Source organism: Ruminococcus sp. (assembly GCF_016287535.1).
Classification (GTDB): Bacteria; Bacillota; Clostridia; order Oscillospirales; family Ruminococcaceae; genus Ruminococcus.
The window spans coordinates 1-54,910 of sequence record NZ_JAEFAJ010000019.1 but is presented as its reverse complement, the minus strand read 5'-3'; the positions used below and the strand labels follow the sequence as shown (position 1 = coordinate 54,910).

Below are 54,910 nucleotides of genomic sequence, written 5' to 3'. Positions count from 1 at the left end.
TTCTTGTCTGGAGCATATAGAGCTTCTTGTTCTCAACAGTGAACTCCATATCCTGCATATCGTGATAGTGATTTTCGAGAGTCTGGCAAACTTCCTTGAACTGAGCGAAAGCCTCAGGGAATGTCTCTGCCATCTGCTGGATAGGCATAGGTGTACGAACGCCGGCAACAACGTCTTCGCCCTGTGCGTTTGTGAGGAACTCACCCATGAGCTTCTTCTCACCCGTAGCAGGGTCACGTGTGAAGGCAACACCTGTACCGCAGTCATCACCCATATTACCGAATGCCATTGACTGTACGTTAACAGCAGTACCCCATGAGAAAGGAATATCGTTATCACGTCTGTATACGTTAGCTCTGGGGTTGTCCCATGAACGGAATACAGCCTTGATAGCGCCGATGAGCTGCTCCTTGGGATCGTCAGGGAAGTCTGTGCCGATCTTAGCCTTGTACTCAGCCTTGAACTGGCCTGCGAGCTCCTTGAGGTCGTTAGCGTCGAGCTCAACGTCCTGGGTTACGCCCTTCTTAGCCTTCATCTGGTCGATGAGTTCCTCGAAGTACTTCTTACCAACTTCCATAACTACGTCAGAATACATCTGGATGAATCTTCTGTAGCAGTCCCAAGCCCATCTGGGGTTATTTGACTTTTCTGCGATTGTGTTAACAACTGTCTCGTTAAGACCGAGGTTAAGGATTGTATCCATCATACCGGGCATTGAAGCTCTTGCGCCTGAACGAACAGAAACGAGGAGAGGATTCTCCTTGTCGCCGAACTTCTTGCCTGTGATTCCTTCCATTTTAACGATATACTCGTTGATCTCTGCCATGATCTCGTCAGAGATGCCGCCGTCCTCATAATACTGAGTACAAGCCTCTGTTGTGATTGTGAAGCCCTGAGGAACAGGGAGACCGATGTTTGTCATCTCAGCAAGGTTTGCGCCCTTACCGCCGAGAAGCTCTCTCATGTTGGCATTACCCTCTGAGAAAAGGTAACAATACTTATTTGCCATTGGTGTATACCTCCATTTTTTACATTACCGGACAATTTCCATTGGGGCATTATCCGAGTTATACCTATTATAACACATTCAAGAAAAAAATACCATATATGTGATGACAAATTTAAGCCGTTTAAATTACTTTATTTGTACAAAAATCAACAAAGCGGAGCGGATTTGACAAAAAAGGCTTGCATTTGCGGTCAAAGTGTGCAAAAATATGTGTATAGGAGTTTTTGAAAGGAGATATTTGTTCTTATGAAAAGGATAAAGACACTGCTTTTTGTCTGTACGATAGCTTTGTGCGCTGTCTCATGCAGCAAAAATACAGGCGGTACTGAACAGACAGATACGGCTTCCGTTGCTGAGCAGACTACTGTACAGACAGGTTCGTATGATCCGTCGATGATAGGTCCCGCACAGGGCGTTCCTGCTGCTTCGCTGCCTGCCGACGCGGAAAAGGCTCTGAGGTCTTTTGCCGAGAGCAGCGTGAGCGGCGATGTGGACACTATGCTTGAGAGTATGTACCCTGTCGATGCTGTCGAGGCTATGGAAGAATCAGGCATGAAACAGGAATTCGCCGTTGCGATGAGTTCGGGCGTAGGCGGTAAGCTCAACAATATGACCACGGACAGCTGCTATAAGCTGAGCAGCGCTGCAATAAAGGCTGCAAAGAAGTATTTTGATTCGTTTGCAGAGGGACTGAAGCTGAAAAATCAAAATTATCAGATAACGGACGGATATACCCTTAATATCAGCATTGAAACGGAAATAAACGGACAGACCGATAATTTTTCCGACCCTGTGTCCGTCGTGCTCATCGAGGGAGAGGGCTGGAAGCTGATACCGGCGTCAGAGGAGTACCTCCTGGGCATGGTACAGACTGAGGAACAGACCCAGCCTGCGTCACAGGAGCAATAATATTTTTTAGGAGAGGTAAATATGAATAAAGCTGTAATCTTAGCGGGCGGACAGGGCAAGCGCATGAAGGCTGATATGCCCAAGCCGCTTTTCAAAGTTCTCGGGGAGCCTATGCTCCACTGGGTGACAACTGCCTGTGAGGCGGCAGGAGTTGCCGATATATGTGTGGTAAAGGGCTTCAGGGGCGAAATGATAGACGAGTATCTTGACGGAAAGTACACCACCGTTCTTCAGGCTGAGAGATTGGGAACAGGTCACGCTGTACAGCAGGCCATACCCTTCCTCGAAAACGATAAGAGCGGCAATACACTTGTACTTTGCGGTGACGCTCCTTTTATCGACGAGGAGACAATAAAAAAATCCCTTGCCGTACATGAGCAGCAGGGGAATGCGGTCACTGTCATAACCGCGGAGCTGGACAATCCTTTCGGATACGGAAGGATAATCCGCAGTGCAAACGGTATCAGCGGCATAGTTGAGCAGAAGGACGCCACAGAGGAGCAGAAGGCTGTAAAGGAAGTTAATTCAGGCGCTTACTGGTTCAGGACCGCTGACCTTGTGGAGCTTCTCGGCAAGCTTGACAACAACAACGCACAGAATGAGTACTACCTTACGGATACTGTTTACATTGCTATATCAGAGGGCAAGAACGCAGGAGCCTTCAAGTCGGACAACGCTGACATAATCAGAGGCGCCAACGACAGAAATGACCTCCTTGAACTCAATACTTACGCAAGAATGGCTGTAATAAAGAAGCACCTTGTGAACGGCATTGAATTCACCTGCACCGACGGAGTTATCATCGAGCGCGGCGTGGAGATAGGCGTAGGTACCGAGATACTTCCGAATACCATACTCCGCGGAAATACCGTTATCGGCAAAAACTGCAAGATAGGTCCGAATGTTATGGCTGAGAACTGCCGTATCGGAGACAATGCTTCGCTCAATACGGTACAGGCTTGCGATTCGGAGATAGAATCAGGAGTAAATGTAGGTCCATATGTTCATATACGTCCCGGCAGCGTTATAAAGTCGGAAGCAAGGATAGGTGATTTTGTCGAGGTCAAGAACTCGGTGATCGGCGAAAAGACTGCCATAGCACATCTTGCTTATGTCGGAGACAGCGACATCGGAAAACGTGTCAATATCGGCTGCGGAACAGTTACGGTCAACTATGACGGCGTTGCGAAGAGCCGCTGCGTTATCGGCGACAACTGCTTTATCGGCTGCAATACCAACCTTATAGCTCCCGTAAAGCTCGGAAAGGCTGTATATACCGCCGCGGGAACGACCGTTACGAGAGATGTGCCGGATTATGCCCTTGCTATAGACAGAGGCGTTATGAAGGTGAACGAGGGATACACTCTCAGAAAGCTCAGGACAAAGCTTGAAAACAAGTGATGATAAAGAAAAGAGGCTGCCCTCAAGGCAGCCTTTTTTATATGGTATAGAACGAAATAAGCAGGTAAACAAAAGAATAACGACCTTCATTGACACCCTCTCAAAAGCCAATCAAGGTCGCTATCGATCAACATCCATGCACCCTCTATACACAGATGTCAATTACGGCGGGCACATTTTCCGCAGTGCCATATATCCGTTTGCAATGCTGTCACGACTGATCAGAAGTATCAAGCGTCATTAAACTGCTTTAGGCGATTAAACATATTATAGGCATTAATGTTTAATAACAGTTGTGAATAGTCGGAAGTATACTAAAACTGGATGGTTGGATTGGGGATCCGGCGGAGTTTAAAACCAGATCATGCAACACAGGATATAATTGCCGATTTTGTTACAGGACACATAATATATCTTAACATTATTATGTGGTGGTAGAAGAGCCGATATTTCGGTAAATTCCTCTGCCAACAATTGTATTATAGACTATGTGGGGAGGAAGTTCAATTGATTATATTGCTCGAAATTAGCACTAAATTGCTAAAATTAATGCAAATATTTACATTAATATTTTATTAACAATTGTATTTATTTTATTTGTTCATATTACGTACATAAACTTAGGGAGAACGTGTTTAATCTTTTATCAGAACAAAAAAGCAATTGAGTATTTCCTATAATTTCGCCAAATCGAAATGCACCTGATTTTTTAGCACAAAAGTGATATCATTGTGAAACTGCACAAAGGCAAAACTGACTGTCATTCATTTAACAATTATTAAAAATAGCAACAAATGACCAAAAGTTGTTTTAATAGCAAAAAATGCATAATTTTAATATATTTTTTTATTTTAACAATAACATTCCGAATAAAAAGCTCCGGAGTTGTCTCCGGAGCAGTGTGTCAGATAATACCCTTTGCCGCATTGTCGATGCGGTCTCTGTAATAGGCTTCTTCCCATGAGAAATCGAACTTTTTGAAAAGCTTCAGGCAGCCTTCAGCGTTGCCGAGAGCGCCTTCGAGCCCTTCGCTGTCGCCGCTGCGTGCGAATATATATACAGCGGTAACGAATATCTCAAGCAGGGTGAAATCGTTCTTGCCCTGAGGTTTGTATCCGAATTTCAGCAATTTCAGACCCTGAGAGTAATTCTTTGAAGCGCAGTCCGCCAGAGCGAGCGCCATATACAGCTCCGCCTGCCTGTTCTGAGAGACCTTTGATGACAGCTTCTGGAGAAAGCTTATGTTTGAGGTGCGGAAATCCACGGCGTCGCGCCAGTTGCCGATCTTGCTTATGGTTCTCAGCATACCGGTGCAGTAGTCGAATCTTTCCTCGCCGCCGAGTTTCTTGTCTGAAAGCTTGTCAAGGTAGAAATAGGCTGATTTATGATCCATGATCCTGTCGTAAAGTGACGCGAGCTGTATCATATCGAATGGAGAAGGCTTTTTGACGTTGTCGATGAATGCGTCGGCATATGCGTCGCACAGCTCTGTTGTATATCCGCTTTCAACGAAAAGACCGTATACATCAACATACTTCTTGAGTTCTGCCGCGCTTGATGTGAGCAGGGGAAATCCCACTTTTTTCCGCTCAATTGGTGATAACATATCTCGCCCCTCCTATCTGTTATTAATATCATAACTGTATAACAATTATATAATACTGGTACAGTTTTTATACAATGAGTCAAAACAGTAAATTATAACATCCTACTCTGTATATCAATTTTAGCACAAATCTAATTCTTAGTCAACAATTGTGAGTAAATACCTGATAAAACTGTTGATATGCACAAAAATGCAACGAATTTTTTTCCTAATCAACATTTTGAACAATTTGTGTTTTTTAAGACTATTTCAATATTTTATGATATAATGTAATTAAAGTGGAATGTTATACGCTTCAGAAACATTTCCGCACAGAAAGATGTGCTGCCGGAGCGGCAGCTGATTATCCAAGGGGGTATTATTATGAGACTTCTCGTTGTTGAGGACGAGATGCAGCTTGCGGACGCTTTGTCCGAGATACTCAAAAGAAATATGTACAATGTCGATACCGTTTATGACGGTGTTGACGGACTTGATAATGCGCTGACAGGCGTTTATGACTGTATCATTCTCGATATCATGCTTCCGGGAATGAACGGTATAGAGGTACTCAGAAAACTCAGACAGGAGAGGATCAACACACCGGTGCTCCTGCTCACCGCAAGAAGTGAGATCGAGGACAAGATAAACGGTCTCGACTGCGGCGCGGACGACTATATCACCAAACCCTTCGTGACGGGCGAGCTCCTTGCGAGAGTACGCGCTCTCACAAGAAGAAAGGGCGAGCTCGTCGATGAGGCAAGACTCGATTACAACGGACTGGAACTCAATAAGAATACCTGTTCCGTTATGTGGCACGGAAATGATGTGAAGCTTTCACTGAAGGAATATCAGATAATGGAGCTCCTTATATCAAATCCGAGGCAGATACTTCCAAAGGAAAGAATAATTGAAAAAATATGGGGCTACGAGAGCGATGTCGAATACAACAATATCGAAGTATACATATCATTCCTCAGAAAAAAGCTTTCAGTGATATCGGCTCCCGTGCAGATCAAAACAGCGAGAGGTATTGGCTACTCGCTGGAATAAACCGTAAAAAGGAGGAATGACAGATGTTCAGAAAAGTACATGACCGTATGTTCAGAAGAGCGCAGATGAAGCTTTTCGGTATGATCGTCAGTATTCTTCTTGCTGTGTTTATTGCACTTATTTTCGGTATAAACATGATAACAGAATCGGTGATGAATATGCAGTCCAAAGAGGTGCTGGAGGAGATCGCCGCGGATATAGGCTATGACGAGAGAAAAGCAACATTCTACTTCGTGAGTCATTCCGAGCCCAAGAACGAAAGGGAGGCTCCTCCGCCGTCAAAGCCTTCAAATCCGTCTGATCCGTCAACTACGGCTGAAACGGATACGACCGCAGAGGGCACCGACGCTGCGACATCATCAGATGTGCCCGCAAATACCGACGCTCCCACAGAGGGAGAAGTGACTGAGCCCGAAGATCAGCCTTCGGTTGATCCGGATACTCAGCCGGCTGAGCCGGATACTACAATACGTCCGTGGGTGATATTCCCAACAATGCCTGAGGACGCTACGTTCCCGGATATGTCCGGCGGCTGGAATCAGGACTGGAACAAACAGGACGGCAGCAGCGACGGTCAGAACTGGAATCAGGGCTGGAACAGCGGAGCCTGGGGCGGTCAGGACTGGAACAATCAGGGCGGCAGCACCGGCAGTCAGGGCTGGAGCGGCGGCTGGGGCAATCAGGACTGGAACAATCAGGGCGGCAGCAGCGGCGGTAAGGACTGGAGCGGCGGCTGGGGCAGTCAGGACTGGAACAATCAGGGCGGCAGCAGCGGCGGTCAGGACTGGAGCGGCGGCTGGGGCAGTCAGGACTGGAACAGCGGCGACTGGGGCGGTCAGGACTGGAACAGTCAGAGCATGAACGGCTGGTACTGGGACGGCAAGCAGTGGAAGAACAATAACGGCGAGACATGGGACGGAACAGGTATCCCGCCGTGGATCGAAGTCAGCCCGGAGCAGGAAGAAAAGTATTCACAGTGGTGGAGCAGTTCTAATCCCTACAATCTGTGGGATCCGAACAATCCGTACAGCCCCTGGAACAAGAAGGTAAAGGACAGCGAGAGCAGCGCTCCCCCCAAAGCCAACAGCAATGAGCCCGAAGAGGTAAAAGAGGAATTCAAAAGGTACAGCTCTGAGCAGGATACCGCTGATCCCGATGATATTATTGCTCAGACATCAGAGGACGGCAGCGGCTATGAGCTAGTACTCCTTTCGGAAAGCGGTACGTCAGGTATTGCTGCACGTACAGTAAATACAGGTAATCAGAACAGCGCCAAAAACGCGGCAAAGGTGGAGGAGATACCGAGAAAGATCGGCTTTGTGGACTACTTTGCACTGATGGCTGATACCAACGGCAAGTACCTCAACCAGCTCTATACCGATATTGATGTGGCAAGGGCGCAGAAGTACACAAGTATCATAATCAACGACAGACATGATACCGGTATCATCAATGTCAAGCGTGATACAGGTCTGGTAGATTCGTATCAGTACTATAAAGCAAGCAAGCCGAACGGTACTATCATGATACTTACTGACAACAGCTACGAGACCAATGTTCTCAAGCAGTTAAAGCGCACTACTATCATGGTAGGATTCATAGCTATGGTAGTGCTTTCAGTGTTTGCTTACTTCCTCAGCAAGAAGAGCATTCAGCCTATCAAGACTGCTTTCGACAAGCAGAAGCAGTTCGTTTCTGACGCAAGCCACGAGCTCAAAACTCCTCTTACTGTTATATCAACCAATGCAGATGTTCTCGAAGGCGAGATCGGCGATAACAAGTGGCTCAACTATATCAAGTCACAGACTGACCGAATGAGCGTGCTTGTAAACGATCTCCTCAATCTTACAAGACTCGAAAACAGCAATAATGAGCTTGAACGCAGATACTTCAATCTCAGCAAGGCGATCGCCAATACAGCTCTGCCGTTTGAGTGTCAGGCGTTTGAGAGCAACAAGAAGTTCGAGGTCAATATTGAGGACAATATAATGCTCAACGGCAGCGAGAAGCATATCAAGCAGATGGCTGCGATATTCATCGACAACGCTCTGAAATACTCCAACGCCGGCGGCACTATACAGGTAACGCTGAAGCGTTCCGGTGAAAGGAAGCTGTTCTCGGTATTCAATACCGGCGAGGGTATCAAGGAGACCGACACCGAGAAGATATTCGAGCGCTTCTACCGCAGCGACGAGTCAAGAAACCGCGCAACAGGCGGCTACGGACTTGGTCTTGCTATCGCAAAATCCGTAGCGGACAAGCACAAGTTCAAGATACACGTCCTAAATCAGCCCGGCAAGGGAGTATGCTTCATAGTAACTATGTGACATACAGTGTACAGCGCCTCCGGCAGTATAGGCTTATGTCCATATATAAGTTTTGCCCCAAAGCAGCTAAACTGCTTTGGGGCATCGTATTTATTTGACTGCTCAGATAAATTAGGGTTTAGCGTAGGTATTTTGAAAAGAACCCATAGTTTGTCCAATATTCAATCATTTGTATTATTTCTTTTTTTGATCTGGAACTAAAAACTTGAAGAGGTGTTTCAAAAGGTAACTCTTTAGTTGTATCAACAAGGAAAAGTCTATAATTTCCTTTAATATCTCCCTCTGGATACCACCCTAAGTCTATCAATAAATTTTTATTCTTCAATTGCAACATATCTTCACATAATTCAAAACAATATTCTTCACTGTCAGTATCAGGGTCATATTCAGAGAACATATTATAACTTACAAACCAACCTGCTGGAATTCGCAAAGGTTGTAATTCAAAGGTTTTTATAGTGATCACTACCTATCATATTAAATACCGGTTTATATTAGCAACAATTATATCACGTAATTGCCGCACTGTCAATAGAAACGCCATAGTACTTCTGACTTTTAATCAGAATTACTATGGCTTGATATTTCTATTTGAGTACCGATCTATTGCCTGAGGCGATTTTGTCTGCCGGAAGTTGACAGTGTATGCAATGTGTATTATAATTAATGTGTATTATTATCATTACAACTACCTGAAAGGAAACAATGAAATGAAAAAGGTCCTGAAGCTGACAATGGGCAGTGCTTTATGCGCTGTGGATCTCGGCGACGGAAGCGAAAGAGGTGAGTATGTCAGTCAGGATTATATCCTCAGCAAACTGGGCAGACCTCACCGCAGCATAAGCCTCATGTAATGCTATTACCCGCTTGATAAAGAATTTCCGGGGCGTATTTCGGAGGTATACAAGGATAAGGAAGTGAAGTTCCAGTGGGACTACCCCTATGATGACTATTTTCCCTATCTCGGCGGTATAGGCGGCAGCACCGACGGCGAGCCCTTTACGTTTATGCGGGATATACGCAGGCACGGTCAGGACGTGACCCTGACCCTCACTATAGACCCCTTTGTTACCGACGAATACCTTGCCGCTATAGGCGAGGATCTGAAAAGCTTCGGCAGGCTCTTCCTGAGAATAAATCACGAGGCTACGGGAGATTGGTTCGAGTTCTGCAAGAGAGCGGATCATCAGCAGGTAGCGGACTTCTACTGCCGTGCCGTGAAAATAATAAAGGAACACGCTCCCAATGTGCAGACGGTGCTCTGTATCGGCGGAGTAGAGGACATCAGCTCCGAGGAAATGGTAATGGAGAAGGAGTTTACACAGGCTGTCCGCGATACGGATATATGGTCTGTGGACAAGTATCTTGCTCTCCACTGGGGCTGGCCCTGCGATATCGCAGAGAGCGGCGGCACCACTCATTGCAGGTATTCCGTACGGGAGGTGTTCGAGCTTACGAAAAGGAGCTGTGAGCGCTTCAGATACCTCTGCGGCGGAACTTCAAAGCCCATGATAATGTCGGAGATGAACGCTGACGGAGATGTTGCGGGACCTTATGAACAGGCTGATATGGTAAGGCTGTTCTGCGATATCATAGAGGAGGAAAATGCGGACTGGTTCACAGGCTTTACGTTTTATCAGTTCCGGGACCGGGGCAGGCTCGGACTCGAACGCGAGGACCCGAACAACGCTGATGTGGGTATCGAACAACCGGTCATGAAGACCTACAGGGAGATAATAAACAGGGAGAGGTTCCTGCCGTCGATGACGGTGGGAGAGGAGACAGAGCTACCTGTGAAGCTGCGCTGGGGAAGCTCGGAGGACGCCGAGGGCATAGCTGTGCCCCTGCATTTTGAAGCTGCTCCAGTGTTCTGCGAGCTGTTTTTCAGGGACGATTCAAACCTTATGCTGGAGCTGAACGGGCGCTGGTTCTATAAAGCTCCGGAGACAAAATATATCGACCTTATGCCTGCGTTCTACGAAAAGCCTGTTGGCGGCAGCTGCGATATGCTGCTGAAGATATTTGCTCCGCCTGCAAGCGGCGAGAACGACCTGTCGGCAGAGGACGGTATGTTCAACTATTATTATGTACTGAAAGGGCTGCCGGAGATATGCATAAGAACTGCTCCCACAGAGCCTGATAAAGACATTACGGAAGGAAATACATGATATGAAAACATCAGTTGTTATAGTATGTGCTGGAAACTCGACAAGAATGGGCGGTGTGAACAAGATACTGCTCCCACTCGGAGAAAGAAAGGTCATAGGCGTTACCATGCAGGCTTTTCAGAGCTGTGAGAGCGTCAGCGAGATAGTGATAGTTGCCCGTGAGGAGGATATACCCGCTATACAGGAGGAAGCAAGTGCGGCAGGCATAACAAAACTGGCAGTCTGTACTACCGGCGGCGCTACACGTCAGGCAAGCGTTATCAACGGCATAAAGAAGATATCCAAGGATACGGAGCTGGTCGCCGTACATGACGGTGCCCGTCCTCTTGTAAAGCCGGAGCATATCGAAAAAGTCATAAAGGACGCAGCCGTATTCGGCGGCGCTACCCTCGGAGTTCCTGTCAAGGATACTATCAAGGCGGTGGACGGCGGACTTATAGTTGATACTCCGCCGAGAAGCTCCCTTTATATAACACAGACTCCGCAGATATTCAAGCGCAGCCTTTACTTTGAGGGAATAGATTTTGCGCTGGAGCATGATCTCGATTTCACCGACGACTGCCAGCTGGTGGAGGCTATCGGCGGAAAGGTGGCAATGACCGTGGGAGACTATACCAACATAAAGATAACCACTCCTGAGGATATCGCTATTGCGGAGGTGCTGCTCAGGCAGAGCTGAGAGCATATAAAAAAAGGGGGGCATTTGTGATATAATCAGCAATTGCGAACGCCATACCCCCAAAAAGTTATATTTCCATAAAAATAAAAGTCCCGTAAACAGCCTGCTGCTTACGGGACTTTTTATTATTATCTTACCTTTGAGCCTACGGGGATACTGTCGTCTACGAATATCACCTTTACTCCGTCGGGAGTATCGGCTGCGCATATCATGCCGTTGCTGTCAACGCCTCTGAGCTTTACAGGCTTGAGGTTAGCGATGAGCTGAAGCTTCTTTCCGATAAGGTCCTCAGGCTCGTAGTACTGAGCGATACCTGATACCACCTGACGTCCGCCCATGCCGTCGTCAAGCTGCAAACAGAGGAGCTTGTCTGACTTCTTTACCTTTTCGCAGGCAATTACCTTTGCAACTCTTATCTCTACCTTTGCAAAGTCGTCTATGGTTATCTCCGGAGCGAGCTGTATCTCCTCCTTCGGAGCCTCGCCCTTTTCCTCTGCGGAGAGCTTTGCCTTTGCAGCCTCCATATTCTTTGTGAGTATTGCGTTGAGTTCTTCTATTTCCTTGTCAACGTCTATTCTTGGGAAGAGTATCTCGCCCTTGTGAACAGTTACATTTTCAGGCAGCACACCGAATTTGCTGAGCTTTTCGTACTCCACATCAGCTGCGGAAGCACCTATCTGCTCCCATACCTTAGGCATTGTAGTGGGCATGAAGGGGGCAAGGAGGGCAGAGGTTATGCGGATAGCTTCAAGGAGATTATAGAGCACAGCCGCAAGACGTGCCTTCTTTGTATCGTCCTTGCCCAGCTTCCATGGCTCTGTCTCGTCGATGTACTTGTTCGCGCGGTCAACTACCTTTGATATCTCTTCAAGAGCCTGTTTCAGCTTTGTCTCATCGATGCACTTGTCCACCTCACCGCAGAGTGAAGTGACTGTAGCCTTGAATTCGTCATCGAGAGCGTCGCCTTCACGGTCTGTGGGGAGAGTACCGCCAAAATATTTGTCAGCCATTGCAACGGTACGGGAAACAAGGTTTCCGAAGCCGTTTGCAAGGTCGGAGTTTATACGGTTTATCATTATCTCATTTGAGAAGAGGCTGTCAGCGCCGAGAGCCATTTCACGCAGGATATGGTATCTTATGGAGTCGCAGCCGTAGCGCTCGCCCAGTACGAATGGGTCAACTACGTTTCCGAGAGACTTTGACATCTTGACGCTCTCGCCGCCCTTGCTTTGCATGGTGATATAGCCGTGTACCGCAAGGTGCTTGGGGAGAGGCAGGTCGAGAGCCATGAGCATTGCAGGCCATATGATAGCGTGGAAGCGCATGATGTCCTTTGCTACCATGTGAACGTCCGCGGGCCAGAACTTCTCGAAGTCGCTGTGTGCGGAGTTCTCATAGCCGAGAGCTGTGATATAGTTGGAGAGAGCGTCTATCCATACGTATACGACGTGCTTTTCGTCGAAGGATACGGGAACGCCCCATGTGAACGAGGTCCTTGACACGCAGAGGTCCTCAAGACCGGGCTTGATGAAGTTGTTTACCAGCTCCACTGCTCTTGTCTTTGGACGGAGGTAGTCCGTCTCCATGAGAAGCTTTTCTATACGCTCTGCAAAGGGAGACATCTTGAAGAAGTATGCCTCCTCCTTTGCAAACTTTACGGGTCTGTGACATTCGGGACAGCAGCCGTTCTCGTCCAGCTGTGAGTCTGTCCAGAAGCTCTCGCAGGGAGTGCAGTATTTGCCTGAGTATTCGCCCTTGTAGATATATCCTCTGTCGTAGAGCTCCTTGAATATCTTCTGTACCGCTTCAACGTGGTAGTCGTCGGTGGTACGGATATATCTGTCGTAGGAGATGTTCATGTATTTCCAGAGGTTCTTGAACTTGCTGACGATGACATCAACGTACTCCTTGGGAGTAACGCCCTGCTCGGCAGCCTTCTGCTCTATTTTAAGACCGTGTTCGTCAGTGCCTGTAAGGAACATTACGTCATGGCCCTGCATTCGCTTGTAACGGGCAATAGTATCGCAGGCAACTGTCGTATAGCAGTGACCTATATGTGGATCGCCCGAAGGATAATAAATAGGCGTGGTGATGTAAAAGGTTCCTTTTGACATAATAATCGCTCCAATCTGAGTGTGAAAATTTCCGCTTCCGAATGAAAGAAACGGATACAGATTATATTATATCACACATTTGTTGTCTTGTCACGCTTTTTATATAATATTTGTACATTGACATAAAAAAGCCTGCCCTTCGGCAGACTTTTATTTCAAAAATTTAGGATTGTCAGTGCGTTCAAGCAGATAATCCACGGAGACGTTGAAATAGTCGGCGAACTTTATAAGCGTCTGATAATCAGCTTCACGAACTTCATTTTCATAACGGCTTATACTGTTTTGCGACATATTCAATTCTATTGCAAGTCTTTGCTGTGTTATTTTTCGCTTTTTGCGCAGTTCTTTTAGTCTCATAATACAAAACCTCTTGACAATATTATACCATTTTGGTATAATATTATTATCCCGATATGGGATAATATCAAAAAGGGGGTATGATTATGAAAAAAAGGAGATTATTATTACTGACTGCAATATGCATACTTTCATGTAGCTGCAATAATATAGAGCCTAATGAAAGTATTAATGCTCCTCAGACGGTCGAAAAAACAAGCGAAAAAGTGACAGATCCGTCAACTCAAAAGAAAACGGAGCCGACTACTCTGAAAGAAAAAATTCCTTTTTATATGGGAAGTGTAAGGCAACAGTATGATGAAGCAAATAAAGAGCACATTTTTTTCTGGCAGTTCCAAGATGTTAATAAGGAGCCGATAGCTGCAAAATCAAACATAAATATATGCATAAAAAACGATAAGAACGAGGAGGTATTTAACAAAGACTTTGAAGTCAATGCAAATAATTACAGTACGTGGTCAAATAAGCTCAGTTCCACATCTCAGCTCCTTGGTAGTATAAGTATTGCTGATTCGGATTTGGCACAGGGAAGTTCGACTAAAGGGGTAGCCACATTGACAGCATCATCTGAATATTCAAGCTTTAAGCCGGTAAACATAACTGTTTTTGATCTTCCGCAGAAGGGAATAACGGTCAATTATCCGCCTTTGCCGATAACTTCAAATTCCTATAGCTATAACGGCGAGATCAGAAGTGCTATGACTGTTACCGATATAAGTCAGGAATATGATTACTCATTAAAGCTGAATGTTACAGCTCAGATGACATATAATTCCAATGGCGACGGAGCGCGAGATTATGGTCACGTCGGATACGTAATCACAAATGAAAGCGGAATGGTAATAAACAGCGGGACTGTTCTGTTTGACCAGTTAGCTGTAGGCGAAACACAAGTAAAACAAATATATGTCAGAGATGCTGAGCCGGGTGATACCCTGAATTTACAAATCATAGATCACAACTAATTTATTATAATGTTAACTTAATGCTCTCAGAATCTACGAAAATTCACACACTGTCTATTGAAATGGTAATATCGCAATGTTATAATATATATAGAAAATTCATTCTGAGAGGAGAATTTCTATGAAACTTGCGAGGTTACTGGGAGCGGCAGTAGCAGCGTATTTTTTTGTTTCAGCAAGTTTTCTGCCTCATTTTGCAGCAGCAGACAAAGCTTTCGGGGATCCGTACCAGCTTAACGGCATTGATCCTTACGATTCGCCTGTAAAGCCCATACTGTCTGTCAGCAGGATAGAGCTTACCCTTGAGGAAGCAAGAGCAAATCCGACGCAGGCTGTCGAGATCACTATCAGAGGTGCGGATAAAAAATATGCTCCTACAGCTATGCACATCAATTTTGATGAAAGGCTGACCATTGTTGATGACGACGGCTATTACGCCGACAGGGGAAGCGCGATACACAAGCTTGAAGATATACAGTATCTGACAGGGGATCACTGCCTCGGACTTGTTACCGCAGGAGCCGGAAATTTCGGCAGGGACGGAGTTATGTGGACTCTGCATTTTACTCTTCCCGACGATATGGCGGAGGGCGATGTTTACCCGATATGCATTGAGTATAAACACCCCGGCGTCACAAACGACCTGTTCACTAACCTGAGAAACGACAATGAAGGCAAAATGATGGAAGCGTGGATATTTACAAACGGTATCGAACACGGCTATATCAGGATAAAAGAACCGGCCATGACTGCTACAACAACGACCACATCAACGACGACGGCTTCCACAACTACTTCAACTGTTACAACTTCAACAGCTGCGACTACTACCACAAAGAGGACCACAGTTACTTCAACGAGACCTGTGACCACTACCCTGAAAACTACGACTACCACTGCCGTAACTACGACGGCACCGGTCACTACTGCCGAGCCTGAGCCTGTTTACCGCCGCGGCGATCCAAACGGCGACGGCATTATCGACGCAGTGGATTCGTCTCTGGTACTGGCTGCGTATTCAAGGTTCTCGACGGGAGAAGCATTCCCCGATGAGAATTGGTATGCCACCTCGGACGTCAACAGGGACGGCTTTGTGGACGCGGTGGACGCTTCAAGGATACTGGCTTACTATGCCTATGTATCGGCGGACGGAAAGCTTTCCTTTGAGGACTTCCTGAGAGGTTACAGATAAAGGGTATATATACGGAGCGGTATAAGTGCAGTGCTTATATAGGAACTTTATATGGGATTATCGGGGGAAACCTTTCTGAAGAAAGGTTCCTCTGACGGAGGCGCGACCCTCTGTCACTGCGTGACATCTCCCTACACTGTAGGGAGTCACCCCCCGTGCCCCCTTCCAAAGACTTTTATCTGATTTTTTTCAATATAGGACGCGATCTGTAAACTTGCAGATCTTTTTTATTATGTACGCGCCCTATATTGAAAAAAATAAAAACGAAAGTTTTAGGAAAGGAGTTTGAGGAAGAACCCTTTTTCAAAAGGGTTCTTCCTCAATAGCTCATACAAAAAATTCTATAAAAGTATTACGCTTAAATGCCGCTCCTTTTTGCGTAATGTGCATTATTCCGCACGTTTCGTGCTGTATCGCCATAAATCCGGGAATGTAATATTATGTTACAGTTTTTTTACTTGACATATTTTACCTTATGCTTTATAATGATTAATATGTAATAAGAACAGTCCTGAGCGGCTGTTGACCCAGTGTTATACGAAAAAGTTCTTTTATCTTAATCTATCAACAGGAGGGATATTATGAAATGCAATAAATGCAGAAGCGAAATGCCTGATGACGCTCTGTTCTGTACGGAGTGCGGTGCTTCTCTCGAAAAGGCGGACAGCCCTGTTACGGAGGCTGCCGAGGAAACAGCAGCTGCTGCCGTAGAGGCTGCCGAAGCTCTTAACGACAGCGAGCCGACATCTATTCTCCCGCACCTTGAAGAAGTCATAGCAAACAACGAAGAGGCTCTCAGTCTTACTCAGGAGGACGTTCAGCTCCTCAACGACGAGCCTGCCGAGATACTCAGTTCTTCCGGAACTATTGAGCTCCCGGAGCCGGAAGCAGCAGAGGAGGCTGTTACCGAAGTGATACAGGCTGTGCATGAAGAGCCCGCTCAGTTCCCCAAGACTGACGCACCTGCCGCAGCTCCCGTGAACACTGTTCAGGACGCTTTCAACGACAACAGCGATACTATGGAGATACCTGCCCAGCATGACAACTACAGCAATGCAGGCGGATATACAGCACCGCAGCAGCCTGCGCAGGACGCTCCTGTTATACCGCCTCCGGTACAGACTGCTCCTGAGCCTGCGCCTATGCCGGCAAATAACGCCGAACAGCCAAAGGCACGGAAAAAAGTGGGCGGAGGTCGTATTTTTGGAGCTTCTGTTGTCACTATATTCGCGGTCCTGTTTATGATACTTTTCAGCTTCATGCTTTCGATCAAGCTCGGACTAAACGGTTCGATAATCAAAAAGAGATTTGAAAAGCTCGATGCGGATACTACACTTACAGCTCAGTTTGACGGCAAGGAACTCTCAAAGACGCTGTATGACTCTCTCGGCTTCAGAACGGCCACAAGAGGAACTGCCGATGAAGCGGGCTTCAAGAGATATCTCCTCGATACGGATTTCCTTGAGTATACAGGCGGTGTAGCCAAGAATTACCTTGATTTCATAATTGACGGTGAGGGCGCAGATCCTTCCATCAGTTCCGAGGATTTCGTAAACGACTTTATAAGAGAGAACAAGGGCTCGATCGTAAGAGAGTTTGATTATGATCTTACAGAGGCAGATTATGAGCTGCTCCAGAAGAATCTCGATAAGGACAATTTCTCTGATTCACTCAGTATAAGGAAGTGGAACAGACAGGTGGGCTTCAGCGTGGACAAGCTCAGCTACCTGTTCTCATACATTACGATCGGTATCATCGGCGGTATCGTCCTGCTCTTCCTTATCTGGATAAGCGCTATCGTGGACAAGCGCGCAAAGCACGTTACAGGCTTCTTTGCAAGCATATTCAACATCACCGGCATTATCGTGCTCCTCGCAGGACTTGCTATAATAGTCGGTTCAGCAATTGCATTCACATTCACTCACAATGTGGGCTTCTATCTTTCAGAGAACCTGATTCTCCCGCTTTCTGTGATCCTTCTCATAGTCGGAGCCGCAGAGCTCCTGCTCGGATTTGTATTCAGAAAGTCCAACAGGATAATAAAGAAGAGAGCAAAGAAGGCAGCAGCAGCTGCCGCATCAGCACAGCAGTAAATATTTTTACAGAACAAAAGCTCCGGAGATGTTCGCTAAGAACGCTCCGGAGCTCGTTTTTGCGTGTGCTACTTGTAATTTGCTGAAAAAAGTGGTATAATCATACCTTGAAAGGAGCGGAAGCTATGCTGGCAAACTATCATACCCATACGGAGCGCTGCGGTCATGCTATCGGCAGCGACAGGGATTTCGTTGAGCACGCTATAATGAGCGGTATAAAGATACTTGGCTTTTCGGATCACTGCCCGTGGGTATTTGACGATGATTACATATCAGATATACGCATGACACCTTATGATGTGGAGAACTATTTCAGGTCCCTCACCGCTCTTAAATGGGAGTATGCCGATGATATAAAAATATATATCGGCTTTGAGGCGGAATATATACCTCAGCTCGTGGAAGCACAGGACAGGCTCCTTGCTGACTATCCCCTTGATTATATGATAATGGGGCAGCATTTCAACGATCCCGAAAGCTTCGGAGCATATATGGGAGCTCCTGTTTACGAAGAAAGCGTGCTCATAAAGTATGTCGACCGTATAATAGAGGGCATGGAGTCAGGAAGATACCGCTATCTCGCGCACCCCGACCTTATACGTTATAAAGGCGGCAGTGATGAGTACGAAAAGCATATGACACGGCTTTGCAGCTACCTGAAAAGCAAGGACATACCTGTTGAGATAAACCTGCTCGGTATGTCCGGAGGCAGGCATTATCCGTCAGACAGGTTTTTCAGCATTGCGCAGAAGATCGGAAACAAAGCCATAATAGGCTGCGACGCGCATCTTCCGGAATCGCTCTGCGATGATCGCACGATAGAGCGCGGAAGACGCTTTGCGGAAAAATACGGACTTGAAATAGTTGAGACACTTGACGGTCTCAACTAAAGTTGAGAGTGAAGAGTGGAGAGTTAAGGTTTCGGGTTGCGCTGAATTATTAGAATATATCGCCGATAGGCTATACCACGACTCTCAACTCTCAACTCAGAGTGAACATAGATGAACGTGAATAGGAGAAAACCATGAGTATTTTTGATGTGTTCGACAGGATCGCCGCAAATTCTTCCGCGGCAAGAGGTAAAATAGAATATGTGATAACAGGTCTCGGCAATCCGGGGCTTGAATACGAGAACACCCGCCACAACGCCGGATTCATGGTGCTTGACGAGCTTGCGAAGCAGCTGGGCGAGGACATAAGCCGCCTGCGCTTCAAGGGCAAGACCGCAGAGGTCACTATCGGGGGCAAACGCTGCCTTCTCCTCAAGCCCACCACCTTTATGAACAACAGCGGCGAAGCAGTAGTACAGGCTCTGGAGTTCTACAAGATAGACGCGGAGAACCTCATAGTGGTCTGCGACGATATCTCCCTTGACTGCGGCAAGCTCAGGATACGCCGCAAGGGCAGCCACGGCGGTCACAACGGTCTCCGCAGTATATGCGAGCTCACAGGCAGGGACGACTTCCCAAGGATAAAAATGGGCGTAGGCAAGAAGCCACACCCTGATTACGACCTTGCGAAATGGGTCCTCGGAAAGTTCGGCAAGGAGGACTCCGTGAGCATGGAAGAGTCTGTGAAGAACGCCTGCGAATGCATAAAGCTCATGGTACAGGGCAGGACCGACGAGGCTATGAACAAGTACAACTCATGATACCACATCTTTTACGGAGAGTGCAATGAACGTCTTTAAGGAATTATTTACCGGGCTGGCAGGCTTTAAAAGTCTGCGTGAAGCAATTGACAAGAATATCTCACCCGTCTCTGTGACGGGTCTTTCCCATATACACAGGGCACAGCTCATATATGCTCTTGGCGGAAAGAAGATAAATCTCGTTATCACGGGTACGGAAGCGGAGTCAAAAAAGCTCTGTGATGATATAAATATGATGGCTGGCTGTGAGGAAGCTGTTCTGTTCCCGTCAAAGGAACTGGTGTTCACTCCCGTAGACAGTACCAACCATGAGTACGAGTATATGCGTATAGCCGCCTTGATAAAGGCGGCTAAAAGCCGTTGCAGCGTTATATGCGCAAGCATCGAGGCTGTCATGCAGCCGGTCATACCTGTGGGAGTCCTTATCGCAGCAGGTATAGAACTAAGGCAGGGGCAGGAGATAGATCTCACGGAGCTGACCCTCACTCTTGCGAAGTGCGGCTATCAGCGCTGCGAAAAGGTGGAGGGAGCTTCACAGTTCTCCGTAAGAGGTTCTATACTCGACATATACCCCGTTCAGGCTGACAAGCCGGTGCGTATCGAGCTGTGGGGAGACGAGATAGATACCATATCCGAATTCGAGACCGATACACAGCGCCGCACGGAGGCTCTGGAAAGCGTGGAGATATACCCCTCAGGGGAAGTCCTCTATGATAACGAGGAGCTTGCGGACAGGATAGAGGAACTGTGCAAGAAGGTACGCGGAAAGCGTATGGACGCAGTGCGTGAGCATCTCGGAGCGGACGTTCACAGGCTCAGAGCAGGGGAGATACTTGCCCACAGCGTGAAATACTACCCTCTTGTTTACGGCGAGCCCTCGACGGTTTTCGACTATATCGACGGAGCTGTGCTCTTCAGCGACTATTCCGACGTTATGGACAATGCCGCAGGTGTGCTCTCACGCCATAACGAGGACGTAAAGATACTTATGGAGGACGGACAGCTCTGCAAGGGACTTGACGGCTACGTGCTGGAGCTTCCGGAGATACAGCATATAGCGGAAAAGAAGGTCTGTCTGTATATGAGCAGCTTCATGCAGGGCGGAGAGCGTATAGACTTCCGCAGACTGGTGAGCTTCGAGGCTATGCAGACCGCACCGTGGAGCGGCGAGATGAAGCAGCTCGTTGAGGACCTTGAGGATTTCAGGCGCCGCGGATACCGTATGATACTTGCGGCAGGCAGCGACAAGACCATGCCTATCATACAGCAGGACCTCATAGACAAGGGTATACCCTGCGACCTTTTGTCGCAGAATATCGAGCCTGCCGAGGGACGTGTGCTGCTCATGTCGGGCAGCTTCAGCGGAGGCTTTGAGTACCCGGAAAACAAGATAGTTCTCATCACTCAGGGACGTTCTATGGACTCGGTCCGCAGCAGGCGCCGCAAAAAGAAGAACAAGGCTGAGGAGATACGTTCCCTTGCCGATATAACCGAGGGCGACCTTGTGGTACATTCCGGTCACGGAATCGGTCGTTTCATCGGCATACGCAAGCTTGAAATGGACGGCGTTACAAAGGACTATATCACCATACAGTACGCAGGCACGGATAAGCTTTACATACCCGTAACCCAGCTTGATATGGTGTCGAAGTACATCGGTCCGAGAGATGACAGCGGCGTGAAGCTGAACAAGCTCAGCTCCGGCGAGTGGCAGAAGACAAGGAGCAATGTAAAACGTGCCGTAAAGGATATGGCGCATGAGCTGATAGCCCTTTACGCAAAACGCGAAAAGAGCGTTGGCTTCGCGTTCTACCCTGATGACGAGATACAGCATGACTTTGAGGAGCGCTTCCCTTATGTGGAAACCGACGACCAGCTAACCTCCATTGCGGAGATAAAGGCTGACATGGAGCGTCCACGTCCTATGGAGAGACTTCTCTGCGGAGACGTTGGTTTCGGCAAGACAGAGGTGGCTCTGAGAGCTGCTATGAAATGTGTTCTTTCGGGCAAGCAGTGCGCTATACTTGCGCCTACCACCGTGCTTGCATATCAGCATTATCAGACTGCTCTGCGCCGTTTCGAGCACTTTCCCGTGAATATAGAGCTGCTCAGCCGTTACCGCTCACCCAAGCAGCAGGAGGAGATAATCAAGAAGCTGAAGCAGGGGCGAATAGACCTTATAATCGGTACTCACAAGATAATACAGAAGTCTGTTGTGTTCAAGGATCTCGGACTTGCCATAATCGACGAGGAGCAGCGCTTCGGCGTGGCTCACAAGGAGAAGTTCAAGGAGAGCTTCACCGGCGTTGACGTGCTCATGCTCTCGGCAACTCCCATACCCCGTACACTTAATATGGCAATGAGCGGTATACGAGATATGTCCGTCATAGAAGAACCGCCCCAGGACAGATATCCGGTACAGACCTACGTTATAGAATACAATATGGGAACTGTTGTGCAGGCTATCGTCAGGGAGCTTCGCCGCGGAGGTCAGGTATACTATATCCACAACCGTGTGGAGACTATTCAAGCCTGTGCCTCACGTCTGCAGGAACTGCTTCCCGAAGCCCGTATCGCCGTGGCGCACGGTCAGATGAGCGAGGACGATATGTCGGATATATGGGAGCAGCTGGTGGAGCATGATGTGGATATCCTTGTATGTACAACTATCATAGAGACAGGCGTTGACGTGCCTAATGTCAATACCCTTATCATAGAGGACTCCGACCGCTTTGGACTTTCCCAGCTGTATCAGCTCCGGGGACGTGTGGGACGCTCAAACCGCAGAGGCTATGCGTATTTCACTTATCAGCGAGATAAGATCCTTACGGAGATAGCCACAAAGAGACTTAACGCCATGAGGGAGTTCACCCAGTTCGGAAGCGGCTTCCGCATAGCTCTCCGTGACCTTGAGATAAGAGGAGCGGGAAGCATACTCGGCGGCAGGCAGCACGGACACATGGAGGCTGTTGGCTACGATATGTACCTGCAGCTGCTTTCCGAGGCGATATCAGAGGAAAAGGGCGAACAGCCGGAAAAGATACCGGAGTGCCTCGTGGATATACAGATAGACGCGCATATCCCTGAGGACTACATTTCGAGCCTGAATCAGCGTATAGATATGTACCGGAAGATAATGCTGGTGAATAACGAGCAGGACAAATCAGACCTTATCGACGAGCTTATCGACCGCTACGGCGATCCGCCCAAGTCGGTGGTGGGACTTATAGACGTATCACTGCTGAGAAACAAGGCTGCACACCTCGGTATCACAGAGATATCCCAGAGAAACGGCGCTATGTACTTCTATACGGAGTATGTCTCCACTGACCAGATAGCGGCTCTGCAAAAGGCGTACAAGGGCAGGATAGCCTTCAACGGAGCAGGCAAGTCCTATGTTTCCGTGAAGATATCTCCTAAGACGCTGCCCTTTGACATGATGATAGAGACCGTGGATATATTCTATCAGCACCGTGAAAACAGCCGTTAGCTCTCAGCCATTAGCCGTCAGCTTGTAGGGGCGGCGTTCCGCCGCCCGCAAGTGAGTAGAGAGTAGTCGCAGTGTAGTGACGTTCATTGGGCGTCACTTAATTCGTAATTCGTAATGCGTAATTATGTATATGGGAAATATTGTAGGGAACGCCGTCCTCGGCGTTCCGTTATTGCATAATTAAAGGCGAAACCGATTAGTCGGTTTCGCCTGTTTGCATTTCAAGCAGTGTTGCTGCACGTTCTTTTAGTTTTATTTTATTGCTATCGTCCAGCTTATCATATATTTCAAGCAGTTCAAAATCCTCATCGGACAACATATCTGTTGTGTCACGCGAAAGACCAAGGATATAATCTACACTTACATTGCAAAATTTTGCAAGATCAATTATATAATTTATCGGTGCTTTTATTTCACCGCGCTCATAGCGGCTTATTTCTTGCTGAGTAATTCCGAGCTCCTCAGCAAGTTCATACTGAGTACATTTTTTCTTTCGTACTGAAACCATATTTGGATAAAGATATAAGTGATTTTGCACAGTCAACACCCCATGATTATTGTAATATGTACCAATTGTATTTTACAACATTTATGATGTATTGACAAAAATGATATATGATGTTATAATATGATTGAACAACATATATGATGTTATTCGCGGTTTTTCTAAATTGGAAATCTTGGAAACCAGTGTTTTTACTGAATGTTTAAGGAGGGTATTATAATGAAAAGCAACGAACAAGCAATTATTGTGAAAAAGGCTTTAGACCTTACAAAATCTTTGGAATCTGAGACAGAAAAGCTAAATCAGCTTAAACTTGAAAAATTTAAACCCATACCTTGTGGACCGGCAAAAGATATAATAATGAAAGCGCCTTATCCGGAAATAAAAATCAAAACAAAGTTCAATTGGCTAACTGCGATTATACCCAGTTTTATTTTCTTTCCTTGGTTTATTATTTATTTAGTGATATATAATTCAAGGAAGGAATCAGAAGAAAAGAAAATCAGGAATTCCGAGGAATATATTAATCAATGTCAAGAGATAGATAGACAGCAAATTGAACAGCAGGCAATCGCAGATGAAAAGTATATAGTAATGAAGAAAGAATATGATGAAGTAATTATTCCAAAGTATAATGAAGAATTAGCAGAGTGGGAAAATCAGCATAATATTAAATTGGAAGAGACGGAAAAAGAAGTTGAAAGATTACGATATGAATTGGAAGATAATTATCAGACAACAAATATTATTCCTATGCAGTATAGGGATATTGATGCATTGACATATTTGTATGAGTTAATGTCAACATCGGACTATGAAATAAAAGAAGCAATTGATATGTATGATAAGAATATGCAGCGTCAGCTTAGTACCGCACGTGTATTATCGCAGCAGCAGGCAAATGAACTTGCTAAACAACAAAATGATCTTGCTATTGAACAGAATCAATTATTGGACGAACAAAATGAGATATCTGAAAGAGCACGCAGGGAGGCTCGTACAGCCGCTATAATTTCAACTATTCAAAGACATAACACCAATAGCATTCTTAATAAGATAAGCAAAAAATAAAAATTTTTATATTGAACAAGAAAAGGCGAACCATGCGGGTCACCTTTCAGTTAAGGGGCGGATAAAATCCGCCCCTTAACTGTTGGCTTGCCGAAACTCTTATGATAGGCTTGTGAAAAAAGCTCCAAACCACTTTACACGGCTCGCTTTTTGTGCTACAATGTTGGTGTAAAGAAGAGATACGGCACGTTACAGTACACACAAAGGAGATACATATATGAATTACAAAAGCTTTATCGCAGGCGCTATGGCTTTTGCTCTCGCAGCCTGTGCGGCAGGATGTTCGGATAAAAAGGAGAACGACTCCAAGCCGGATACCAGTAAGGAGACCACTGCTCCCACGGATACAACCGCAGCAACCGAGACCACTACAGAAGAGGAGCTTCAGCCGCCTGTTCCCGTTGAGGCTACCGATCCAAATACCGTTACCTTTGACGACGGTATATTTGATTTTGTAACTACAAGAAACGAGGACAAGGACTGCGCTTCAGGCACTCTTTCCGTAGCTGAGATCATGGGCAATAAAATGCTGAAATTTACTGACGACAATACCGTTCCCCTTGAAGGAAAGGTACAGAAGGTGATAATCAGCGCTACAAAGCTTCTCGGCAGCGAGGGCGCGGCAAAAGTTCGCAGTATAGAGTTTGACCTTTACGCTCAGGCTACCGCAGACCACCTCAAGACCGACGACGCTGACGGCGTAAGGGCTCCCGGCTGGATAGGCGGAGGCGGCGGCACAGTCACCGCTAAGGAGGACAAGTGGTACGACTTCAAGGAGTTCAGCGGCGGAGAGTATAATTTCGAGACTTCCGGTGCGGTTCACGGCACGTTCAAGTTCCTGCTGGCTGATAGCGGAATGTGCTGGACCGAGGACATGGAGGACGCCAACTTCCTTATCATGCGCTGGGGAATCGCCAACGAGTCGGATATGTATATAGACAATATCGTATTCTACGACGAGGACGGTAATTCTATTCCTCTTGCAGAAAAAAGTGAGGTTGTAATGAACGACGAGCTTAAAAAGCAGCTTGAAGAGGCTGAAGTGTTAGCCAGCGAAGTGAATTCACAGGCTAAGGACGCTATCGAAGAAGCTTCAAGACAGGTCGCAGAAAAACAGGATCAATAATAACAAAGCGCTTACGATTATTCGTAAGCGCTTTTTGTATGTCAGTCAAAATAGAATATATCCTCGAATTTTTTATCGAGAGCGATACAGAGTATCAGTGCCAGCTTGGCTGTGGGACTGAACTGCCCTGTTTCTATGGAGCTGATAGTATTACGGGATACTCCCACCATTTTCGCAAGCTCGTCCTGCGAGAGCTTCTGCTCCTTGCGTATCTCTTTAAGGCGGTTTCGGAGTATAAGTGAATCGTCTATCATGCAGTCACCTCGTATAATCAATTGCTTTACAGAGATCTTCCGTATTCATAGTCAACACCCATGAACGAAATGCAGCACAACAGATACAACAGTTGCCAGAGCCATAAGTGCACCTGCGTAAAGATCGTCCTTGTTATCGGTCTTTTTCCACCTGTAAAGGTAATCGGCGGCGAATGATGCGGTGAAGATACTATAGTAGCCGTAGTTCATTTTACCGAGTATGATATAGTCAATGGCGAAAAGTGCGAGGCAAAGTATAATTGCTGCAATTCTGCCGTATTTCATGCCTTTAACCCTCGTTTCGAGATAAAATGGGTCGTTATTCTTGTTATCGTTTCTGCTTTTTTCGAGAATTTCTTCCTTATTCATGGATCATTCACCTTCCTAACGGGTATATATCGAAAATATCACGTATCGTAGTTACAGTAAATATGATAAGACCAAGTCCTGCAAGTATTGCACAGATTATATTCAAAGCGCTTTTGGTTTTTACAGCTTTATAAAGAAACAACGGGAAAATAATACTGTACTCTGTTGCGATAATGCCGTGATTTAAGTGCTTATTGGCTATCCATGTCATTATCAGCAGAAACAGTATAAATAACAGGCTGAAAATTAGCGATATCCTTGAAGCATTTTTGTTTATGTCCATTCCTGCAATGTCGCGGTTCTTGTTTTCCTGTCTGCTCTTTTCAAGTATTTCTTCCTTGTTCATAATTGTTACCTCCCAAATCATGCAGATTATTTTGCCAAGTTTACTCGGTAATTATATTATAGCATTGCCAAGTATACTTGTCAAGATTTTGCAAAGTAAACTTGTCAGAATTGTGTGAATACACAATCCGATACAAGTAAAACACAGCGATTTGCACAATAATGTAGGGGCGCACAGTGTGCGCCCGATAATAACCAACGTACTGTAAATAACCATGTGTAGGGGACGGCGTCCTCGACGTCCCGCATTAAAAACGGGCGGCTAATATCCGCCCCTACCAAAAAAGGCACTGTGATAATCACAGTGCCTTGATTATGTATTAAACTCAGCCCATAATGACCTTTATCTCGTTAACGTCTTTGAGCTTGTCCGCAGGAACATAGCTGCCTGCAAGCTTCTCACCGTTGAGAGTTATCTCCTTTACGCCGCTCTGAACGTGTGCGGAGTTGTCGATAGATATGTTGAGCTTCTTTCCGCGGAAGTTCTTCTCGATCTTGAAGCCGTCCCACTTTGCAGGGATAGACGGTGCGATAGTCAGACCGCCGAGATCGGGGCGCATACCGCATATACCCTCGACACAGCCTACCATAACAGTAGAAGCTGTACCTGTGAGCCAGTGAACGTGTGAACGTCCCTCGTAGGGTGAAGCCTTTGACTCGGTGAACTGACCGTGTACGTATGGCTCCATGACACGTATCTCAGCCTTGTCGTTCATAGCTGCCGGAGAGCTTTCAAGGAAATACTCGAAAGCACGGTCGCCGTGACCGAGAAGAGCCTCGGCAAGTATGAGCCAGCCCTGAGACTGTGAGAAGATACCGCCGTTTTCCTTTGTATCAAGGTTGAACACCTGCATGAGAGCGCCCTTGAAGTGGTGGTACTTGTAAGGCGGTTCAAGGAGCTTGGCTCCGTAAGGTGTATTGAGTATGTCGTGAACGCTGTTCATAGCCTTTTCAGCCTGCTCGTCGGAAGCAAAGCGTGAGATAACGCTCCAGCTCTGAGGATTGAGCCACATATTGGCTTCGGGGTCCTTCTTTGCGCCGACGATAACGCCGTTGTCGCGGATACCGCGGATAAATCTGTCCTCGTCCCAGCACTTTTCAAGAGCCGCGCCCAGCTTCTTCTGAGCGCCGTCGAGGTAGCTGATATAGTCTGTATCGTTCCTGTCCTTAGCCATGTCACGCATTACGTTCATAGCGTAGTAGAGCTGGAATGCCACGAAGGTGGATTCGCCCTGTGCGCCGAGACGGAGACAGTCGTTCCAGTCTGCGTGGAGACCTGCCGGCATATCATGACTGCCGAGACGCTCCATTGAGAAGCGGATAGCGTTCTTGAGGTGCTCGTAAACCGTAGCCTTTCCGCCGCCCTCTTCCGCGTATGTGATGACTTCATCAAGGAAGCCCTTGTTGCCGCTCTCGCCGAGGTACTTGACGATAGTCGGGAAGAGCCACAGTGCGTCGTCTGCACGGTATGAGGGGTGACCTGTTTCCTTGGCGTAAACGCTGTGCTCGTCGTTCTCGTCGGGGCAGGTCTCATGACCTGCGTTGTGGTCGAACTTGACAAGGGGCAGACCGCCGCCGTTGCTGACCTGAGCCGAGAGCATGAAGCGTATCTTCTCTGCTGCCATTTCAGGGTCAAGGTGTATGATACCCTGAATATCCTGTACTGTATCGCGGTAGCCGTAGCCGTTTCTGAGACCGCAGTAAATGAATGAAGCTGCTCTTGACCATATAAATGTAATGAAGCACTGGTAAGCGTTCCATACGTTTATCATATTGTTGAACTCAGGGGAGGGAGTCTCCACCCTGAAGTTTGAGAGCTGCCCGTGCCAGTAGTCCTTCAGCTGCTTTACCTCTGCGTCGACCTTTCCTGCTGCCTTGTATTCATCAAGTATAGCGGCAGCCTCCGGGTCCTTGCGCTCACCGAGAACGAAGATGAACTCCTTTGTCTCGCCGGGAGCAAGAGCGATATCGCTCTGGAGAGCTCCGCAGGAGTTGGAATTGTAGTTCATTACGCCGCTGCACCTGCCGTTCTCGACAGCGATAGGATTTGAGAATGTCCTGTAGGGACCGATGAAGTCGCTGAAGCTTCCACAGCAGCCTGTAACGGGCTGACCTACCATGCCGAAGAAGCGCTCCTGACCGTTGTAGCCGTTTTCGTCGAAGCCTGTATTTTCATTCATGTGCTGGAGTATGCGGTTGCCGCCCTCAAAGCTTGTACGGGTAATGAACAGTGTGTACTGGAGATTTACCTGATCCTGCTCGTAGTTGGGCTCGTTTGTGAATTCTATAAATCCGAATACAGAGAGCTTTCTCTCCTTTGAGGAGTTGTTTGTGACCTTTGCTCTCCATACCTCATAGGTCTTTCCGTAGGGAACGTAGTAAGTAGTTTCTGACTTTATATCAGCGTACTCTGCTGAAATGACCGTATAGGCGGTACCGTGGCGGCACTCGCTCTTGTACTTGTCAAGGGGCTTGCCCACAGGCTGCCATGAAGCCGACCAGTAATCGGCGGTATCATTGTCTCTTATATAAATATAACGTCCGGGAAGAGCCATATCCGAATTGAAGCGGAAACGTGAAAGTCTGCCGTTCGCTCCGGATTTTACGAAGCTGTAGCCGGCGGCGTTATTGGATATCATTGCGCCGTACTCGGGGTCTCCGAGATAGTTTGCCCATGGTGCGGGGGTCGCGGGGTTAGTGATGACGTATTCTTTGTTCTCAAGATCAAAGTGTCCGTACTGCATATAAAACCATTCTCCTTATCATTCTGCCGTCGGACAGTGCTTCTTCAGGCAGGAAATATTATTTTAAGTATACCATGTAATGTGAAGTTTGGCAAGGGGGTAATAATGAACATATCGTGAACAACAGCAAAAAAAGACAAGCTTTTACTACTATTTGTAATATTTTACTGTGAATTTGCTTCTTGTTATTGGAACGCTGCTGATGTTTATACATTCCGTTTTAGCGTGACCGGTATGCATACCCGTGTGCAAGTTGTGAATCTCTGAGTGCAAGCTGTGCGGAGAGTATTGATTTTCACTGCTGCTCAATATATAATGATATATAGATAAGCTTATCAATGATACAGGGAACAAGGAGGCGGTCAGCTGAAAATGAAGATAAGATTACTTGTAAGCGACGAACACTACGACCAGATCGCGGCTGAGCTCATAAAAAAGGGGATCGAGATAGACGATTCAGCGGAGCTGATACTCTCGGAGAGCAATGTTACGGTATCACACCTTATAGCGCGGCGCGGCGATGAGATATACAGGCTCGAAACAAAAGACATCTCGCATATAGAGAGCTTTGCGCATGATATAGTGGCATACTGCGGCGAGGAGGAGTATAAACTCACGGAAACTCTTCGCAGACTTGAAGAGATACTCGACCCCAAGGAGTTTATCCGCGTGAGCAATTCGGTGATAGTGTCCGTATCGCACATAAAGAGCATACGTCCCGCGCTGTCGCAGAAGTTCATGCTGACCATGAAGAACGGAGCGAAGGTGGACGTGACGAGGACGTACTATTACATATTCAAGGAATTCTTAGGTATTTAAGGAGGGGTAAGCATGAAAGAAAAAACAGACATTTTGAGTATCATTATGCCTATAGCAGCATTGATACTTATATTGGTCATGATATTGATCATGGCATTTGCAATATACAAAGCGGCTTACAAACGCAGGATAAACAAGCGTCTTGCGGAGGGCAGGGAAGCTGACATAAAGCCAATGATGTCGCCTGTGAAGTTTGTGATGATAACACTTCTGGGAGCGATCATCGGGATGATACTGATATGGATAATTTCCGGAGCAATAATGATCAAACAGAAGAAAGACATGATAGTATATCCGTCCGTGCATTATTACAGAGACAATATCCTTGAGGATTCGCTGTATGCAGGATATAAATTCGGCGATGAAATAAAGGGGTATAACCGTTTTTCAAAGCAGTACGGCGATGTAAAACTTGAGATCTATATTACAAAGTATTCCTTTGATGCGTTTCCGCATATTCTGATTGCTTCTGATTATGTCGGAGACGAACAGAATGTAATGTTCAGTGAAGGGATAAAATACCCATTTTCCAATGAAACATGGGGAAATGATATATGCCCCGATTCCCTTTTTGTAATAGATTTCGGCGGATATAAGGGAAAGTTTAAATTCAGTCATAATGTATATTACAGAAGGGATGTAGAGAATTTTTTGAATGAAGAGCCTGATGAGAGCTATGAATTTGACTTTAAGATACATGAGTCGGGCTTGATATCCTGTCCGCAGCTGGGGATCACGGTGGACTGAAAAGAATAGAAGAATAAACATACGCAGGCGGCTCACAGAGCCGCCTGTCCTTATATCCGGACTTTATACGAGGTTGTCTGACCATTTCTGCCGTTCATTGTTACAATTGTCATTGAGAAGGATACAAATGTAATCCGCAAAGTGACAATCATCATCTTTTCAAAAGCCTGTTTCCGAGTATAATAAAAGCATAGGGTTGCGCAACACCTAAACGTACAAAGCTGACATAAACATCAAACATCAGAAACAAGAAGTCAAAACGATATGACCGAAAGGTTTTTAAAACAATTTTATCAGTAAAGGAGAATTATTATGAAGGTTAATTTCAAGAAGTCTTTTGCAGCTATCGCAGCTACAGTAATGTGTGCAGTTCCAATGGCAAATTCACTTTCCGCAAGTGCGGCAGACAGATTTATCATTCCTGAAAAGAGCATAAAATATGATCTCAATAAGGCTGACCTCAGAAAGATCGATACAGCAGCAGTCAAGCTACAGTACGGCACTCTCGATATCGACACAAGAATACCGATAGATCCTGACAATCCGACTATCCCTGAGCTTCCGAAAATAAGGCTGTTCTATGAAAGAGTGCCTGATATCAGAGATCTGAGGAAGCCTTCTGTACCTGATGTTCAGTTTTATATCCTGCAGGCAACACAGGTCGTCGAAGAGATCGCAAGATACTCATATTATGATTCCAACAACAAACTGGTAACTATTGTTATCGGCTATACTACTGACGGCAGATACATCATTGAATACTGGACAAACTTCAGAAAGGTCAACGGTGTATGGAAGGGCAGACTGGTAAGCAGAACACAGCTCAACGATCCTGCTTATAATACGTCTCTTGTCAGCAGAGTTACAAAGACAGAGTACTATCTTGACTACAGCTACAGACTCAGAAAGGAAATAACAGGCTGGACAAAGGGCGGCAACCGCATCGTTGAAAACTGGCGCTTTTCAGATGTTACAGGCAAGTGGGAGCTTATGAGCAGAAAGATCACAAAGCTCGTACTGGTAGCATATGCAGAAGGCGCGTCTGTAAAACTTGAAAAATACAGAGTATCCGAGTGATATTCTGGAATTGATTCAAGGCATACGATATAAGCTGTGACAGGGAAATAAAATGGGATTTGATAATAGATACGAGCTCCTCTCAGAGCCGCCGCATGGCTGTGAGAGGAGCTTTTTTACGCTGTCATCGCAGCGCAGACTGCGCTTTGCGGAAAAAACTTCGCTTTTTTGAAAAAATTTCCGAAAAACACTTGATTTTTGCGGAAAACAGTGGTATAATACTTTATGATGATAGTAAACCCAAAGACCGGAAGCCTTCCGGTCTTTAGTATTTATATCGCTACTTTAACTTTACAGAGAAAGGAGATACCCTGTATATCGGGGAAAATGCCTATGAAATTCAAAAAATTCGGCGGTACGGAACAAAAGATATACGAGCTTATAAAGCCTATCACCGACGAGCTCGGCTACTATCTCTGGGACGTGTGCTATGAGAAGGAAGGCGCGATGTGGTACCTGAGAGTGTTCATCGATCAGGACGAGGGGATAACTATTGCGGACTGCGAACGTGCCAACGCTCCCATAAGCGACATACTCGACGAGAAGGATCCCATAGCTCAGAGCTATATGCTTGAGGTGGGTTCGGCAGGCCTTGAACGCGAACTTGTCAAGGAGGAGCATTTCGAGGTCTGTAAGGGCGATACCGTAAGAGTGCGCTTTATAAGAGCTGTAGACGGTGAAAAGGAAATAGTTGTTCAGCTCAGCGGCGCGGACAAGGAGGGCGTTTCAGTCGTTCTCGAAAGCGGCGAGGAAAAGAAGTTTCCGCTGGCGGATATAGCTTTCGTAAAGCTGTATCTTGATTTCTGAAATGTAAAAAAACAAAATAAAATATACTGGAGGAATTTACAGACATGAACATGAATAAGGACTTTTTCAAGGCGCTTGAGGCTCTCGGCGAGGAAAACAGCGTGGAGACTGATCTTCTTATTGAAAAAGTGAAGTCGGCTATGTTAAAGGCTGCAAGAAGAGCTTATCCCCACAGCGAGGAGAGGATCACAGTCGAGATAGATCCGAAAACGAAGAAGTTCGAAATGTATATCAGACAGGACATCATCGACGATGAGCCTATCGACGAAAACGAGGTAAACATTGACGTCGCAAGGACTATGGACCCCAATGCTATGGTGGGCGGCACTATAATGAAGGAGCTTGATATATCAAAGCTCGGAAGAATGGCGGCTCTCTCCGCAAAGCAGTCCATAAAGGGAGACCTCAGGGAGATCAACCGTGAGCAGATGCTCAGCAAGTTCGAGCAGAAGGAGCATGAGTGCATAACAGCCAAGGTCTCTCAGGTAGAACCCGGCAGAGGCACGGTAACAGTCGTATACGACGGAACCGAGCTCTATCTCTTCCGCAACGAACAGATACCCGGCGAGAACCTCGAAGAAGGCAAGATGGTAAAGGTATACATCACAGGTATCATCGGCAAGAACAAGAAGCCTGTCGTAAAGATATCACGTACCCACAAGGACCTTGTGAAGAGACTCTTCGAGCAGGAAGTCCCTGAGATATATGACGGCACTGTCGAGGTGAAGTCCATATCCCGTGAGGCTGGTTCGAGAACAAAGATAGCCGTATGGTCAAAGGACGAGAACGTAGACGCGGTCGGTGCCTGCATAGGTCCCAAGCGTTCAAGAATAACAGCTGTTGTGAATGAGCTCAACGGAGAAAAGATCGACATAATCCCCTGGAGCGAAGTACCGGAGGAATTCATCGCAAGAGCTCTTGCTCCCGCGGAGGTGCTCAAGACAGTCATCACTTCAATGGAAGAGAAGTCATGTACCGTTATAGTTCCCAACAATCAGCTCTCGCTTGCTATCGGCAACAAGGGTCAGAACGCAAAGCTCGCAGCAAAGCTCACAGGCTTCAAGATCGACATAAAGCCTCAGTTCGATACAGTTACGAACGAGGAAGCTCCCGAACTCAGCCCTGATTTTGTGGCTCCTGTATTTGAAGCTGCTCCACCGGAGGAGGAGACAGAGGAGACTGCTTCCGAAAACGCAGAGGCTGCTGATGCTGAACCGGCAGAGACAGAGGAAAGCACGGAAGCCGCTGCTGACGAGGAATAATTATGAAGCCGAAAAAAATACCCATGAGAATGTGCCTCGGCTGCAATGAGATGAAGCCCAAAAAGGAGCTTATCCGCGTGGTGAAGTCCCCGGAGGGAGATATCAGTCTCGATTTCAAGGGTAAGGCTGCCGGCAGAGGAGCGTATATCTGCCGCAGTACGGAATGTCTTGAAAAGGCAAGAAAGGCAAGACGCTTCGAGAAGTCATTCTCATGCAGGATAGAGGAAAGCGTATACGAGGTGATGATGGATGAGCTCGGAAAAGAACCGCAGGACGATTAATCTGCTCGGCATATGCCTGAGAGCGGGCAAGGCGGTCAAGGGCTTCGACAGCGCTGTCGAGGCTGCAAAAAACGGTACGGCTCATTGTATACTTACTGCTTCGGACGCCTCTGAAAAAACTGTTAAGGAAGCCTCGTTTTACTGCGAAAAATACGGTATAAAGCATTTCCGCACCGAGGCGAGCAAGTACGATATCGGACGTCTCTGCGGCAAGGAAACAGGTGTGGTCGCAGTTACCGACAAGGGCTTCGCAGACGGCTTTGAAAAGATAATATCTGATGTATCGCAGTAATGCGTTGAAATAGATGTTCATGCAAAAATATTTCTTATTATGACGCCGCATATTCGCGCGGCAGATATCATGGAGGTAATCAAGCCTATGGCAAAAAAAATAAAGTTAAGCGACGCTGCAAAAGATCTGAATATCCCTGCACAGGAGATCATAGATCTCTTTGCGGAGAAAGGTGATAACAAGAAAAAAACGGGTTCTGCTCTCACAGAGGAAGAGATGAATTCGATACTCGAACACTATACAAAGGAGCGCTATACAGTCAATACGTTCAACGACTACTTCAATTCCAAGAACGATCCGCGTCCTGAAAACACAGAGGCTCCAAAGGAGAAGAAACCGGCTGCAAAGAAGTCTGCCGAGAAGAAGCCGGCAGAGCCTAAGAAGGAAGAAAAGAAGGCTGCCGCTCCTAAGGAGGAGAAAAAGGAAGAGCCGAAAAGCGCTGCGAAGAAGTCTGAAGCAAAGCCTGCTGAAAAGAAGGCTGTTGCTTCCGCGAAGAAGGAGACAAAGTCTGCCGAGGCTGCTCCCGTAAAGGCGGCAGAGCCGGAGAAAAAGCAGGAAACTGCTCCCGTAAAGGAAGCTCCCAAAACTGAGGAAAAGCCTGCCGAGCCTGTAAAGGATACTCCCAAGGCAGAGCCTGAGAAGAAGCAGGAAGCTGCTCCGGCAAAGGAAGCTGCTCCGGCAAAGGAAGCTCCCAAGACAGGCGCTCCCGTTCAGGAAAAGAAGAACGACAAGAAGAAGGACAAGAAGAAGGAGCAGGCAAAGGCTCAGGACAGAGGCGAGCGTACAAAGTTCAACGCCGCGTTCAGCTCTGAGACAGCCCAGACCTCCACTCAGCGCCGTACAGTTGATACAAGAGGAAGCTACGTTGATCTCGACAAGTACAACGAGAGATACGACCAGATGGCTACATCGAACAAGCACAAGAACGACAACTACTCTTCAAAGAAGCAGAAGATAAATCAGAAGTCAGCTCAGAGAACACGTCAGCAGTTCTCGAAGAAGGAGTCTGAGACCGAGAAGCTGAAGAGACTGGAGCTCGAAAGGGCAAGAAAGCAGCAGCTCAAGGTGCTTATCCCCGACAGCATAACTGTTGGAGAACTCGCTACACGTCTGAAGGCTACGGCAACTGATGTTATCAAGCAGCTCATGAAGCTGGGCGTAATGGCTTCCATAAACCAGGAGATCGACTTTGATACAGCCGCTATCGTTGCAGACGAAATGGGCGCAAAGGTTGAGAAGGAGGTAATCGTTACAATTGAGGAGCGTCTTATCGACGATACCGACGACGACGATACAAACCTCCAGCCCCGCTGCCCTGTCGTTGTGGTTATGGGCCACGTTGACCACGGTAAGACTTCCATACTCGACCGTATCAGAAACGCTCATGTAGCAGCAGGCGAGGCAGGCGGAATCACGCAGCATATCGGCGCTTATCAGGTGAATATCAACGGACAGGACATCACCTTCCTTGATACTCCCGGACATGAAGCTTTCACTTCAATGCGTGCAAGAGGCGCGAATATCACTGATATCGCTATCCTCGTTGTCGCAGCTGATGACGGTATCATGCCTCAGACAGTCGAGTCCATCAATCACGCAAAGGCTGCGGGAGTTTCCATTATCGTTGCTATCAACAAGATGGATAAGGAGGGAGCTAATCCCGACCGTATCAAGGAGGAGCTCACAAAGTATGATCTCGTATGCGAGGACTGGGGCGGCGACGTTATCTGCGTTCCCGTATCGGCAAAGACCGGCGAGGGTATCGACGACCTTCTTGAGAATGTTCTCCTCGTCGCTGAGGTCAAGGAGCTGAAGGCAAATCCCGACAGACTTGCAAAGGGTACCGTTATCGAAGCCCGTCTTGATAAGGGCAGAGGTCCTATCGCAACGCTTCTCGTTCAGAACGGTACACTGAAGCAGGGCGATGTGCTCATAGCAGGTACCGCTGTGGGAAGAGTACGTGTAATGACCAACGACAAGGGCAGATCTGTTAAGACAGCAGGTCCTTCCGTGCCTGTTGAGATCACAGGTCTTGCAGAGGTCCCCAGCGCAGGCGATATCTTCAATGCCGTTGAGGACGAGAGACTCGCAAGAGAGCTGGTGGAGCAGAGAAAGCACGAGGCTAAGCAGGAGCAGTTCAACGCTTATCGCAAGGTAACTCTTGACAACCTGTTCAGCCAGATCGCAGAGGGCGAGATCAAGGAGCTACCAATCGTTGTCAAGGCGGATGTTCAGGGCTCTGTGGAGGCTGTAAAGCAGTCCCTTGAAAAGCTCTCAAACAATGAGGTAAGAGTAAGAGTTATCCACGGAGCAGTAGGTGCCGTAAAGGAGAGCGACGTAATGCTGGCAGCAGCTTCAAACGCTATCATCGTCGGCTTCAACGTAAGACCGGATCCCGTTGCGGCGGAGAATGCCGCAAGAGACGGAGTGGACATCAGACTTTACCGCATAATCTATGACGCTATCGAGGAGATATCCACAGCCATGAAGGGTATGCTCGCTCCCAAGTTCCGCGATGTTGAGCTGGGAAGAGTCGAGGTCCGTCAGGTATACAAGATATCCAATGTCGGTATGGTAGCAGGAAGCTACGTTCTCAGCGGAAAGGTAACAAGAGGAAGCAAGGTCCGCGTAGTGCGTGACGGCATTATCATCGCCGACGACGAGATCGCAGGACTCAAGCGCTTCAAGGACGACGCAAAGGAAGTTGCCGAAGGATACGAATGCGGCATCAGCCTTGAAAAGTTCTCAGATGTCAAGGAAGGCGATATCTTCGAGACGTATATCGTCGAGGAGTACCGCGAGGATTAATGATTTATTGCTTTATATAATGATCAAAGGGGGAATTTCTTATGGATAACAGCAGAATGAGTACGGCAGATATGCTGCAGTACTGCAACGAGGCACTGGCTTGGGACGATTTCGGACCGATAGATATATTCTTCTTTGAATCGGTAAAGAAGATACTTCTCGGTCAGTGCAGCGCAATGGAGGAGCCGGAGGAGTATTCAGACGACCTTATGGGCATAGAGCGTCCGGTACGTGATGTGGAGCTTGAGCCTGAGTACGGAAATTATGCCGATATCTACTACGGCGAAGAGGGCGACGACGATATTCCCGATTACAGCGCTACTCCTGAGGACGAGGCGTTCTCGGCGGAGATGTTTACAGGCGGATTCTTCAACGATCCCGACGGTACGGCGGCTGTTGAAGCAGCTGAGGCTGAGGCTGAAGCTGCCGGAGCGGAGCCTGAGGGAAAAACAGCGGCAAAGACGACAAAGAAGCCTGCTGCAAAGAAGACCGCGGCTAAGAAAACAACTGCAAAAAAGCCTGCTTCAAAAAAGGCGGCTGCCGGAAAGGCGTCCTCAAAAAAGGAAAAATCTGCCGAGTCCGATAAACACGAAGAGACAGCAGGAGGCGGCTTTACCGTCAAACTGTAACGACAGGAAGGAATAAGATGCCTAATTTCAAGAACAGCCGTATGGCTGAAGATATAAAACGTGAGATGACTGCTATTCTCCGCGAGCTGAAGGATCCGAGAATAGACAAGATGCTCACTATCGTAAGAGCTGACCTCTCAGGCGATATGTCAAACTGCAAGATATACGTTTCCAGCTTTGACGGTATCGAGAGGGCAAAGGAATCGGTTGAGGGATTGAAAAGCGCCGCAGGCTTTGTAAAGCGGGAGCTTTTCCACAGACTTAAAATGCGCAAGGCGCCGGAGCTTACTTTTATCGCTGACAACTCTATCGAGAGAAGCGCGGAGATAAGCAAGAAGCTCCACGACCTGCTTTAAGGAGGGCTTTGTATGTTCATTGGTTTCAGTGAGGCTGAGCTCTTTCTCAGAAACTGCCAGGACGCAGTTATAATAACTCATCGCAATCCGGACGGAGACTGCATAGGCGCAGGTTTTGCGATGAAGGATATCCTTGCTCAGATGGGTATCCGCAGCAGAGTCGTATGTCACGATGTTTTCCCGTCGCGCTACGACTTCCTCACCAGTGTCGGAGCCGGTGAGGAATTTGAACCAAAGACCATTATCGCGGTGGATATAGCCGATGAGACGCTTATGGGCGATTATAAGGACATCTACGGCGGAAAGGTGCAGCTCTGCATCGACCACCATATATCAAACAACAACTACGCAGAGAATACCATACTCCGTGCTGACGCTACGGCAGCCTGCGAGATAATATACGACCTTGCAAAGTATATGGGCGTAAAGATCACAAAGCACTGCGCTATGTGCCTTTATACCGGTATCGCTACGGATTCTGGCTGCTTCAAGTACGACTGCACAACTCCTCACGCTCATGAGATAGCGGCTGAGATGATGCGCAGCTACGATATTAATTTTGCAAGGATAAACCGCTATATGTTCGATGTCAAGTCAATGGGCAGACTGAAGCTCGAAGCGAAGGTGAACGAGCTCATGGAATACTGCCTCGGCGGAAAGCTTGCTATCGCTGCGGTAACGCAGGATATGATGAAGGATATGGGCGTTTCAATGGAGGAGCTGGAGGGCTTCGCTCCGCTGACCATACAGCTGGAGAATACAGAGGTCGGCATACTCATGCGCGAGCGTGAGGACGGAGTATACAAATGCTCATTCCGTTCTGCCAACGACGTCAACGTATCGGCTATATGCCAGTCCATAGGCGGCGGCGGTCACGCGAAGGCTGCCGGCTGCACCATAAGCGGACCTCTTGAGGACGCAAAGCAGAAGCTTATAGACTCTGTAAAAAGGGCGCTTGGCGAATGAACGGGATACTCTGCGTGAATAAGCCGCAGGACTTTACTTCTTTTGATGTTGTTGCGAAGCTCCGCGGTATACTGCGTATAAAGCGTCTCGGTCACGGCGGTACCCTCGACCCTATGGCTACAGGCGTTCTGCCGGTATTCGTGGGCAACGCGACAAAAGCCTGCGATATCATGCCGGACAATACCAAGAGCTACCGTGCAGGCTTCCGTCTGGGAGCAGTATCGGATACTCAGGACGTATGGGGCGAGGTGCGAGAAAGCTCGGATAAGGCTGTTTCACGGGAACAGATAGAGGCTGTGCTGCCTGACTTTACAGGCAGGATAATGCAGCTTCCTCCGATGTATTCGGCTGTTCAGGTGAACGGTCAGCGCCTTTATGACCTTGCGAGACAGGGCATAGAGGTGGAGCGTCAGGCACGTGAGATAGAAGTTGAAAGCCTTGTGCTGGAGGAATACGACGAGGCTGCCCGTGAGGGAGTCATGTCCATAGCCTGCGGCAAGGGCACTTATATAAGGACCATTATCAGCGATATCGGTGATAAGCTGGGCTGCGGAGGGATAATGACCTCGCTTGTAAGGACCTCCTCCGGCGGCTTTACTCTTGCCGACTGCCACAGCCTTGAGGAGATACAGCAGGCAAGAGACGAGGACAGACTGGGTGAGCTGATACTCCCCATAGAAAGAGTGTTTGAGAAGCTGCCTAAGCTGAGACTTGGCGAGGCTCAGACAAGAATGTACAGAAACGGTGTAAAGCTCGATATATCAAGAGTGCACGGCATAGTCAGGGAGGCTGACTGCTACGGGGTCTACGGCTCCGACGGCGGCTTCATCGGCACTGCCTTTGCGGACTTTGACAGCGGAGAGCTCCGTATCGGAAAGAATTTAGGGTGACAGAATGGGATATCAGAAAACAGCTGTTGCTTTAGGGCTTTTTGACGGAGTACACCTCGGACACCGGGCTGTACTGAAAGCTGCCGCTGACAGGAGAGCCGACGGGCTGGAGCCCTGCGCTTTTACCTTTCCGCCGGAAAGTACAGTGAACAAGGGGGCGGCAGGCTATATCTACAGCACGGACGAAAAGAGCTCCATACTTGAAAAGGAATGCGGTATCGGACGGGTGCTTTCACCTGATTTTGCGGATATCCGCGGCATGGACGGCGACAGCTTCGCAAGGGATATCCTGTGCGGAGAGCTGAACGCTGCCTTTGTGTGCTGCGGTTATGATTTCCGTTTCGGCAGTGGAGCTGCCTGCGGAGTGGATAAGCTCCGGGAATACGGAAAAAAATACGGTTTCTCGGTCATGGCGGTGGAGGATATCTGCTGCTGCGGTCAGAGAGTATCCTCAACGCTGATACGCGAGCTTGTCTCTAAGGGCGATATGGAAAAGGCGGAGCTTTTTCTCGGAGCGCCTTACCTTATTTTTAAGGAAGTGAGCCGCGGAGCTCAGCTCGGACGCACTATCGGATTCCCTACAGCAAATCAGCTCTTCGGCAGGGGACAACTCGTGCCCAGGTTCGGAGTATACGCTTCGGAGACTGTGACCGGCGGAAAAAAATATCCGTCCATTACGGATATCGGTGTGAAGCCTACCGTGGATTACGGCGGCGCACCGCTTGCAGAAACCTATATACACGGATTTTCGGGAGACCTTTACGGAAGTCCGCTTCAGGTAAGACTTAAAAGATTCATCCGTCCTGAGATGAAATTCGGTTCTGTTGAGGAACTGAAAAAACAGATCGGCGCGGATATAAAGTCTGCCATCAATATATTGTAAAAAATTCGCAGCACTTTCACTCTGTTATCACAAAAAAGTATTAACATTGTAGTTGCTGTGAACTATAACGGCACCTGATATCATGTGCCGTCAACATACGCAATAAGGAGGGTCAAACCCAATGATAGAGGTCAGAAACCTTACTAAATCATACGGCGACAAGCTCGCTGTGAGCAATATAAGCTTCAAGGTCGAAAAGGGTGAGATACTCGGCTTCCTCGGTCCTAACGGCGCCGGAAAGTCGACTACGATGAATATGCTGACAGGATATATCTCGTCATCAGCCGGAGAGGTTCTGATAGACGGCGTTGATATCCTTGAGGATCCCAAGAAGGCAAAGGCAAATATCGGATATCTTCCTGAAATACCGCCCCTTTATGTGGATATGACAGTCGAGGGCTATCTCAGCTTCATCTACGATCTGAAAAAGTGCAAGCTTCCGAGAAAGGCACATCTCAAGGATGTGTGCAATCTCTGTAAGATATACGACGTAAAGGACAGGATAATAAAGAACCTTTCAAAAGGTTACCGCCAGAGAGTAGGACTGGCACAGGCTCTTATAAACAATCCGCCCGTGCTCATTCTTGACGAGCCTACTGTCGGTCTCGACCCTAAGCAGATAATCGAGATAAGAACTCTTATCAAGAAGCTCGGAAAGAGACATACGGTTATCCTTTCGTCACATATACTGCCTGAGATACAGGCGGTATGCGACAGGATAATCATTATAAACAAGGGACAGATAGCAGCAGACGGTACTGCCGAGGAGATAGCTTCGGATATCACCAACGAGCACAAGATGACTCTTCGTATCGAGGGTCCTACTCATACCGCAGATGATAAGCGCCTTATCACTGATGCTGTAAAGGGTATAAGCGGCGTAAAGTATATACGTGCTGATATGGAGCGCGAAAAGGGCATTTACGACTATGATGTCGAGACCGACGGCAAGACCGACGTCCGCCGTGAGATCAACCGCATCTGTGCAGAAAACGGCTGGAATATCCTTATGCTCCAGCTCTCAGACCTCACTCTTGAGGACATCTTCATGAAGATCACAATGACAGATACAGGTTCTGAAAAGGATGCAGAAAAGAAGAGCAGACCGGCTCCTAAGCTTGATCTGAAGGTCGGCGAGGATGGCTCTCTCAATGCTGTCAATGAAGAGGAAAAAGATACTGAGAATAAGGAAGGCTCAGAAGAAAGCAACGGAGGTGAGGAATAATGCTGGCGATTTACAGACGTGAAATAGGCGCCTTCTTCACATCCGGCGTGGCTTATGTATTTCTGACTGTGTTCTGGCTCGTTTCAGGGATATTCTTCTATAATACGGTGATCGCGGCAGGAAATGCGGATACTTCAAATCTGTTCGGTTCGATGTTCATTATCGTTCTGTTCCTGATACCCGTGCTCACAATGAAGCTTCTCAGCGAGGAGAAAAAGAACAAGACGGATCAGGGGCTTCTCACAGCTCCGATAGGTCTGTGGGAGATCGTGCTCGGCAAATACTTTGCAGCGCTTACACTGTATGTTATTGCTGAGTCTGTGATCTTTATATACGCATTCGTTATCAACTACCTCGGCGACGTTATATGGCCGTCGCTTCTGGGCAATTATTTCGCAATGCTCTTCCTCGGAGCTGCGTTCATTGCTGTTGGACTTTTCATCTCCTCTCTTACCGAGAATCAGATGGCTTCCGCGGTAGTATGTCTGGTAGTGCTTTTCGTTCTCTACCTTTCGGAATCACTGGTATCCGGCTTTGCAAATTCCAAGTCAGGATATCTTAAACTTGTCTACAAGGCAGTTACAAATATATCCTTCTATTCAAGGTATATTGAATTCACAAGAGGCGTGTTCAGCCTTACAAGTGTGCTGTTCTTTGTCAGCGTAGCCTTCGTCTTCAACTTCCTCACCGTCAAGGTGCTTGAGAAGAGACGCTGGAGCTGAGACTCGTGAAAGGAAGGTTTGTATACAGATGAGTAAAAATGATACCGGCAAGAAAAACGCAAATAATACTGCCGAGGATATAAACAGCGATTCACTGGAAAATGTCACCGGTACGACTGACGTCGGCGGCGAGACAGCCGGAAAGAGTGCCTCTTCAGGCTGGATAAAGAACAAACTGGGGGCATTTGGTTCAAGAAAGTTCAAGTACGGAACGATGTTCTACATCATCATCGCCCTTGTTCTCACTATAGTTGTTGTTATCAACGTCATGGTCAACGCTCTCGCAAAGCGCTCTCCCATCAATCTCGACATTACTCCCGACAACAGATATGAGCTCACCGACCAGACCATTAGCGTTCTTAAAAATATTGAAAAGGACGTTGATATAACCGTCACGGCGACAAAGGATTATTTTGATACCCGCAGGGCGCAGGCTGAGAGCTATTACGCGCAGTACGGTGTTCAGGCTGAGATCCCGTTCGAGATGATACCTGAGCTGCTCGAAAAGTATTCGGTATACGCCGCACAGAGCAAGGGCAGTATAAATGTCAAATACGTGGATATGAACATCGACCCTGATGTTATAAACAAGTATAAGCAGAATTACAGCGGTGATATAGGCAGCGGTGCTATCATCATCAGTTCAGGGGACAGAGTAAGGGTCCTTGCTGAGCAGGAAGTTATAAATTTGCTCAAGCCTGACGAAAACGCAATGAAAAACGGCGAGTTCAAATGTCTGTTTGTCGGTGAGAGCGTACTGACATCAGCTATAATGAACGTAACGGATATCAGTCCTGTAAGAGTTGCGTTTGCAAAGACCATAAACGGCGCTCCGCTCTACGATTCACAGTCGGTTTCTTCTGAAGACGCTATAAACAGCTTTGAGAAGGATCTCCTTGAAAAGAACGGCTATGAATGCAAGGAGATTGATATCGCCAATGACACATTAGACCCCATGGATTACGATATGCTCGTTGTATTTGCTCCTACCGTTGACTTTACTGACGATGTCATAAAGAAAATGAGCGATTTCCTTTTCAACGGCGGACATTACGACAGGAACATGATTTATGTTCCGGATTACAGTCAGACTGATCTGCCTAATATCGCAGAGTTCCTTTCCGACTGGAGCATAAAGGTCGAAAACAGGTACGTTCACGATGAGGACGATAAGGTCAAGGCTTTTTACGACGATCAGTATTATCAGCACGTCGGAATCGCCATTGATATAACCGATGCCGATTCAGTCGGAACTATGCCTAACGAAAAGCTTTCCATAGTTGCGGAGCTTCCGAGGGAGCTTTCTGAGATCAAGAAGAACAACGGCGACATCGTAAAAACTATACTGTCATCATCGGCTACTTCATATACGGTCGATATGATAGAAAGAACCCAGAATACCGACGACAAGGGCGCAAAGCCGATCGTTATGCTTTCGAGAAAAGAGGATTCAGAGCAGCTTCAGGTATTCGGAAGCGAGCTCCTCGTGATCGGAAGCTCACTTATGACTGACGCGGTATATATTCAGAACACTACAAGATTCAATAATGCAAATGTCCTTATCAATATCATAAACAAGATGTCAGGCAAGGAAAACAGCATTATCATTCCCGATAAGAATCTCCAGAGCTCATTCCTTGCTCCTACTGCAAAGCAGGCAAAGACTATACAGATAATAGTTGTATGGGTACTCCCGTTCTTGGTTGCTGCTGCAGGCGTAATCGTACTGTTAAGGAGAAGGAATAAGTAATGAAAAAGCAAGCAAAGGGTATAATCGCTCTGAGTGCAGTGCTTGCGGCGCTGCTGGGCGGAGGCTACGCTTACATGAAGTTATCGCCTGAGGAGGGCGGCAGCGACCCTGCGACACCTACACTGCTGGCTACTGTTGCCGACGGTTCCGGAACGGTACTGGTAAGCGACAACGGTCAGGAGGGAACTGTAAAAAAAGTAGTCGTAAAAAACAGCGAGGGCGAGCTTACAGTAGTTATGAAATCAGCTCCTGCTGATGGTTCGGAACCGGTATATACCCTTGAGGGATATTCCGATCTGAAATTAAAGGAACTCATGATCGGTACTCTTGCCAATAACGGAAACGGTCTTACAGCCAAATCCGTTGTGGCGAGAGACTGCGACGACGTTTCAAAGTACGGATTTTCCAAACCGACTGCCACAGTTGACATGACATATGAATCCGGCAATACAGTCAGGTTCTTCGTGGGCGATACTGCTCCTTCGGACGACGGAGAGTACGTTATGGTGGACGGAAAGAACGATGTATATATAGTTGAAAGCTCAACCGTATTGAATTACAGCAATTCAGTCACCGACTTTGTTGACAGGACAATGATCGACTCGACCATTGACGGAGATCAGCCAAAGGTTGAAAGCCTCAGGATAGAGCGAAGTGACATGGAGAGCGATATCCTTATCGAATATGATCCCATGAGCGAGAATGCTTATTCCGGCGGTACTTCATCTTCTCACAAGATGCTGCTTCCAACGGAGAGCTACCTCAATGTTGAAACATCGGAAAATGTCATAACAGGTATGTTCGGGCTTACTGCTTCCGGTATATACGTTATCCACTGCAAGGACGGGGATATAAAGGAAGCCGGACTCAGCGACCCGTTCTGCAGGGTCTCGGTTGACTGCGGCAGCAAAAAGTTCGTACTCCTTCTCGGCAAGGTATTTTCTGATAACTCAGGAAACAAGTGCTGCTATGGAATGCTTGAGGGCGGCAATACAATATACATCATACCTGCCGAAAAAGCTCCGTGGCTCACTGTTCAGCCCATAGATGTGGCAACAAGAATGCTCATAAACGCTTATGTATGGAACATAACAGATATGACAGTAAGCGGCGGAGGAGAGAAGGCAGAGTTTGTCATAAAGCCTGCTGACCCGGATAATAAACCGGATACTCCCTCATCGTCTGATTTCAAGGTAACATTCAACGGCAATGATTTCAGCTCCGAGAGGTTCAGGAAGTTCTATTCGTTCCTTGCAGGTACAAATGCTGAGGAATTTGCGCTCGGTGTGCCTGTTCCTGAGGGCGAGCCGGACGCTGTTATAAAGTACAGCGATTCATATACGGGAAAGACAATGACATACGAGTTTTATGATGACTCGGTAATGCGTTCGCTCATAGTTGTAAACGGTGAGAGCAAGTATTACTGTACAAAGTCATATGTCGGCGTCCTTTTGGACAATATACGCAGAATAGATACGGATGACGATTTCGTCACGAGATGGTAATTTCCAGGGAGGTATAGAATGATCGAAAAATTCAACACATATAAGGGCTATCCGCTTGTAAGAAACGGAAATCAGTTATACTACGGCTATATGTCCGACCCTTATGTTATATTTATCCAGATCCTTGAAACTAAAGATGAAAACGGTGAACAGATGACTTCAAAGGTAAGAGTCGTTCAGATGGACACAAATGAACCCGACCCGCTCAAGGCTTTCGTTAAGAACGCAGAGCGTGAGTGCGGACTTTATGAAGCTCTCGACATCGCAAATGTCTGGCTGGAAAAGGCTCTTAAAAGCTGAACCGGTCCGTAATAAAAAGCAGTCAGCCATAAAAGCAGCATCGCGGCTTTTATGGCTGGTTTTTCCTTTAATATAAAACATGGGCGTGATGAACATATCATCACGCCCGTTTTTTTATTCTACGGAAATAATATAGTAGTAAACAGGCTGACCGCCGTTTACGAGCATTACTTCTATCTTGTCGCCGAGCTTGGACTGTATGAACTTCTGAAGCTCTTCCGCGTTGTCCTCGGACACGTCCGCGCCGTGGATAAGCGTAATATAGTTCACATCGCCCTTTGCAAGCTTCTTTACGAGCTTGTATGTAGCCTTGTTGATATCGCGCTCGGTGAATGAGAGCTTGCCGTTGTCGAGAGCGAGTATCTCTCCCTCCTTTATCTGATGACCCTCAAATTCAGAGTTCCTTGCGGCAAAGGTAATGAGACCCGTTGATACTTTCTCGAAGGCTCTTGTCATATCCTTGCGATTCTCGTTAAGGCTGCGGCTGTCGTCGAAAGCCAGCATAGCTGCTATGCCCTGAGGGATAGTCCTTGTCTGGAGCACGCAAACCTTTTTGTCTGTGAGTTTTACAGCCTGTTCAGCTGACATTATTATATTCTTGTTGTTGGGAAGAACGAATACTGTATTGGCAGGAGTCCTGAGTATAGCACGGAGAATATCGTCTGTAGAGGGATTCATAGTCTGACCGCCCTTGACAACGACGTCCGCTCCAAGGTCTGTGAACATTGCTTCGAGACCGTGACCTGCTGCAACTGCAACAAAACCGAACTCCTTCTCAGGCTCTGCGGGAGTAAGACCTGCCTCGGCAGCCTGTGCGTCCCTGACCTTGTTTTCGTGCTGTATACGCATATTCTCTATCTTCGGACGGGGATCGTTTGTGAAATGTCCGAATTCAAGACCTTTCTGTATAGCCTTTCCGGGATTGTCAGTATGTACGTGTACCTTTATTATCTTTTCGTCGTCAACTACAACTACGCAGTCGCCTATAGTTTCAAGATATGCGCGAAGTATGGAAGCGTCGGGACAGCCCGCGTCCTTTTCGAGCATGAATTCGGTACAGTATGTATATGTTATATCGTCGTCGTACTCGCTGACAGCTGTTCTGAACGAATCCTGCGAGCTTTCCTGAGCTGTGGGAGCTTCAACGGGCTCGGCGATTTTTCCGCCTGCGAAAACGTCGCACATCGCTCTGAAAATAATACAGAGACCCTTGCCGCCTGCGTCAACGACTCCTGCTTTTTTAAGCTGAGGGAGCATATCAGTAGTTTTTGCGAGAGTAGCCTCTGCCTCGTCGCAGACCTCTTCCCAGAATGTTACCACGTCGTTTGTCTCGGCGCATATTTCATCAGCCTTTGCGGAAGCAGCCTTGACAACGGTGAGTATAGTACCCTCTACAGGCTTCATTACAGCCTTGTAGGCAGCCTCCACTCCGTAGCCGAGAGCGTCGCTGAAGTTCTCGCTGCCAGCTTCCTTGCAGCCGGCGAGTCCTTTTGAAAAGCCTCTGAATATAAGTGAAAGTATAACGCCGGAGTTTCCTCTTGCGCCTCTCAGAAATGCCGACGCAGCCGTTGATGCTACCTCGGATACCGGAGCCTTTGAGTCAAGACGTTTCAGTTCGGCTATTGAATTGCCTATGGTCATTGACATATTGGTTCCTGTATCGCCGTCCGGAACGGGGTAAACATTCAGCTCATCCACCTCGCGCTTCCTGTTGGCAATAGTAACGGCAGCGGAGATTATCGCATCCCTGAGTAATGAACCGTTTATCACAGTTAAGTCCTCCAATCCTGCAAACAGGTGAAATACCTTTACGCCTTATGCGTTAAGGTCGTCAACGTATACGTTGACCTTGTGTACATCTATTCCTGCAGCTTCCTCTACGGTGAAGCTGACCTTATGGGTAATGCTGTTTACGGCAGCAGTGATATTTGTGCCATAGGTCACTTTGATATGGAGGTCGATGACGAGACCGCCGTCCTTATCGGTACGTATGAGCACACCCTTGTTCTTCCTGAAAGCCTTGCCTGCTGTTAGGGCGGAGACTGCTGAACGGAAGGTGCTTACATTGCTCACGTCAGAGACTCCGAAGCAGTCGGTCACGGCGTGCTTGACGAGCTCAGTGAGGTAATTTTCCGATATAGTTATCTTTCCGATATGATTTTCAAAGCCTACCATATGGTCATCACTCCTTTGGTAAAAATTGCTGCGGCATATTCAGAGCGGCCGCTGCACTAAATAATTATATCACAAACAAACGGGTTTTACAATACCTATTAAAAAGATTATTTTTAAAAATCAGGCTGCTCTCACACAAAAAAGCGGTACTCTGAGGAGTACCGCTTATAACTTACTGTATGCCGTTTTTCTTGTCGTTTGTGCTGTTCATGCTGAGACCTGATGACACAGCGCTTCCCAGCTTGCTCTTTACGACCTTTATGCTCTGGAGGTTCCTTGAGTAATAGCTCTCGGTGTCGTTGAGCATCTTGGCAACTGAGGTGGCAGCGTTCTGCTGAAGGTTCTTTGCCGCTGTCTGAGCCTTGGTGATCATATCGAGTGCCTTTTTCTTTGCCTCAGTAACAATAGCTTCTCTTGACACTATCTGAGCGGCACGCTCCTCAGCCTTGCGGATTATTGATTCCGCATTGAGCTTTGCTTCGTTGAGGATACGCTGGCAGTCGAATTCGATCTTCTTTGCCTCCTTGAGTTCGTGAGGCATATTAAGGCGGACGTCGTTAATGAGTTCTCTCATTCTTTCTCCGTCGATGACCTTCTTGTGTGATACGAAGGGAACTGAGCCTGCCTTGTCGAGCAGTTCGTCCATTTCTTCTAAAATCTCATCAATGCTCATATTAATTACCTCTCTTTAATTAGTCTTTGTTTTATATCATCGAGTATTTCGTTGGGAACGAAGTGACTTATATCGCCGCCGAAGTATGCTATCTGTTTTACCAGACTGGAGCTGAGATACATATTTCCCGAAGCTGTCGTAAGGAATACTGTCTCTGCGCCCTCGTACAGCTTCTTGTTTGCGAGTGCCATCTGGAACTCATATTCAAAGTCACTGACGGCTCTGAGTCCTTTGACGATAGCGATAGCGCCGACGTTTCTCACATAGTCTGCGAGGAGACCGTCGAGTATATCTATTACTACATTATCAAGGTCGCGTGTGACCTGTTCTATCATAAGCATACGCTCCGTAGCCGTGAAGCTCGGCTGTGCCTTGCCTGCGTTCCTTGATATCAGGACGATCACCTTATCGAAGAGCTTTGACGCTCTTGTGATGATGTCAAGATGTCCAAGTGTCACAGGGTCGAAGCTTCCGGGGCAAACGGCAACTCTTCTCATTTCTCAGCCACCTCCTCGGACGGTTTGCAGAATATCGTGACATTGATCTTGCCGTAGTGGTAGGTCTTTCTCAGCGTCATACCCTCCGGAGCTGCCGGCTCTTCCGCGTCACTTTCGTATTCACAGATTATGAATCCTCCGTCGCGGAGCTTTTTGGCTGCGAAGGGGAGTATATTTGCGATATGGCTGTGGCGGTAGGGCGGGTCGAGGATTATGATATCGAAGGTCTGCGAGGTCAGCCTGATATAATCATAGCTGTCGCGGTTTATGACCTCTGACTGCCGTTCAAAGCCTGTATTGCGCAGATTCTCGTTTACGCATCTTATCGAGCGGAGCGAGCTGTCAATAAATACAGCGTGGTCTGCGCCGCGGCTGAGGGCTTCGATACCCATCTGACCGCTTCCTGCGAAGAGGTCGAGGACTCTTGCTCCCTCAAGTTCAAACTGAACGGCTGAAAAGATGCCTTCCTTTACCTTGTCGGCAGTAGGTCTGACGTCCAGACCTTCCGGTGCGACAAGCTTGCGGCCTCTTGCAATGCCTGTGATTACTCTCATATTTTAGTGCTCCGAAGCCGCAGGATCAACTGCGGTTTCCGCATTTACGGCATACGGATGCCGAGTTATATACATTATATTATATATTATTTTTTGCGGCTTGTCTATATCATTTTTTAAAAATAGGCGATTTTGACTAAAAAAGGTTGTTTTTATTTGTCTATCATATACACATTTGAGTGAGTTGAGAGTGGAGAGTTGAGAGCTGAAAGTTAATGTTTTCGCTGCGCTCACATTATTTAAATAATATCGCCGCAGGCGACTCCACAACTCTCAATTCTCAACTCTAAACTCTCAACTGCAAAAATTTGTGAAACAAATTTTTGCAAGGGTATTGACAAGTGTGTGTATAAATGTTATAATGTGTATAACGTATATATACAATATTGAGGTGGACTATGGATATTATCATCAGTAATTCATCGGGTGAGCCCATATATCAGCAGATATCCTCGCAGATAAAGGGACTTATCCTCAACGGTGCGCTGAAAGCAGGGGACGCTCTGCCTTCCATGCGTACACTTGCACAGCAGCTCCGGATAAGCGTTATCACAACGAAACGCGCTTACGAGGATCTCGAAAGGGACGGCTTTATCGAATCGTATACCGGCAAGGGCAGCTTTGTAAAGGGGCAGAATACCGAGCTTCTCAGGGAGGAGTACCTGCGCCAGACAGAGGCTCTGCTCACTCAGGTATGCGACAAGGCAAGACAGTGCGAGCTCAGTCTCGACGAGCTGAAGGAGATGCTTGATCTTATTTACGGAGGGGAAGACAATGAATGACTATGAAAATGCTATTGAAATCAAGGAACTGACCAAAAGGTACGACGGCTTTACTCTCGACAAGGTGAGCTTCAGCGTGCCTAAGGGTTCTATTATGGGCTTTATCGGGCAGAACGGCGCCGGCAAGACCACTACCATAAACGCCCTGCTCAATATCGTGAAAAAGGACGAGGGCGAGATACGTCTCCTGGGTCTTGACAGCGAAAAGGATGAATACGAGGCAAAAAAGCAGATAGCTGCGGTGTTTGACGAGCTGCCCTTCGACGACAGGCTCAATGCCATAGCTATCGACAAGATACTCCGGGAGATATATGAGGAGTGGAGCACGGATACATTTTTCGGCTATCTTGACCGCTTTGCGCTGCCGAGAAAGAAGAAGTTCGGCAAGTTCTCAAAGGGCATGAAGATGAAGCTGCAGATCGCGTCTGCGCTGTCCCATAATGCGAAGCTTCTCATCATGGACGAAGCTACCACGGGTCTCGACCCTGTTGTGAGAAACGAGATACTGGATATATTCCTTGAGTATTTGCAGAATGAGGAAAACACTATCCTCATGTCCTCACATATCACTTCCGACCTCGATAAGATCGCGGACTGCGTTACATTTATCGACAAGGGAAAGGTGCTCATAAGCGGCTACAAGGACGATATACTCGAAAACCACGGCATACTCAAATGCACAAAGGACGACTATAAGGATATAGCTGCCGAGGATATCGTAAGCGCAAGACTGAACGACTTCGGCGCAGAGATAATGGTGTCCGACAAGGCTTCATGCAGCCGGAAATACTCAGGAGCTGTCATTGATCCCGCAACTCTTGAGGATATAATGATATTTTATGTAAACCGGGACAAAAAGGAGTGGAGATGAATGAAAGGTCTTATCTACCGTGAGTTGTACCTTATACGCAAGACGACCGTTATCACGCTTCTTGTCTATTTCATATTCGTTGCCATGATGTCCCTTGTGTGCATAAGCACTTATGCAGGTAATCTCAAAGGTGAAGAGGGTGTAATTGAGATATTCTATCCGCAGGCATACTTCTATGCGGCGTGTATCGCCCTTGTAGGTATGGGCTACGGACATAATGATATCATTCAGAAGGACTATCAGTCACGCTGGCAGCTTTTTTCCTATACTCTGCCCATAAGCGACAGGAAGATAATTGCGTCAAAGTTCATAGTGCGCGGTATACTGCTGCTTGCAGGCCTTGTGCTCGCTGTTATCGCAGAGGTGATAATAGCTGCTGCGGCTAAAATGCCTGTAAGTGCGGATCATATCAAGAATATCCTTATTATCGGCGCTGTTATGACCGTAGGCTTTTCGGAGATACCGCTTATGCTCCGCTTTAAAAACCAGAACAAGGGAGCAGTTGTTACACTTTTTGCTTTGGCACCGTTTATGGCGGCTTTCGTATATTTTGCATGGAAATTCACGAAATTCTGCATGAGCGAAGCAGTAAGGCTGTACGGTGAAGCCACCGATGAGACCATGGCAAAGGTATTTGCGCCTTATTTTGACAAGGCGCGTACAATATGCTTTATCGCCGCACCGTTCTTTGTTGTCGGCGTAGTGGCGCTGTTCTATGTGTGGGCGCTTAAGGAGTACAGAAGGAGGCGTTACTGATGACGGGATATCTTTATAAGGAATTCAAACTCAATATCCGCCTTGTACTTTTGTTTCTGCTGACATACCTGTTCTTTTCCATAGTTCCGATCTTTGCGGTAGTTGATGCAAAAGATGATGATACTATTGACAAAACGCTGACAATGATACTGGGAGTGTTCTGCGTTTTCGTATTTATTACGGCAGGCTGCATACAGAGCGGAGTTTTCAACGGCGACGACAGAAAGAAGTGGGCTTACTTCGTTACCTCGACCCCCTCGGGGATAAAGGGATATATAGGCGCGAAATACCTGTTCACAATGCTGTTCACCATGTTTGTTGTGACCCTTGAAACGCTGAAAATAGCACTTACTGAGCAGATATTGGGACAAACGAGCGGACTTTCCGTGCTTATTGCGGCGATGTTCTATGTGCAGCTGCTTATGAGAGCTGTGGAGTATCCGCTGATAGTGCGCTTCGGTGTGAAAATGGGAAGCATGGTAAAGATAACGGCGGTATGTGTTGCCATTCTTGGATTTATAGTGTATATGCTTTTCGGCGATACCTCCGTCTTTGCAAGCATGGATACATTCTGGGAAAGAATGTTTGCCTTTGTTGGAGATCCGGACAAGCTGAAAATGCTGCTGCTGTGGGTGGGCATATGCACACTGGCTGTGCTGCCGCTGTATTACCTTTCCTACAGGATATCCGTGAAGCTGTACCTGAAAGGAGCTGAGAATTATGCCAAGTAAGAAGAAAACTCTCCTTCGTGTATTCATATACCTTGTACTGGCTTTCGCTCCTGCTTATGCGCTGGAACTGATATTCTCTGACAAGCAGGGCAGTGTGAAGAATGTGTTCTGGGGAGCTACCCTCATGCTCTATCCTGCCATAGCCTCTGTTATCACGAGACTGGTCACAAGAGAGGGCTTCCGTGACGCAATGCTGGGCTTCGGAAAACGAGGCAGCGGCAAATACTACGCGGCAGCAGCGATATATCCGATAGTGCTGCCATTTGTCAGCGCTCTGATACTTCATCTTTTTATAGTGGAGAACGGAAGCATTTCCGACAGCGCTTTCGCAAGCGATACCGTAATGGGTATTGCTTCTCTGCTGATTGCTGTAATATCCGGTATCGCAACTGCCTTTCACGGTCTCGGCGAGGAGCTGGGCTGGCGAGGCTATCTCACGCCCAAGCTTGAACAGCTCATGCCGACTCCTGCGGCGATAGTGGTCACGGGAATTATATGGGCTCTGTGGCACGGACCTCTCCTTGCTTACGGCTACGACTTCGGCAGGGACTATGACTTTTTCCCTTACGGCGGCTTTATTGCAATGATAGTAATGTGCATATTCTGGTCGGCTGTGCTGACGTGGCTCACCAAGCGGACAGGCTCGGTATATCCTGCGGCGCTGTGTCATATGCTGATAGATACGGTGCTGAACACGGTGTTCATTCCCTTTGCTTACAAGGCAGACGGTGAGAAGTTCGCGTACAGGACAAATGAGTTCTGGATGCTGATACTCTCAGTATTTCCGATGATAATAGTGTGCGGAGCTGTATGCATGGTGCTTGTATGCAAAAAGGAGAAGAAGGCGGCTAAAGCCTGACACGGCAAAAATGATTTGATAAAAATGGGGTAAACTTTTTCAGCCGGGAGCCGACGGCTCCCGGCTTTTTTCACTGAAAAAGGGCTGTTTTCAGCGCTTTTTTAAATAAAGCAAAAAATCTCAAAATTTTTTTCAAAAAATGCTTGACAAACCTGAGATACTATGATATAATTATTTTCGTCGCCGAGGATACGGCGTCTGCGAAGTGGGGGTTTAGCTCAGCTGGGAGAGCATCTGCCTTACAAGCAGAGGGTCACAGGTTCGAGCCCTGTAGTCCCCACCACAT

Annotated in this window: 53 protein-coding genes and 1 tRNA gene; 39 read left to right on the top strand and 15 right to left on the bottom strand. The window is 47.3% G+C overall.

What is annotated here, in order from left to right; all coding sequences use genetic code 11:
* Window positions 1–1,009: PEP/pyruvate-binding domain-containing protein (locus QZZ36_RS08540; protein WP_295079978.1), on the bottom strand; the 1,009-nt coding region annotated here is incomplete at its 3' end.
* Window positions 1,010–1,255: 246 nt separating this feature from the next.
* On the opposite strand from QZZ36_RS08540, the gene QZZ36_RS08535 reads away from it, so the two are divergent.
* Entirely contained in the window at window positions 1,256–1,918 is a 663-nt protein-coding gene (locus QZZ36_RS08535) for a hypothetical protein (protein WP_295079975.1), read from the top strand.
* 21 nt (window positions 1,919–1,939) lie between these two features.
* On the top strand, window positions 1,940–3,319 hold the full coding sequence (gene glmU / locus QZZ36_RS08530) for a bifunctional UDP-N-acetylglucosamine diphosphorylase/glucosamine-1-phosphate N-acetyltransferase GlmU (protein ID WP_295079972.1): 1,380 nt from the start codon (window positions 1,940–1,942) through the stop codon (window positions 3,317–3,319).
* A gap of 904 nt (window positions 3,320–4,223) precedes the next feature.
* Here the strand turns inward: glmU and QZZ36_RS08525 are convergent.
* On the bottom strand, window positions 4,224–4,925 hold the full coding sequence (locus QZZ36_RS08525; RefSeq protein ID WP_295079969.1) for a hypothetical protein: 702 nt from the start codon (window positions 4,923–4,925) through the stop codon (window positions 4,224–4,226).
* Window positions 4,926–5,288: 363 nt separating this feature from the next.
* Here QZZ36_RS08525 and QZZ36_RS08520 point away from each other — a divergent pair, with 363 nt between their 5' ends.
* Window positions 5,289–5,957 (top strand): response regulator transcription factor, encoded by a 669-nt coding sequence (locus QZZ36_RS08520; RefSeq protein ID WP_295079966.1) that lies wholly within the window; start codon window positions 5,289–5,291, stop codon window positions 5,955–5,957.
* 23 nt (window positions 5,958–5,980) lie between these two features.
* Window positions 5,981–8,284 carry an ATP-binding protein gene (locus tag QZZ36_RS08515; RefSeq protein WP_295079963.1) on the top strand — a complete coding sequence of 768 codons (2,304 nt, stop codon included), beginning with the start codon at window positions 5,981–5,983 and terminating at the stop codon, window positions 8,282–8,284.
* Window positions 8,285–8,402: 118 nt separating this feature from the next.
* On the opposite strand, the gene QZZ36_RS08510 is transcribed toward QZZ36_RS08515, so the two are convergent.
* Entirely contained in the window at window positions 8,403–8,681 is a 279-nt protein-coding gene (locus QZZ36_RS08510) for a hypothetical protein (protein WP_295079960.1), read from the bottom strand.
* A 313-nt stretch (window positions 8,682–8,994) separates the two neighbouring features.
* Here QZZ36_RS08510 and QZZ36_RS08505 point away from each other — a divergent pair, with 313 nt between their 5' ends.
* The 3 genes from QZZ36_RS08505 to ispD all read left to right on the top strand — a co-directional run bounded on the left by QZZ36_RS08505 (window position 8,995) and on the right by ispD (window position 11,131).
* On the top strand, window positions 8,995–9,138 hold the full coding sequence (locus QZZ36_RS08505) for a hypothetical protein (protein WP_295079957.1): 144 nt from the start codon (window positions 8,995–8,997) through the stop codon (window positions 9,136–9,138).
* A gap of 63 nt (window positions 9,139–9,201) precedes the next feature.
* Complete coding sequence (locus tag QZZ36_RS08500) at window positions 9,202–10,452, top strand: hypothetical protein (protein ID WP_295079954.1); 1,251 nt, start codon at window positions 9,202–9,204, stop codon at window positions 10,450–10,452.
* Window position 10,453: 1 nt separating this feature from the next.
* A complete protein-coding gene (gene ispD, locus QZZ36_RS08495; protein ID WP_295079951.1) occupies window positions 10,454–11,131 on the top strand; it encodes a 2-C-methyl-D-erythritol 4-phosphate cytidylyltransferase in 678 nt (225 codons plus the stop codon).
* A 128-nt stretch (window positions 11,132–11,259) separates the two neighbouring features.
* Here ispD and metG read toward each other — a convergent pair whose 3' ends face one another.
* Window positions 11,260–13,245, bottom strand: coding sequence for a methionine--tRNA ligase (metG, locus tag QZZ36_RS08490; RefSeq protein ID WP_295079948.1), 1,986 nt, complete (start codon window positions 13,243–13,245; stop codon window positions 11,260–11,262).
* A gap of 150 nt (window positions 13,246–13,395) precedes the next feature.
* On the bottom strand, window positions 13,396–13,602 hold the full coding sequence (locus tag QZZ36_RS08485; protein ID WP_295079945.1) for a helix-turn-helix transcriptional regulator: 207 nt from the start codon (window positions 13,600–13,602) through the stop codon (window positions 13,396–13,398).
* Between the two features lie 86 nt (window positions 13,603–13,688).
* Here QZZ36_RS08485 and QZZ36_RS08480 point away from each other — a divergent pair, with 86 nt between their 5' ends.
* The 6 genes from QZZ36_RS08480 to mfd all read left to right on the top strand — a co-directional run bounded on the left by QZZ36_RS08480 (window position 13,689) and on the right by mfd (window position 22,993).
* Window positions 13,689–14,567, top strand: coding sequence for a hypothetical protein (locus tag QZZ36_RS08480; protein WP_295079940.1), 879 nt, complete (start codon window positions 13,689–13,691; stop codon window positions 14,565–14,567).
* A gap of 121 nt (window positions 14,568–14,688) precedes the next feature.
* Entirely contained in the window at window positions 14,689–15,759 is a 1,071-nt protein-coding gene (locus QZZ36_RS08475) for a dockerin type I domain-containing protein (protein ID WP_295079936.1), read from the top strand.
* Between the two features lie 581 nt (window positions 15,760–16,340).
* Window positions 16,341–17,852, top strand: a complete 1,512-nt coding sequence (locus QZZ36_RS08470; RefSeq protein WP_295079933.1) for a zinc ribbon domain-containing protein — start codon at window positions 16,341–16,343, stop codon at window positions 17,850–17,852.
* A 125-nt stretch (window positions 17,853–17,977) separates the two neighbouring features.
* Window positions 17,978–18,742 carry a histidinol-phosphatase gene (locus QZZ36_RS08465; protein ID WP_295079930.1) on the top strand — a complete coding sequence of 255 codons (765 nt, stop codon included), beginning with the start codon at window positions 17,978–17,980 and terminating at the stop codon, window positions 18,740–18,742.
* Window positions 18,743–18,876: 134 nt separating this feature from the next.
* On the top strand, window positions 18,877–19,503 hold the full coding sequence (pth, locus tag QZZ36_RS08460) for an aminoacyl-tRNA hydrolase (protein WP_295079927.1): 627 nt from the start codon (window positions 18,877–18,879) through the stop codon (window positions 19,501–19,503).
* Window positions 19,504–19,528: 25 nt separating this feature from the next.
* The gene (mfd, locus tag QZZ36_RS08455; protein WP_295079924.1) at window positions 19,529–22,993 is read left to right on the top strand and encodes a transcription-repair coupling factor; all 3,465 of its coding nucleotides are present in this window, start codon (window positions 19,529–19,531) and stop codon (window positions 22,991–22,993) included.
* A 196-nt stretch (window positions 22,994–23,189) separates the two neighbouring features.
* Here the strand turns inward: mfd and QZZ36_RS08450 are convergent, their stop codons facing one another.
* Window positions 23,190–23,531: a helix-turn-helix transcriptional regulator gene (locus QZZ36_RS08450; protein ID WP_295079921.1), complete on the bottom strand. Its 342-nt coding sequence runs from the start codon at window positions 23,529–23,531 to the stop codon at window positions 23,190–23,192.
* Between the two features lie 186 nt (window positions 23,532–23,717).
* On the opposite strand from QZZ36_RS08450, the gene QZZ36_RS08445 reads away from it, so the two are divergent.
* Window positions 23,718–24,569, top strand: coding sequence for a hypothetical protein (locus QZZ36_RS08445; protein ID WP_295079918.1), 852 nt, complete (start codon window positions 23,718–23,720; stop codon window positions 24,567–24,569).
* 217 nt (window positions 24,570–24,786) lie between these two features.
* Entirely contained in the window at window positions 24,787–25,695 is a 909-nt protein-coding gene (locus QZZ36_RS08440) for a hypothetical protein (RefSeq protein ID WP_295079915.1), read from the top strand.
* A gap of 41 nt (window positions 25,696–25,736) precedes the next feature.
* Here the strand turns inward: QZZ36_RS08440 and QZZ36_RS08435 are convergent, their stop codons facing one another.
* From QZZ36_RS08435 to QZZ36_RS08420, 4 genes are all read right to left on the bottom strand, one after another.
* The gene (locus QZZ36_RS08435; RefSeq protein ID WP_295079981.1) at window positions 25,737–25,946 is read right to left on the bottom strand and encodes a helix-turn-helix transcriptional regulator; all 210 of its coding nucleotides are present in this window, start codon (window positions 25,944–25,946) and stop codon (window positions 25,737–25,739) included.
* A gap of 54 nt (window positions 25,947–26,000) precedes the next feature.
* Window positions 26,001–26,318: a DUF6442 family protein gene (locus tag QZZ36_RS08430; protein ID WP_295079912.1), complete on the bottom strand. Its 318-nt coding sequence runs from the start codon at window positions 26,316–26,318 to the stop codon at window positions 26,001–26,003.
* Window positions 26,319–26,325: 7 nt separating this feature from the next.
* The gene (locus QZZ36_RS08425) at window positions 26,326–26,664 is read right to left on the bottom strand and encodes a DUF6442 family protein (RefSeq protein ID WP_295079909.1); all 339 of its coding nucleotides are present in this window, start codon (window positions 26,662–26,664) and stop codon (window positions 26,326–26,328) included.
* A 325-nt stretch (window positions 26,665–26,989) separates the two neighbouring features.
* The gene (locus QZZ36_RS08420) at window positions 26,990–29,407 is read right to left on the bottom strand and encodes a glycosyl hydrolase family 65 protein (protein ID WP_295079906.1); all 2,418 of its coding nucleotides are present in this window, start codon (window positions 29,405–29,407) and stop codon (window positions 26,990–26,992) included.
* 372 nt (window positions 29,408–29,779) lie between these two features.
* Here QZZ36_RS08420 and QZZ36_RS08415 point away from each other — a divergent pair, with 372 nt between their 5' ends.
* The 18 genes from QZZ36_RS08415 to QZZ36_RS08330 all read left to right on the top strand — a co-directional run bounded on the left by QZZ36_RS08415 (window position 29,780) and on the right by QZZ36_RS08330 (window position 46,726).
* Window positions 29,780–30,226, top strand: a complete 447-nt coding sequence (locus QZZ36_RS08415) for a LytTR family DNA-binding domain-containing protein (protein ID WP_295079902.1) — start codon at window positions 29,780–29,782, stop codon at window positions 30,224–30,226.
* Between the two features lie 12 nt (window positions 30,227–30,238).
* Window positions 30,239–30,973, top strand: coding sequence for a hypothetical protein (locus tag QZZ36_RS08410; RefSeq protein ID WP_295079899.1), 735 nt, complete (start codon window positions 30,239–30,241; stop codon window positions 30,971–30,973).
* Window positions 30,974–31,285: 312 nt separating this feature from the next.
* Window positions 31,286–32,050 (top strand): hypothetical protein, encoded by a 765-nt coding sequence (locus QZZ36_RS08405; RefSeq protein ID WP_295079895.1) that lies wholly within the window; start codon window positions 31,286–31,288, stop codon window positions 32,048–32,050.
* Window positions 32,051–32,383: 333 nt separating this feature from the next.
* The gene (rimP, locus tag QZZ36_RS08400; RefSeq protein WP_295079892.1) at window positions 32,384–32,857 is read left to right on the top strand and encodes a ribosome maturation factor RimP; all 474 of its coding nucleotides are present in this window, start codon (window positions 32,384–32,386) and stop codon (window positions 32,855–32,857) included.
* 44 nt (window positions 32,858–32,901) lie between these two features.
* The gene (nusA, locus tag QZZ36_RS08395) at window positions 32,902–34,119 is read left to right on the top strand and encodes a transcription termination factor NusA (protein WP_295079889.1); all 1,218 of its coding nucleotides are present in this window, start codon (window positions 32,902–32,904) and stop codon (window positions 34,117–34,119) included.
* A 2-nt stretch (window positions 34,120–34,121) separates the two neighbouring features.
* A complete protein-coding gene (locus QZZ36_RS08390) occupies window positions 34,122–34,400 on the top strand; it encodes a YlxR family protein (RefSeq protein WP_295079885.1) in 279 nt (92 codons plus the stop codon).
* Window positions 34,369–34,692 carry a ribosomal L7Ae/L30e/S12e/Gadd45 family protein gene (locus QZZ36_RS08385; protein ID WP_295079882.1) on the top strand — a complete coding sequence of 108 codons (324 nt, stop codon included), beginning with the start codon at window positions 34,369–34,371 and terminating at the stop codon, window positions 34,690–34,692. Before QZZ36_RS08390 ends, QZZ36_RS08385 begins: the two co-directional genes overlap by 32 nt.
* 87 nt (window positions 34,693–34,779) lie before the next feature.
* Entirely contained in the window at window positions 34,780–37,500 is a 2,721-nt protein-coding gene (gene infB / locus QZZ36_RS08380) for a translation initiation factor IF-2 (RefSeq protein ID WP_295079878.1), read from the top strand.
* Between the two features lie 41 nt (window positions 37,501–37,541).
* The gene (locus QZZ36_RS08375; RefSeq protein WP_295079875.1) at window positions 37,542–38,129 is read left to right on the top strand and encodes a hypothetical protein; all 588 of its coding nucleotides are present in this window, start codon (window positions 37,542–37,544) and stop codon (window positions 38,127–38,129) included.
* 17 nt (window positions 38,130–38,146) lie between these two features.
* Window positions 38,147–38,485: a 30S ribosome-binding factor RbfA gene (gene rbfA, locus QZZ36_RS08370; protein WP_295079872.1), complete on the top strand. Its 339-nt coding sequence runs from the start codon at window positions 38,147–38,149 to the stop codon at window positions 38,483–38,485.
* A 12-nt stretch (window positions 38,486–38,497) separates the two neighbouring features.
* Window positions 38,498–39,451: a DHH family phosphoesterase gene (locus QZZ36_RS08365; RefSeq protein WP_295079869.1), complete on the top strand. Its 954-nt coding sequence runs from the start codon at window positions 38,498–38,500 to the stop codon at window positions 39,449–39,451.
* On the top strand, window positions 39,448–40,341 hold the full coding sequence (truB, locus tag QZZ36_RS08360; protein WP_295079866.1) for a tRNA pseudouridine(55) synthase TruB: 894 nt from the start codon (window positions 39,448–39,450) through the stop codon (window positions 40,339–40,341). The genes QZZ36_RS08365 and truB overlap by 4 nt, the downstream gene beginning before the upstream one ends.
* Before the next feature lie 4 nt (window positions 40,342–40,345).
* On the top strand, window positions 40,346–41,224 hold the full coding sequence (ribF, locus tag QZZ36_RS08355; RefSeq protein ID WP_295079862.1) for a riboflavin biosynthesis protein RibF: 879 nt from the start codon (window positions 40,346–40,348) through the stop codon (window positions 41,222–41,224).
* Window positions 41,225–41,345: 121 nt separating this feature from the next.
* Window positions 41,346–42,449 (top strand): ATP-binding cassette domain-containing protein, encoded by a 1,104-nt coding sequence (locus QZZ36_RS08350; protein WP_295079859.1) that lies wholly within the window; start codon window positions 41,346–41,348, stop codon window positions 42,447–42,449.
* Complete coding sequence (locus QZZ36_RS08345) at window positions 42,449–43,171, top strand: ABC transporter permease subunit (protein WP_295079856.1); 723 nt, start codon at window positions 42,449–42,451, stop codon at window positions 43,169–43,171. Before QZZ36_RS08350 ends, QZZ36_RS08345 begins: the two co-directional genes overlap by 1 nt.
* A 28-nt stretch (window positions 43,172–43,199) precedes the next feature.
* A complete protein-coding gene (locus QZZ36_RS08340; protein ID WP_295079853.1) occupies window positions 43,200–44,921 on the top strand; it encodes a GldG family protein in 1,722 nt (573 codons plus the stop codon).
* A complete protein-coding gene (locus QZZ36_RS08335) occupies window positions 44,921–46,426 on the top strand; it encodes a DUF4340 domain-containing protein (protein ID WP_295079850.1) in 1,506 nt (501 codons plus the stop codon). Before QZZ36_RS08340 ends, QZZ36_RS08335 begins: the two co-directional genes overlap by 1 nt.
* 18 nt (window positions 46,427–46,444) lie before the next feature.
* Window positions 46,445–46,726 carry a hypothetical protein gene (locus tag QZZ36_RS08330; RefSeq protein ID WP_295079847.1) on the top strand — a complete coding sequence of 94 codons (282 nt, stop codon included), beginning with the start codon at window positions 46,445–46,447 and terminating at the stop codon, window positions 46,724–46,726.
* A gap of 114 nt (window positions 46,727–46,840) precedes the next feature.
* On the opposite strand, the gene QZZ36_RS08325 is transcribed toward QZZ36_RS08330, so the two are convergent.
* The 5 genes from QZZ36_RS08325 to rsmD form a co-directional block, all read right to left on the bottom strand.
* The gene (locus tag QZZ36_RS08325; protein WP_295079844.1) at window positions 46,841–48,496 is read right to left on the bottom strand and encodes a DAK2 domain-containing protein; all 1,656 of its coding nucleotides are present in this window, start codon (window positions 48,494–48,496) and stop codon (window positions 46,841–46,843) included.
* A gap of 45 nt (window positions 48,497–48,541) precedes the next feature.
* Window positions 48,542–48,901, bottom strand: coding sequence for an Asp23/Gls24 family envelope stress response protein (locus tag QZZ36_RS08320; protein ID WP_295079842.1), 360 nt, complete (start codon window positions 48,899–48,901; stop codon window positions 48,542–48,544).
* 172 nt (window positions 48,902–49,073) lie between these two features.
* Window positions 49,074–49,574 (bottom strand): vacuolar-type H+-ATPase subunit H, encoded by a 501-nt coding sequence (locus tag QZZ36_RS08315; RefSeq protein WP_295079839.1) that lies wholly within the window; start codon window positions 49,572–49,574, stop codon window positions 49,074–49,076.
* A 5-nt stretch (window positions 49,575–49,579) separates the two neighbouring features.
* Entirely contained in the window at window positions 49,580–50,071 is a 492-nt protein-coding gene (gene coaD / locus QZZ36_RS08310; RefSeq protein WP_295079837.1) for a pantetheine-phosphate adenylyltransferase, read from the bottom strand.
* Window positions 50,068–50,625 carry a 16S rRNA (guanine(966)-N(2))-methyltransferase RsmD gene (gene rsmD, locus QZZ36_RS08305; protein ID WP_295079835.1) on the bottom strand — a complete coding sequence of 186 codons (558 nt, stop codon included), beginning with the start codon at window positions 50,623–50,625 and terminating at the stop codon, window positions 50,068–50,070. Before rsmD ends, coaD begins: the two co-directional genes overlap by 4 nt.
* A 398-nt stretch (window positions 50,626–51,023) precedes the next feature.
* Between rsmD and QZZ36_RS08300 the strand changes: the two genes are divergently transcribed.
* From QZZ36_RS08300 to QZZ36_RS08275, 6 genes are all read left to right on the top strand, one after another.
* Window positions 51,024–51,407, top strand: coding sequence for a GntR family transcriptional regulator (locus QZZ36_RS08300; RefSeq protein WP_295079833.1), 384 nt, complete (start codon window positions 51,024–51,026; stop codon window positions 51,405–51,407).
* Entirely contained in the window at window positions 51,400–52,278 is an 879-nt protein-coding gene (locus tag QZZ36_RS08295; protein ID WP_295079831.1) for an ABC transporter ATP-binding protein, read from the top strand. Before QZZ36_RS08300 ends, QZZ36_RS08295 begins: the two co-directional genes overlap by 8 nt.
* Window positions 52,279–53,034, top strand: coding sequence for an ABC-2 transporter permease (locus QZZ36_RS08290; RefSeq protein WP_295079829.1), 756 nt, complete (start codon window positions 52,279–52,281; stop codon window positions 53,032–53,034).
* Window positions 53,034–53,765: an ABC-2 transporter permease gene (locus tag QZZ36_RS08285; protein ID WP_295079819.1), complete on the top strand. Its 732-nt coding sequence runs from the start codon at window positions 53,034–53,036 to the stop codon at window positions 53,763–53,765. The genes QZZ36_RS08290 and QZZ36_RS08285 overlap by 1 nt, the downstream gene beginning before the upstream one ends.
* A complete protein-coding gene (locus tag QZZ36_RS08280; RefSeq protein WP_295079817.1) occupies window positions 53,755–54,624 on the top strand; it encodes a type II CAAX endopeptidase family protein in 870 nt (289 codons plus the stop codon). Before QZZ36_RS08285 ends, QZZ36_RS08280 begins: the two co-directional genes overlap by 11 nt.
* A 207-nt stretch (window positions 54,625–54,831) precedes the next feature.
* Window positions 54,832–54,907 (top strand) — tRNA-Val (locus QZZ36_RS08275).
* Window positions 54,908–54,910 lie beyond the last annotated feature (3 nt).

Bases quoted from the DNA above. Each gene is read 5' to 3' on its own strand.
- QZZ36_RS08365 (WP_295079869.1), top strand. From the start codon at position 38,498: ATGTTCATTGGTTTCAGTGAGGCTGAGCTCTTTCTCAGAAACTGCCAG.
- QZZ36_RS08510 (WP_295079960.1), bottom strand. From the start codon at position 8,681: ATGTTCTCTGAATATGACCCTGATACTGACAGTGAAGAATATTGTTTT.
- mfd (WP_295079924.1), top strand. From the start codon at position 19,529: ATGAACGTCTTTAAGGAATTATTTACCGGGCTGGCAGGCTTTAAAAGT.
- truB (WP_295079866.1), top strand. From the start codon at position 39,448: ATGAACGGGATACTCTGCGTGAATAAGCCGCAGGACTTTACTTCTTTT.
- QZZ36_RS08375 (WP_295079875.1), top strand. From the start codon at position 37,542: ATGGATAACAGCAGAATGAGTACGGCAGATATGCTGCAGTACTGCAAC.
- QZZ36_RS08295 (WP_295079831.1), top strand. From the start codon at position 51,400: ATGAATGACTATGAAAATGCTATTGAAATCAAGGAACTGACCAAAAGG.
- QZZ36_RS08285 (WP_295079819.1), top strand. From the start codon at position 53,034: ATGACGGGATATCTTTATAAGGAATTCAAACTCAATATCCGCCTTGTA.
- QZZ36_RS08315 (WP_295079839.1), bottom strand. From the start codon at position 49,574: ATGAGCATTGATGAGATTTTAGAAGAAATGGACGAACTGCTCGACAAG.
- infB (WP_295079878.1), top strand. From the start codon at position 34,780: ATGGCAAAAAAAATAAAGTTAAGCGACGCTGCAAAAGATCTGAATATC.
- QZZ36_RS08350 (WP_295079859.1), top strand. From the start codon at position 41,346: ATGATAGAGGTCAGAAACCTTACTAAATCATACGGCGACAAGCTCGCT.
- QZZ36_RS08415 (WP_295079902.1), top strand. From the start codon at position 29,780: ATGAAGATAAGATTACTTGTAAGCGACGAACACTACGACCAGATCGCG.
- rbfA (WP_295079872.1), top strand. From the start codon at position 38,147: ATGCCTAATTTCAAGAACAGCCGTATGGCTGAAGATATAAAACGTGAG.
- ispD (WP_295079951.1), top strand. From the start codon at position 10,454: ATGAAAACATCAGTTGTTATAGTATGTGCTGGAAACTCGACAAGAATG.
- QZZ36_RS08420 (WP_295079906.1), bottom strand. From the start codon at position 29,407: ATGCAGTACGGACACTTTGATCTTGAGAACAAAGAATACGTCATCACT.
- QZZ36_RS08535 (WP_295079975.1), top strand. From the start codon at position 1,256: ATGAAAAGGATAAAGACACTGCTTTTTGTCTGTACGATAGCTTTGTGC.
- QZZ36_RS08320 (WP_295079842.1), bottom strand. From the start codon at position 48,901: ATGGTAGGCTTTGAAAATCATATCGGAAAGATAACTATATCGGAAAAT.
- QZZ36_RS08335 (WP_295079850.1), top strand. From the start codon at position 44,921: ATGAAAAAGCAAGCAAAGGGTATAATCGCTCTGAGTGCAGTGCTTGCG.
- QZZ36_RS08290 (WP_295079829.1), top strand. From the start codon at position 52,279: ATGAAAGGTCTTATCTACCGTGAGTTGTACCTTATACGCAAGACGACC.
- QZZ36_RS08385 (WP_295079882.1), top strand. From the start codon at position 34,369: ATGAGCTCGGAAAAGAACCGCAGGACGATTAATCTGCTCGGCATATGC.
- ribF (WP_295079862.1), top strand. From the start codon at position 40,346: ATGGGATATCAGAAAACAGCTGTTGCTTTAGGGCTTTTTGACGGAGTA.
- QZZ36_RS08390 (WP_295079885.1), top strand. From the start codon at position 34,122: ATGAAGCCGAAAAAAATACCCATGAGAATGTGCCTCGGCTGCAATGAG.
- QZZ36_RS08340 (WP_295079853.1), top strand. From the start codon at position 43,200: ATGAGTAAAAATGATACCGGCAAGAAAAACGCAAATAATACTGCCGAG.
- QZZ36_RS08445 (WP_295079918.1), top strand. From the start codon at position 23,718: ATGAAAAGCAACGAACAAGCAATTATTGTGAAAAAGGCTTTAGACCTT.
- QZZ36_RS08440 (WP_295079915.1), top strand. From the start codon at position 24,787: ATGAATTACAAAAGCTTTATCGCAGGCGCTATGGCTTTTGCTCTCGCA.
- QZZ36_RS08405 (WP_295079895.1), top strand. From the start codon at position 31,286: ATGAAGGTTAATTTCAAGAAGTCTTTTGCAGCTATCGCAGCTACAGTA.
- nusA (WP_295079889.1), top strand. From the start codon at position 32,902: ATGAACATGAATAAGGACTTTTTCAAGGCGCTTGAGGCTCTCGGCGAG.
- QZZ36_RS08345 (WP_295079856.1), top strand. From the start codon at position 42,449: ATGCTGGCGATTTACAGACGTGAAATAGGCGCCTTCTTCACATCCGGC.
- QZZ36_RS08520 (WP_295079966.1), top strand. From the start codon at position 5,289: ATGAGACTTCTCGTTGTTGAGGACGAGATGCAGCTTGCGGACGCTTTG.
- QZZ36_RS08425 (WP_295079909.1), bottom strand. From the start codon at position 26,664: ATGAACAAGGAAGAAATACTTGAAAAGAGCAGACAGGAAAACAAGAAC.
- QZZ36_RS08480 (WP_295079940.1), top strand. From the start codon at position 13,689: ATGAAAAAAAGGAGATTATTATTACTGACTGCAATATGCATACTTTCA.
- metG (WP_295079948.1), bottom strand. From the start codon at position 13,245: ATGTCAAAAGGAACCTTTTACATCACCACGCCTATTTATTATCCTTCG.
- QZZ36_RS08505 (WP_295079957.1), top strand. From the start codon at position 8,995: ATGAAAAAGGTCCTGAAGCTGACAATGGGCAGTGCTTTATGCGCTGTG.
- QZZ36_RS08475 (WP_295079936.1), top strand. From the start codon at position 14,689: ATGAAACTTGCGAGGTTACTGGGAGCGGCAGTAGCAGCGTATTTTTTT.
- QZZ36_RS08410 (WP_295079899.1), top strand. From the start codon at position 30,239: ATGAAAGAAAAAACAGACATTTTGAGTATCATTATGCCTATAGCAGCA.
- pth (WP_295079927.1), top strand. From the start codon at position 18,877: ATGAGTATTTTTGATGTGTTCGACAGGATCGCCGCAAATTCTTCCGCG.
- QZZ36_RS08515 (WP_295079963.1), top strand. From the start codon at position 5,981: ATGTTCAGAAAAGTACATGACCGTATGTTCAGAAGAGCGCAGATGAAG.
- glmU (WP_295079972.1), top strand. From the start codon at position 1,940: ATGAATAAAGCTGTAATCTTAGCGGGCGGACAGGGCAAGCGCATGAAG.
- QZZ36_RS08485 (WP_295079945.1), bottom strand. From the start codon at position 13,602: ATGAGACTAAAAGAACTGCGCAAAAAGCGAAAAATAACACAGCAAAGA.
- QZZ36_RS08430 (WP_295079912.1), bottom strand. From the start codon at position 26,318: ATGAATAAGGAAGAAATTCTCGAAAAAAGCAGAAACGATAACAAGAAT.
- QZZ36_RS08465 (WP_295079930.1), top strand. From the start codon at position 17,978: ATGCTGGCAAACTATCATACCCATACGGAGCGCTGCGGTCATGCTATC.
- QZZ36_RS08525 (WP_295079969.1), bottom strand. From the start codon at position 4,925: ATGTTATCACCAATTGAGCGGAAAAAAGTGGGATTTCCCCTGCTCACA.
- rsmD (WP_295079835.1), bottom strand. From the start codon at position 50,625: ATGAGAGTAATCACAGGCATTGCAAGAGGCCGCAAGCTTGTCGCACCG.
- coaD (WP_295079837.1), bottom strand. From the start codon at position 50,071: ATGAGAAGAGTTGCCGTTTGCCCCGGAAGCTTCGACCCTGTGACACTT.
- QZZ36_RS08330 (WP_295079847.1), top strand. From the start codon at position 46,445: ATGATCGAAAAATTCAACACATATAAGGGCTATCCGCTTGTAAGAAAC.
- rimP (WP_295079892.1), top strand. From the start codon at position 32,384: ATGAAATTCAAAAAATTCGGCGGTACGGAACAAAAGATATACGAGCTT.
- QZZ36_RS08300 (WP_295079833.1), top strand. From the start codon at position 51,024: ATGGATATTATCATCAGTAATTCATCGGGTGAGCCCATATATCAGCAG.
- QZZ36_RS08280 (WP_295079817.1), top strand. From the start codon at position 53,755: ATGCCAAGTAAGAAGAAAACTCTCCTTCGTGTATTCATATACCTTGTA.
- QZZ36_RS08470 (WP_295079933.1), top strand. From the start codon at position 16,341: ATGAAATGCAATAAATGCAGAAGCGAAATGCCTGATGACGCTCTGTTC.